We start from the raw sequence: 54,949 nt of genomic DNA, 5'->3' as shown, positions 1-54,949 counted from the left end.
AGGTGGCCAAGACGTTCGGCGGGCTCAGCCACGCGGGGACGCCGGTCACCCGGGCCGGCGGCGCGAGCCTCGTCAAGGTCTTCTCCAACGCCTCCAGCGCGGCGGGCGACACGGGCGCCCTGCGTGCCGGCTTCGGGGCCGCCGCCAAGACCGCCGGGTTCCTGCGTGGCGCGGGCATCGTCGGCGGTGTCGTGTCGACGGGGTTCAGCGCCGCCAACGTCATCTCGCAGGGCAATCCGGTCGAGGCCTTCAAACGCAACGGCGCGGGCTACGTCGCCGACGTCGCCGAGGTCGGCTTCAACGCGTCCCTCACCGCGGCCATGATCGCCCCCAACCCGATCACCATCGGCCTCGCCGTCGGCACGGGCCTGATCTACGGCGGCGCCAAGGTCGTCGAGCACTGGGACGACATCACCAAGGGGGCCGGCAAGGCGGCCGACTGGGTGGGCGACAAGGCGAGCGACCTGGGCAAGAGCATCGCCAAGTCGAAGGCGAATCCGATGAACTGGTTCTGACCGGCGGTCACGGTGTCCCCTCGTCCCGGCCCCGGCCGAAGAGGAAGTTCGCCGGGATCGCCAGCAGGGCGCCGCTGGTCGTCAGGGCGGACCTGTCGACCTCCTCCAGCACGATCGCGATGGCGAGATCCGTGGCGTCGGCCTCGCCCTCGGCCTTGCCGACCCGGGTGCCGCCGACCTTGGAGATGTAGCGGCCGCGGTCGATGGTGACGGTCACGCCCTCGCGCTTGAGCTGGGCCTGTTTCATGGGCCCGAAGGACGTGTAGGTGTAGCTGCGCTCGCAGTACGTCATCTCCAGCCAGCGGGAGCCCCTGCGGACGCCCTTGACCTTGAGGTCCATCCGGACGAGCGTCTGATCGACCTTCAGCCAGCCCCCGTCCAGTGAGGGGAGGACGCCGCTGCCTCCGCTGAACAGAGTCTCCGGAAACTGATCACCCTGCACGACTGCCTGTCGCAGAGGGCCATCAAGGGTCGTGCCGGACGGGCTGTACACCCTCACTCCGCCGAATTCTCCGACGGTCCCGGAATACCCGTTCGCGATCTGGCCGTCATGAACGGGCACCAGCTCGAATTCAAAACTCTTCGACATTCATTCTCCGCTCGGCGTGGGATTCCCTGAAGCTAGAACCAGTTCATGGGATTCGCTTTGGACCTGGCGACGCTCTTCCCCAAGTCCTTCGTCTTGCCACCGGCCCATTCGGTGACCTTCCCGGCACCTTTCTTGATGCCGTCCCAGTGCTCGACGACCTTGGCACCCGCGTACACCCCTCCAGTCACCACGACAGCACCGATGGTGAACGGGTTGGGAGCGACCGTGGCAGCTGTCAGCGACGCATTGAACAGGGTCTCGCTCACGTCGCCGACGTACTTGGCCCCTTCGGTCCTGCTGCCGAAATGGCGTCTCGGATCCCCCTGGGTCCACACGTTGGCGCCGCTGTACACCGTGGCGAACACTCCACCGGCGACACCGGCGGCCCGCAGGGCTCCGCCCATCCTGCCCGCCACCCTGAAGCCTTCTCCAGCAGCGGCGAAGCGGCCCTTACCGAACAGCCGGGCGTCCTGGTAGACGCTTTTGCCGACCTTCCAGTAGCTGGCGTTTCCCGCACGGCCCGGGATCTTTCCGGCATGTGTCAGGCCGCCGTACATCCGCGCAAGCCTGTCCGAGCCGACCAGTCCGTCAATGATCTTGTTACCGCTCATCCCGAACAGGAGGCGGTCGTTCATGACCTGGCTGCGGCGAACGACGTCGAAGGCATCGCCCACCCGGGTGGACACCTGACTGTTGACGAACGGGACCCGCGCGACATCCTGGTATGTCCCGTTACGGGAGGCGAAACCGGCCAGCTTCCCCGGAAGCCATGAACCCGGTGCGGCGAGAGATCGCACCGGAGGCTCCCATTTGGCCAGTTTGGTACCCCATTCGGTGAACTTCCCGGGGGCCCAGGAGTATCGGCCCGGCAGCCGCTTCAGCAGATCCGCGGCCCACATTTTTCGGCCGCTCAAGTAGCCCTGGGTCACGGAGTTCCCCACCAAGATCTTGGTCAGGTTCGCCCCGTGGAAGGCGGCCAGGCCTCCGTGGCGGATCGTGGACTTGGCGTCGCCGATGTCGCCGATGAGTTCGGCGATCTCCGGCTCGTACGGCTCGAGTGCCGGGATGCCGGCGATGCCGTGTGCCCTCATGCGGTCGACCCAGTCGTCCAGGGACTCACCGCTCCTGCGCCGGAACGCGTCCGTGCCGGGGTCGTCGCCGACCGCCAGGGCGTTGGCCAGGAGGAGGACTCCGGGGGCCTTCAGATAGACGGCCGCCCTGGCGACGTCCTTCGCGTCGAACCCGGCCCACTTGAGGCCCGCCGTGAGGTCGCCGTCCTCCAGCCTCGCGATGGCGGCCCGTCGGCGCAGGTCCGAGGATGTGTCGGGGATCCAGGTGCGCAGGGGCTTGAGGGGGGTCAGGTCCGCGGCCACGCCCAGGCGCGAGGCCCGGGTGAAGGCCTCGTCGAGCCTGTCCCGTACTCCGCTCCGGCCGTCGAGCAGTTTCGCGAGGTGGTCGAGGTCCTCGGGATTGACGTTCCTCATGTGCTGTGAGGTGGGAGCGGGCTGTTACTCGGCTTCGATCAGGAGTTCTTCCTTGTCCGGGAGGAGGTCGGTGAGCTTCTCCCAGACCTCCGCGGAGTTGGAGAGGGTGAGGACGAGGGGGCTGTCCGGGGTGACCTGGCCGGGCATGATCGGCTCCTCGGGCTTCTCGCGGATCCAGTAGCCGAGGGGGCCGCAGTCCCAGACGGCGAGGGCGCGGATCATCGCGGAGCGTTCGCCGTCGTGGAGGCCGTCCCAGGCGGTGGTGACGCGCCAGGTGGCGTTGAGGGCGACGACCAGGTCGCGGAACTGCTCCAGGGCCGGGGACGTGAGGCTCGCGTCGGCCTCCACCAGGACCTTGCCGACGTGGGCGAGAGTGGCGTCGTCGTCCGGGCCGGGCTCCTCCAGGGCGACGAACGCGGCGTCCAGCGCGGCCATCGTCGTCTCGATCCGGACCTCGGGGGCACCCTCCTGCGGCTTCTCGCCGCGGTGCAGGTTGACCTTGCGGGCCAACTCCCAGACGAGGGTGTTGGGTTCGATGGAGACGTACTCGGACTCCTCCTCCCCCGGCCAGCCGTCGTGGGAGATGACGGCGTCCTGGCCCACGACCACACCGTGGTTGACCGCGCCGTGCTCGCCGGTGACCTCCACCTGGATCATCACCATCGGGTCGGCGAGGGCGCCGAGCAGGTCGCGCAGCACCGGGGCCAGTTCGCCCTCCTCACCGACCAGTCCGACGCGCTGGAGCTCGACCAGCGACTCCCACAGCTCCTCGGGAGGCGTCTCCCCGTCCAGGAGGTGGGCGAACACGGCGACATGACGATCGGCCAGCCGGAAGCGGGCTCGGGAGCTGTCGTACGAAGGCACTGGTCTGGATTCCTCCCGTGAAGCCGGCGCCGGCGCCGGCTCTCACCGCTTACTTCTTTTTGTCCTTGAGGTCGTTGGCGTCCTGCGTGCACCGATGCGCCTCGTCACGCAGGGCCTTGGCGACCGTCCCGCACGTCGTGGTCCAGGTCTTGAGCCTGCCGCGCACGTCGTCCGCGTTCGGGCCGGACCAGGTCTTCATCCCGGTCGTGCTGTGGTTCCTGGCCGAGTCGACCAGTGAGTCGATGTGGTCGGCCAGGGACGTCAACTGACTGGCCCGCTGGTTGAGTTCCTGTATGTCTGGATTCGCCATAGCAGTCTCCCCCGGTCTCTCAAGGGCCCCAGCATACTGGCGCGGCACGCTCGTTCCGAGTGAACCCCCTGGCCCGGAGGAACGGGATGAACGGGGGTGAACACGGTGCGTTCACCGGACGATCGCATCTTCGGCGGCTCTGGACGGGAACTGCGCATGGTGCGGTAGCGTCCACTGTTGCAAACGGACAGTCCGCTTGCTTCTGACGACTACACGGGGAGGATTCGCTATGGATCGCGGTGCAGATCTCGGACGGCTCCGGGAACTCTCCAAGCTCTATGCGCGCAAGGCCAACGACCTTCAGGCCCTGATCAAGGACCTCCAGGCGGCCACTGCCGACAGCACGGGCTTCTGGAAGGGTCCGAAGGCCGACCGCTTCCGTGACGACTGGCACGACGTGAAGCCCACCTTCGAGAAGTGGGTCGACACGCTGAACGACGCCAGCAAGTCGGCGAACACCAGCGCCGACAACATCGAGCGCGCCACCTGATTCCGGGCGAGCCGCGCGATTGTCGCGATGCACCGGGGCGCCCGGCCCGGGATCTGCGGATCCCGGGCCGGGCGCCCCGGTCGTTCACGGACACCACCCTTGAGGCGGACATCCGCCCCCGAGGGGGAGCCCCACCCTCAAGAGGGACGGGGACACCGCCCTCGAGAGGGGCGGGGCCACTCAGCCGTTCATGACGCCCTGCACCGGCATGAAGGAACCTCCGGACACGAACAGGCCGCTGCCGGCCGGACCGCCGCCGCTGTTGGCCGGCAGCCGGATGCCGAACAGCTCGCCCTCCGAAGGCGACTGCGGGGTCAGCAGCAGGCCGTTGCGGGACTTGCGGGCCTCGACCGAGAAGCCTCGGTACTGGCCGGAGAGGCTGTCGGTCGCACCGGCGGCGAGCAGGCCGATGCCGCCGTCGGCGCCCTTGCGGACGACGGCTTCGAGGGCCTCGTCGAGGCGGGTGTCGTAGAGGAGTTCGGCGTCGTCGACCACGACGACGTAGGAGCCGTTCGGGGCGGCGGTCGTCAACTCCTCCAGATCGTCCTCGCGGCTGTCGGCGTTGAGGAGACCGAGGACGCCTTCCCGGCCCGCCAGGTCGCGCAGCGGCGAGCGGCGCGGGGCGACCAGGACCACCGAGGTGCCCGAGCGCAGCAGTGACTCGGTCGCCGCCACCAGCAGGGTGGAGCGGCCTGACTTCGGGGGTCCCGCGATGACGAAGCCGGGGCCGTTCTCCTCCAGGTCGATGCCGATGGGGTGGAGTTCGTCGCCGCCGACCCCGACGAGGGCCCACAGGGGGGACGGCGGAGTGAAGTCCGGGTCCAGGGCGAGGGCTTCGGCCGCCGTGATGCGGGTCGGCAGGGCGTCCACGCGCAGCGGCCGGCGGGCGGCCGGGATGCGGCCGTGCCGGGTGCGTGCCTCCTCGGCGATCTCGCGCAGCGCCCTGACCTGGGCCTGGCCCGCCGGTTCGGGCGCGAGCAGGCCGATCTGGGTCTCGTCCACGCCCGTGTCGGTGATGCGCAGGGCGCGGCCGGGAGGCATGTTCTTCGGCACCTCGCGAGCCTGGAGGCCGGCCGTGGAGTAGTCGTTGGCGTCGGCGAAGCGCATGACCATCCGGTCCGCGAAGGCGGAGGAGACATGGCCGCTGAGCCCGCTGCGGTCGGCCGTCATGACGACCTTCAGGCCCACCGCGGAACCCTCACGGAAGATCCGCTGGGCCGCTTCGAGCAACTGGCCGTAGTTGTAGGCCTCGAAGGTGGAGGCGAAGCCCTCCCAGCTGTCCAGGAGCAGCACCATCCAGGGCAGGCGGTCCTCCGGGGCGGCCGAGGCACGTTGTTCGGCGGCGCTCGACGCGCCTTCCAGCGCCAGGAGTTGCTGGCGCCGGGCGATCTCCGCCAGCAGCCGGTCGATGAGCCGGCGGACCCGGTCGGGCTCGTCGCGGGTGACGACGGCACCGACGTGCGGCAGCCGCATCAGGGGCAGCAGGGCGTTGGAGCCGCAGTCGATGCCGTAGACGTGCACGTCGTGCGGGGAGGTCGAGCGGGCCAGGGAGCCCGCGAGGGTGCGCAGGGCGGTGGAGCGGCCCGAGCGGGCGCCGCCCAGGAGCAGGGTGTGCTCGCCGTGCACCAGGTCCAGGGAGAGCGGCTTGCGGCTCTGCTTCGCGGGCAGGTCGATCAGACCGTACGGGACGGGGGCCACGTCCTCCTGCGTGGGGGCGCCCGCGGTCTCCGGTGGGCCGTACGCCTCCAGTTCCGCCAGGGTCACCAGTGCCGCCAGCGGCGGCAGCCAGGGGCTGCGCTGCTCGCCGAAGCCCATCCGCTGCGCGCCGTCGCGCACCGCGTCGACGAGGACCGCCAGGTCGGTGACCATCGTGCCGTCGTCCTCGGCCTCCTCCCGCTCGGGCAGGGGGCGGGCGTAGGAGTTCCACTGCAACGGGATCAGCGTCGCCTTCGGGCCCGTCTGCCCGGTGGCCGGGCGGCGGCCACCGATGCGGGCCGACTGCACGCCGACCAGGGACTGGGCGCCGGAGCGGACGTACATGCGGCCGGGGGTCGACTTCGCGATCGCGCCGGAGTCCGGGGCGTCGATGATGTCCGTCGACTCGGAGGCGTCCGTCACCCGCAGCGCGATACGGAGGTTGGTGTTCGCCCGGATGTCCGCGCTGACCACGCCCGCCGGGCGCTGGGTGGCGAGGATGAGGTGGACGCCCAGTGAACGGCCCCGGCGGGCGATGTCGACCAGGCCCACGATGAAGTCCGGGAGTTCACCGACCAGGGACGCGAACTCGTCGATGACCAGGACCAGTCGGGGCATCGGCTCCAGCTCGGGGCGGAGCTTGCGGGTGTCGTTGTAGTCCTCGATGTCCTTGGCGGCGGCGTCGAACAGGATCCTCTCGCGCCGGTGGAGTTCGGCGGCGAGCGAGGCCAGGGCCCGTTCGGTGAGGTGGGCGTCGAGGTCGCTGACCATGCCGACGGTGTGCGGCAGCCGGGCGCAGTCCATGAAGGCGCTGCCGCCCTTGTAGTCGATGAGGACGTAGTTCAGGGCGTCCGGCCGGTTGGCCAGGGCCAGCGAGGTGATGATCGTCTGGAGGAGTTCCGACTTGCCGGCGCCCGTCGTACCCGCGACCAGCGCGTGCGGGCCGTCGCGGCGGATGTCCAGGGTGAACGTGCCGTCGGCCGCGATGCCGACCGGCGCGGACGTCGTCGAGCCGCCCGCCCGCCAGATCCGTTCCACGTCCGCGCCGGTCGGGTCGGGCAGGCCGAGCAGGGTCAGCAGCCGGGCGGCGGTGGGCAGTGCGCTGTCGGCGTCGTCGCGGCTGACGTCGCGCACCGGCGCGAGGGAGCGGGCGAGCAGCTCGCACCACTCCGGGGTGACCTGGTCGGCGAGGATGTCGCCGACGCCCTCCATGCCGTAGCCGCGGACGCGGACGTGGTGGGCGACGTCCGGGGACCAGGCGACGACGGCCTTGCACTCCTCCGGGAGCAGCCGTTCGTCCTCGTCGATGCAGAGGGCGATGATGCCGTGCTGCGGTCCCTCGGTGAGGAGTTGGGGCACACCCGGGACGCGGCGCAGCAGGCGGGCGCCGTCGAGGACCACGAGGATGTTCGGGTCCGGGTAGAGCTGGCCCATCATGTTGTTCTGCTCGCGGGCCGCCTTTCGCCGGGCGAGTTCGCCCAGCAGTTCGTTGACGCGGCGGGTGATGCCCTCGGAGTCGAAGCCGACCAGCGCGACACAGTCCTGGCCCTGGTCGGGGTCGGTGTGCGGCAGCCAGTGCGCCCAGTGCCAGTCGGAGCCGGCGGCCGGGGTGGCTGACAGCGAAACGAGGGAGAGGTCGCGGGGGCTGTGCAGGACGGCGGCCTGCACGCTCAGCCAGCGGGCGGTGGACAGCGCGCGGGCCCGGTCGCCCGCGATGCCGACGACACCGAGCCGGGCGAAGGGCAGGGTGACCGGGACGTCGGGCAGGAGGGGCGGTTCGGGGGTCTCCTCGTCGTACGAGGTGCCGCCGCGGCCCATGACCATCTCGACGTCGGACGGCAGCCCGCCGACGCCGACGCGCAGCTGCATGGCGTCCGGGTCGGTGAGGCGGCGCTCCCACAGGCGGCGGCGCGGGCCGGTGGCGAAGAGGAGGAGTTCGGCCGGGTCGGGGCTGTCCTCGCGGCGGCCGCGCTGCTCCTCCTTGGCCAACTGGGCCAGTTCCACCTGGTGTTCGGCGAGGTCCTTCTTGTACTGCTTGAGGGAGGTCTTGTGCTTCTTCTTGCCCTCGCGGTTCTCGCTGAACCACTGGCCGATCATCATCAGCGGGCTCATCGCGCAGAACAGCAGCATGTAGATCTGCTTGGTGACGAAGTACATGGTCAGCCCGAAGAGCATCGGGATGAAGGCCATGATGAACTGGAAGCGCGCCCGCTCGTTCTTCGACGGCGGCAGCGGTACGACGATGCGCCGCCGGGGCCGCAGCGGGTTCAGCCGGGGCGGACGGTTGTAGGCGAGGCCGCCCTCGCTCATCGCGGAGAGGTGGGCGTCGGGCTCGGCCACCCGGTCGAGCACGAGCAGCGAGTCGCCGACCCGGACGACGCCGCCGAGCGGCCACGGCGTACCGGCCGCGCCGCCCGCCTTGCCGACGGCCCCCGCCTTGCCCGCCTTGGCTCCCTTGGCAGCCTTGCCCGGCTTGCCTGGTTTTCCGGCGGCTGCGGCCGTTCCCGCTCCACCGCCCGTCACCGGCTCGTCGTCGAGCAGGACCTCGGCCCCGCTCTCCGCTGCGAGGGTGGTGTTGTTCTGGAGGTCGACGGTCAGCCGCAGCGCGACCGGCGGCAGCGTGGGGTCGGGCAGGGGCAGCGAACAGGTCGGCGCCGAGCCCACCGTGGCCACGCCGACGCCCAGCCGGACCACCCGTCCGGCGGCGGGACCGCCGGCCACTCTCAGCTCGTACTGCCCGACCGGCTCGCCCTTGCGCAGCAGCGGGCCTATCGCGTCGTCGACGGAGATGCGCATCCCGTCGCGCAGCACACCGGCCGCCGGGGCCGCCGGGTCGCACAGCACGCCGTCCGCCCACAGGGACAGCGCGCCGGTCACCGCCGTCCCGTAGCCGGGCGGCGGGGCCAGTGACGTACCGCGCATGGGTACGACGTTGCCCGGCATGCCGCCCGGTGGCGGGGCGGCCCGTCCCACGGCCGTTCCCAGCACCTCGGCGACATCGCCGGCCGTGGCCGTGTCGTCCGCAGTGACGACGACGTCCTGTGGCTCACCGCCTTCGTGCACGAGCGTGACCAGCATCCGCATGGTGGTCGTCCTCCCCGTCTTCGCTTCCGCAGACACAGTAGTGACAGCCGGGGCGTTGGGGCGCGAGGGGGGAACGGCGGGGACAACAGCCGGTCCGCTACCCGACCTTCGACATACGGGCCACCGGGTTCCCCTCGGCCGAGCTGTCCGAGGTGTACGTCAAGTCGTCGCCGGTGGGGGCGAGTCGGACGGTGTGCGCGGCGGGGTTGCAGCCGTCGTGGTTGCCCTTGGCGCCGACGGACGTCGCCGTGATCTCCGTCGCGGTCACCGACTTCAGGGTGAGGATGTCGTTGCAGACCCCGCCGAACAGGTCCGTCTGCCGGACCCTGCCCAACTCCTGGCCCACGGAAGCCCGTTGGACGGTGAGCCGGAAGGTCCCCATGGGCACGGTGCCGTCGAGGCCGCTGCCCTGCCCCTCCCAGGTGCCGAGGTAGCGGTCGGGAACGGTGCCCGTGGCGGTCCCGGCGGGGGCCGACGCGCCGGTGGACGGCGTCGGCTCACCTGTGGACGGTGTCGCCCGGGCGGTGGCGGCGGCCGAGTGGGAGCTGTCGTTGCTCGCCGACGTGTCGTGGCCGCCGTCCGGCAGCAGGTCGAGGACGAACACCGAGCCGACGGTCACCGCGGCCAGCGCCCCGGCCACCGCGAGGGCCAGCGTGCAGCTGACCCGCCGGCCCCGGCCGCGCTCCCCCGGCGCCGAGGTCGCCGCCACGGTCACGGAGACCTTGCCGGGCCGGGGCGGGGACGACGGCGACGCGACCGCGGGGGCGGTGTCCGGGTGGGCGTCGCGCGGTCCGGGCAGCGGCGGCGCGGCGGGCCCGGCCGGAGTCCGCTCGTCCGCCGGTGTCGCGGGCAGCGGCATCACGGGCGGCGGCCCGAACCCGCCCGCCGCGGCCGGCGCCTCCACCGACGCGCTGCTGAAGCCCACCGGCCCCGAAGGGACCGCCTCGGCGGCCTGGGCCGCCTCCAGGTTCAGCAGCTGTACGGCGCTGCGGCTGACCTGTTCGACCAGGGGCCCCGGCAGCCAGCCGCCCGCCATCAGCCGGGCCGCGCCGTCCGGTGCGAGCCGCCGGGCCACCTCGCGGGGTGCCGGACGGTCGCCCGGCGCCTTGGCCAGGCACGCCTGCGCCATCACGCGCAGGTCGCCCTCCAGGTCGCCCAGGCGCGGCTCCTCGTGGACGACCTTGTAGAGCAGCGCGGCCGAGGAGTCCCCGGGGAACGGCGGCTCGCCGGTCGCCGCGTACGCCAGGACCGCGCCCAGCGAGAAGACGTCGGCGGCGCCGGTGACGCCGTCGCCGAGGATCTGCTCGGGCGCCATGTAGCCGGGCGATCCCACGGAGACGCCGGTCGAGGTCAGCGAGGCGGTGCCGTCGGTCGCGCGGGCGATGCCGAAGTCGATGAGGAGGGGGCCGTCGAGGGTGAGCAGGACGTTCGACGGTTTCACGTCCCGGTGCACCAGGCCCAGGTCGTGCACCGCGGCCAGCGCCTCGGCGAGGCCCGCGGTCAGCGCCCGTACGGAGTGCGCGGGCAGCGGGCCGACGTCCGCCACCGCGGCCGCCAGGGACGGGCCCGCCGCGTACGCCGTGGCCACCCAGGGGACCGGCGCGGTCGGGTCCGCGTCCAGCACCGAGGCGGTCCAGGCGCCGCCGACCCGCCGGGCGGACTCGACCTCGCGCCGGAAGCGGGCGCGGAACTCCTCGTCGAGCGCGAGGTGCGGGTGCACGATCTTGACCGCGACCGTGCGGCCACCGGCGCTGCGGCCCAGGTAGACGCGGCCCATCCCGCCGGATCCGAGCCGGCCGAGCAGGCGGTAGGGCCCGACGGCAGTGGGCTCGTCGGCTGCGAGCGGCTGCATGATGTCCGCCTCTCCCCCGTAGGACACAGCAGCAGATTAGTGCGCAACCGCCGTCTGCGGCCCCTACCGCCGTACAGGCTCTACGGCTGGAGGAGGTCCACCTTCACGTCCGCCGGGAAGCCGGTCGTCGGGCCCACCCGGCGGGCGAACTCGGCGACCGCCGCGAGCTGCGGGCCGCCGAAGCGGAAGTCGAGCGTGGTGAAGTACTGCTCCAGTACCTGCTGGTCGAAGGCCTCCCAGCGGGCCGCCTGCTCGGCGACCTTGCCGACCTCCTCCAGGGAGAGGTTGCGGGAGGCGAGGAACGCCTCGTGCACCTGACGTGTGAGGGACGGCTCGCGCTCCAGGTAGTCCCGCCGGGCCGCCCAGACCGCGAAGACGAACGGCAGGCCCGTCCACTCCTTCCACAGCGCGCCCAGGTCGTGCACGGCGAGGCCGTAGCGCGGGCCGTCCACCAGGTTGGCGCGCAGCGCCGCGTCGCCGATGAGGACCGCGGCCTCCGCCTCCTGCATCATCAGGCTGAGGTCGGGCGGGCAGGTGTAGTACTCCGGCTGGACGCCGAAGCGCTCGGCCAGCAGCAGCTGGGCCAGCCGGACCGAGGTGCGCGAGGTCGAGCCGAGGGCGACCCGGCGGCCGTCGAGCCGGTCCAGCGGAACCTGGGAGACGATCACGCAGGACATCACCGGACCGTCGCAGCCGACGGCGATGTCGGGGAAGGCGACCAGGTCGTCCGCGTTCTTCAGGAACTCGACGAGGGTGACGGGCGCGATGTCGAGGTCGCCCTGCACCAGCTGCTCGCTGAGCTTCTCCGGGGTGTCCTTGGTCAGCTCGAAGTCGAGAAGCGTTCCCGTTCTCGCAAGCCCCCAGTACAGGGGCAGGCAGTTGAGGAACTGGATGTGGCCGACACGCGGCCGGGTGCGAGGAATGTCCACATCGGGAGGCTAGACCCTGGGATGAGACGGCCCGCGGGCACCCCCCAGAGGCACGATTTGTCAACCTCATCCGATCAGCTTCAAACGTCCGAGTGACGTGATCTTGACCTCTATTGCTTTCGGCCTACCGCGTGCTAGGCTCGCCGCAAGTTGCAGTTTGGTTTCCCTTGCAGTACAGAGCCTGCGGAGCATGTGACCGCGGGCTCTAGTCGTTTTCAGACGTATGCAGTTGTGCGGCACAGTTTTCACACTTGCAGGGTTCTGGAGCAGGGCGACCCTTTGAGCCCAAGGAGGGCTTATGGCTACCGGAACCGTGAAGTGGTTCAACGCCGAAAAGGGCTTTGGCTTCATCGCCCAGGAAGGCGGAGGCCCCGACGTCTTCGTCCACTACTCCGCGATCAACGCCAACGGTTTCCGTTCGCTCGAGGAGAACCAGTCGGTCTCCTTCGACGTGACCCAGGGCCCGAAGGGTCCGCAGGCGGAGAACGTCACCCCGCTCTAAGCCTTAGGCTCTTCGAGCCCGAAGCTTTGATTCGGATCAGATAGCAGTACCCAAGGAGCCCCGCGCCATCCGGTGACGGGGCTCCTGCCTTTGTCCGGAACACGCGCCCCGCCCGCGGCCGGCCGGCCCGCTTGTCGGTGACACCCGCTACGGTCCCCGGCCATGACCTCCGAAGCCACCACACCCCCCGTATCCGGCACCGGCACCGACTTCCTCGGCGCCATCCGCACCTTCTACGACGCCGTCGCCGAGGACTACGCCGACCGCTTCCGCGAGGAGCTCGTCGGCAGGCCGCTGGAGCGGGCCATCCTCGGCGTGTACGCCGAGCTCGTGGGCGACCGCGGTCCGGTGGCCGACCTCGGCTGCGGGCCCGGCCGGACCACGGGGCACCTCGCCCGACTGGGTCTTTCGGTGTTCGGCCTCGACCTGTCGGAGTCGATGCTCGCCATCGCCCGCCGGGAGAATCCGGGGCTGCGTTTCGAGCAGGGCTCGATGCTCGACCTGGACCTCCCCGACGGCGCGCTCGCCGGAGCGCTCTCCTGGTACTCGTCCATCCACACACCGGTGGACCGGCTCCCCGACCTGTTCGCGGAGTTCCACCGCGTCCTGGCCCCCGGCGGTCATCTGCTCGTCGCCTTCCAGGTGGGCGACGAACCGCGCCACCACGACCGGCCCTGGGGGCACCCCGTCTCACTGGACTTCCAACGCCGGCGGCCCGAGCGGATCGCCGAGCTGCTGGCGGACGCCGGTTTCGCCCTGCGCTCGCGGACGGTACGCGAGCCCGACCCCGCACTCCAGGAAGTGGTCCCGCAGGCCTTCCTCATCGTCGACAAGCCTCGGGTGGCGGCGAAGGCGGCGAGCGCCTCGGAGTGACCGCCCTCCTCACCCCGGATACAGCGCCGCCACCTCGCGGGCGAAGTCCCGCATGATCGTCTCGCGGCGGAGTTTCATCGACGGGGTGAGGTGGCCGGCCTCCTCCGTGAAGTCGACGGGGAGGACGGCGAAGCGGCGGATGGATTCCGGCCGGGAGACCAGTCGGTTCGCCTCGTCCAGCGCGCGTTGCAGGATCGCCCGCAACTCGTCGTCGTCGACGAGGAGTTCGGGCGGGACCGGATGCTTGCCGTGCATCCGGCGCCAGTGGGTGACGCCGTCCTGGTCGAGGGTGATCAGCGCCGTGACGTAGGGGCGGGCGTCGCCCAGGAGCATGCACTGCGAGATCAGGGGGTGCGAGCGCAGCCAGTTCTCCATGGGGGCGGGGGCCACGCTCTTGCCGCCCGCCGTGATCAGCAGCTCCTTCTTGCGGCCGGTGATGGTGAGGTAGCCGTCGTCGTCGAGTTCGCCGATGTCGCCCGTGGCGAGCCAGCCGTCCGGGGCGGCGGGGACGACACCGCCGGCCGCCGGGTCCCAGTAGCCGCGCAGTACGTGGTCGCCGCCGAGCAGGATCTCGCCGTCGGCGGCGACCCGGATGCGGGTGCCGGGCAACGGCCAGCCCACGGTGCCCAGTCGGGGCTTGAGGGGCGGGGTCACCGTCGACGCTCCGGTGGTCTCCGTCAGCCCGTAGCCCTCGAAGATCTCGATGCCGGCGCCCGCGTAGAACGCGGCCAGGCGGCGGCCGAGCGGGGAGCCGCCGCAGATGGCGTGGCGGACCCGGCCGCCCATGGCGCTGCGGATGCGGCGGTAGACCAGGGGGTCGTAGAAGGCGCGGGCCGTCTTCAGGGCGGTGGACGGGCCGGGGCCGGTGCCGGTCTGTCCGGCCTCCAGGGCCTCGCCGTAGCGGCGGGCCACGGCCGCCGCGCGGTCGAACGAGGACAGCCGCCCGCCCTCCTCGGCCCGCGCGCGGGCGGTGTTGAAGATCTTCTCCAGCATGTACGGGATGGCCAGCAGGCAGGTCGGCCGGAACTCGGCCAGGTCCGGCAGCAGGTCCTGCGGCTTCAGGCTCGGCGCGTGGCCGAGGCGTACCCGGGCGCGGACGCAGGCGATCGCCACCATGCGGCCGAAGACATGGGACATGGGCAGGAAGAGGAGGACGGAGACCTCCTCCTTCGTTCCGGCCCGGAAGACCGGGTGGAGCAGTTCGATGGCGTTGTCGACCTCGGCGAAGAAGTTGCCGTGGGTGAGGACGCAGCCCTTGGGCCGGCCGGTGGTGCCCGAGGTGTAGATGACGGTGGCCAGGGTGTCGGGGACGAGCATGCCCCGCCGTACGGCCACCTCCTGGTCGTCCACCTCCGCGCCGAGCTCCGCCAGGCGGTCCGGATGGCCCTTCTCGATCACCCACAGGTGTCGCAGGTCGGGCAGCCGCTCCAGTTCCGGGCCGAGCGCCGCCGCCTGGGCTGCCGTCTCGGTGACCAGGGCGACCGCGCCGGAGTCCTGGAGGATCCACCGGGTCTGGAAGACGGACGAGGTGGGGTAGACGGGAACGGTGACCAGGCCGGCGGCCCAGGCGGCGAAGTCGAGCAGCGTCCACTCGTAGCGGGTCCGGGCCATGACGGCGATCCGGTCGCCCGGCACCAGGCCCTCGGCGATCAGCCCCTTGGCCACCGCCCGCACCTCGGCGGCGAACCCGGCCGCCGTCACGTCCTGCCAGGGCCCGTCGCCCCCGGCCCGGCGGCTGAGGACGACGGCGTCCGGTGCCGCCTCGGCGTTGTCGAAAGGCAGATCGGCGAGGGAGCCGTGGGTCACCGGCGGGGCCAACGGCGGTACGTACGCCTCCCGTACGGCGCCGTCCAGCCGCCGCGTCTCGGGCTCCACGAGCCGTGGCCCTGCGGCGTCGGCGAACGCGGCGGAGGTCGGAAAGGGAGTGGACACGGGCGGCTCCTGTGGCGTGCGGCGATGCGGCTGCCGCTTGCGTTCGTACGTGCCTCGCGCGCCGAGGCGGTCACCGGCGAGTGCCCACGAAAGGGGTGTTACCGGCGGTCAGGCAGGAAGCGTACGAGGCTCCTGTGATGAGGCTGTGCCGGTTACGGGTCGGTCCGGAGCCGGGGATGTGCAACATCGGCGAGGACGTGAGGAAGGTTCACGTCCTGTGCCCGACCGCGGGTTTTCCATGGGACCAAAACGCGTCTCCCCATCCCTCTCCCCCTCCCGACCTTGACTTACCTACGGTAACTTTACTCCAGAGTAAGCATTCTGGACCCGAGCGGGGAGTGGGACATGACCGACCCCAGTGCGCACATCGCCGACACCGCGCCCGGCCGGCTGCTCACCCGCTCCCCCGCGCTCACCCCGTTGCTGGCCCGCGGCGCCCTCCGCGCCCCCTTCCGGCGCCCGGCCCCCGACGCCGCGTTCCCGCGCACCCGTCTGGTGCTGCCGGACCTGCGCGTCGATCTCGTACGGCTGGCCGCGTACGAGCGGGTGTGCGGCTTCGCCACCGGCGAGGACGCGCTGCCGGTCACCTACCCGCACGTCCTCGGCTTCCCGCTGGCGATGCGGCTGATGAGCGACCGGGACTTCCCGCTGCCGCTGCCGGGCCTGGTCCACACCTCGATCGAGATCACCCGGCACACCGGCCTGCCGGCCACGGGCACCTACGAACTCAGCGTGTACGTCGCGGGGTTGGTGCCGCACCGGCGCGGCACCGAGGCCGCCGTGGTGACCGAGGCGCGGGCCGACGGGGCGGTCGTGTGGGAGTCGCGGAGCACGTATCTGGCGCGGCACCGCACGGCCGGATCCACCACCGCGTCACGGTCGTCCGGCGGCGAGCCGGGCTTCGATCCCCTCCCCGTGGTCGCCGAGTGGCGCCTCGCCGACGATCTGGGGCGGCGCTACGGTGCCGCCTCCGGCGACCGCAACCCGATCCATCTGCACCCGCTCGCCGCCCGCCTGTTCGGTTTCCCGCGCACGGTCGCGCACGGCATGTGGACGGCGGCCCGCTGCCTCGCCGCGCACGGCACACCGAGCTCCGCCCGGGTGCGGGCGGAGTTCCGGGCGCCCGTGCTGCTGCCCGGGACGGTGGAGTACGCGGCGGCGGGCGGACGCTTCGAGCTGAGGGGCGCGGACGGGCGCGTGCACGTGCGCGGACAGGTGGACCCGTCCGCGCTCGGCCCGGACGGGAGCTAGCCGGCCCGCTCCGCGTGGTCGGGGTCCGCGGGGGACCAGGGGCGCCCCTCCATCAGGTTGCCCAGGCCCGCCCAGGCGAAGTTCATCAGAATGGCCGCGGCCTGCCGGGCCGAGACGCCCTCGGTGGTGTTGGCCCAGGCCGCCAGGGACTCGGCGGCGCCGACCAGGGCCTCGGCGAGCCCGGCCGCCTCGCGCTCGGGCAGGTCGGGGTCGGACGGGCCGGCCTCCGGCCGGTCGAGGTCGGGCCGGTCGGGGTCCTGGGGGTGGTTGCTCGTCCCGGCGCAGCCGGGCGTCCCCGGACGGGCCTCCCGCGCGGCGGCCCCGATCAGCCGGGTCACGAACGCGACGATCTCCTCGCGCATCGCGGTGACCTCGGCGGCGAACCGCTCGCCGTGCGTACGGGCCTGGAGGTGCAGCACCGACCAGGCGTCGGGGTGCTGCGCGGTGTGGGTGAAGAACGCCCGCAGGCCGTCCCAGAGCTGGCGGTCCGCGCCGAGCCCCGGCCGCACCCCGGACTGCACGGCCTCCGTGAGCGCGGCGGCCTCCCGGCGGATGCAGGCGGTGAAGAGGTCGTCCTTGGAGTTCAGGTACAGATAGACCAACGGCTTCGACACACCGGCGACTTCGGCGATCTCGTCCATCGACGCGGCCATGTAGCCCCGTTGGCCGAAGATCCGCACAGCGGCGTCCAGCATCTGCTGCTCACGGACCGCACGCGGCATCCGCTTGGTCTTCACGGCACCCATGGGAAAAGGATAGTTGGGCGCCGCAGCCGTCCCGTGGGGAGTGACGTCCGGGTCGCTCAGGAGGCCTGGCGCTGTGCGCCGGAGGCGTTGTCCGCGACGTCCGCCACGGCGTCCACCACGTCGTCCTCCTGGGACCGGCTGGACTCGAGGTTGGCCTTCATCCGGTCCACGCGCCCGGCGACCTGGACGGAGGCGCGGTCGCGCTCCTTGCGCAGCACCACGAAGCTGATGGGCGCCGAGATCACCAGGGCCAGCAGGGCGACCCACATGATGTTGGAGCCGCCGAGACCGTGCGGGACGGCACCGGCGTAGACGAGGCCCCAGACGACCACGAAGCAGCCCGCGAAAATGCCGAGGCGCATCAGCGTGTAGCGGAGCATCTCAATCCACTCTTCCGTCTCGAATACTTCCGAACGTCCCATAGGGCATCGTCCAGTGAAGCATGCCGGGTTCCCGGTCCCGCAGTCGGGGCCGGGCAGTCACAGCAGGGGCAGCAGCATGGTGATGTCGTCGCGGTCGTCCCCCGGTGCCACCCGGATCGCGCCGGGCACCCGCCCGACCTCCTTGTAGCCGCAGGATTCGTAGAACCGCTCCAGGTCGTTGCCGCCGCGGCAGGTGAGCCGGATCGCGTCGATGCCGGCGAAGGTGCGGGCCGAGTCCGCGGCGGCCGCGAGCAGGTCGCGGCCGTACCCCTTGCCCTGGTGCCGCGGGTGCACCATCACCGTGTACAGCCACACCCAGTGCTTCATCAGCCGGTGGGTGTTGAAGGTGAGGAACGCGGTCGCGGCGACGTCCCCCCGCTCGTCGTGCCCGACCAGCAGCCGGGTACGGCCCTCGGCCATGGCCACGAAGTGCTTGACGAGCTCCGGGCGTATGTCCTCCCGCACCACGGGCGGCACGAAGCCGACGGAGCCGCCCGCGTTGGACACATCGGTCCACAGGTCGAGGACGCCGTCGCGCAGGGCGGGGTCGACGGCGGGATCGAGAGTGAAGGTAAGGGACATGCCTGGAGTGTAAGCATTACATGACGTCACCTGGACCGTTACCTGCCTCACCCCGGCCACCTCGTCCCGCCGCGGCACCCCGCCGTCTCAGACCCGCATCGGCTGGGGGGACTCGCGGCGCGCCGGGTCCGGTCCGTCGTACTCGCGGATGATCTCGTAGCGCGTGTTGCGCTCCACCGGGCGGAAGCCCGCGTCACGGATCAGGTCGAGCAGGTCGTCCCGGGTGAGCTTGTTCGGCGTGCCGTAGTTGTCGGCGTCATGGGTGATCTTGTACTCGACGACCGAGCCGTCCATGTCGTCCGCGCCGTGCTGAAGGGCGAGCTGGGCGGTCTGCACCCCGTGCATCACCCAGAAGACCTTCACGTGCGGCACGTTGTCGAACAGCAGCCGCGAGACCGCGAACGTCTTCAGCGCCTCGGCACCGGTGGCCATCTGGGTGCGCGCCTGGAGCCGGTTGCGGACCTTGCCGTCCTTCATGTCCACGAAGTCGTGCTGGTAGCGCAGCGGGATGAAGACCTGGAAGCCGCCGGTCTCGTCCTGGAGCTCACGCAGCCGCAGCACGTGGTCGACGCGGTGGCGGGGCTCCTCGATGTGCCCGTACAGCATCGTGCACGGGGTCTTCAGCCCCTTCTCGTGCGCGAGCCGGTGGATGCGCGACCAGTCCTCCCAGTGGGTGCGGTGGTCGACGATGTGCTGCCGGACCTCCCAGTCGAAGATCTCGGCGCCGCCGCCGGTCAGCGACTCCAGACCGGCGTCGATGAGCTCGTCGAGGATCTCGGAGGCGGTCAGCCCGGAGATCGTCTCGAAGTGGTGGATCTCGGTCGCCGTGAAGGCCTTGAGCGAGACGTTCGGCAGGGCGGCCTTCAGCTCGCGCAGGGAGCGCGGGTAGTACCGCCACGGCAGGTTCGGGTGCAGCCCGTTGACGATGTGCAGCTCGGTGAGGTTCTCGCCCTCCATCGCCTTGGCGAGGCGGACGGCCTCCTCGATGCGCATCGTGTACGCGTCCTTCTCGCCCGGCTTGCGCTGGAACGAGCAGTACGCGCAGGACGCGGTGCACACGTTCGTCATGTTGAGATGACGGTTGACGTTGAAGTGCACGACGTCGCCGTTCTTGCGGGTGCGCACCTCGTGCGCGAGACCGCCGAGCCACGCCAGGTCGTCCGACTCGTACAGCGCGATGCCGTCCTCACGGGTGAGCCGTTCACCGGCCCGGACCTTGTCCTCCAGCTCGCGCTTGAGCCCGACGTCCATGTGTTTCTGCCTCTCCCTTTCGACCTGCCGACGAACCCTGCCAACCGTACGCCCGAGGTGCTAGACCTCTTCCGGCAGCTCACCCACCCGGTTCTCCCACTTCGTGGACAGCACGATGGTGGTACGGGTCCGGGAGACGCCCTTGGTCCCGCTGAGCCGGCGGATGATCCGCTCCAGACCGTCCACGTCGCTGGCGCGCACCTTGAGCATGAACGAGTCGTCGCCCGCGATGAACCAGCAGTCCTCGATCTCGCCGAGGTCCTTCAGCCGCCGGGCCACGTCCTCGTGGTCGGCCGCGTCGGACAGCGAGATGCCGATCAGGGCGATCACGCCGAGGCCGAGGCTGGCGGCGTTCACGGTGGCTCGGTAGCCGGTGATGACGCCGGCCGCCTCCAGCCGGTTGATGCGGTCGGTGACGCTGGGTCCCGACAGGCCGACGAGGCGTCCCAGCTCCGCGTAGGAGGCCCGGCCGTTCTCCCTCAGGGCCTGGATGAGCTGCCTGTCCACCGCGTCCATGCGATCGAAGCCTTCCGCTGAATGGGTCCGGGCGGTGCCCGGACCTCCTGAAGTCGAGGATGGTGCTGGTACTGCCTGGCCGCCGTGGGCCGCTCAGGCCGGGCGGGATGCGCCGAGCTCGCCCTGCCAACGGCGGTAGAGGTCGTGCCCGACGCCCGCCGCGTCGAGGACCCGGCCGGCGACGAAGTCCACCAGGTCCTGGATGTGGGTGGCGCCCGCGTAGAACGCCGGGGAGGCCGGTACGACACTGGCGCCCGCGTCGTCCAGGGCGACCAGGTGCCGCAGGGTCTGGCCGTTCAGCGGGGTCTCCCTGACGGCCACGACGAGACGGCGGCGCTCCTTGAGCGTGACGCTCGCCACCCGCTGGAGCAGGTCCTTCGACAGACCGAGCGCGACCCCCGCGACACACGCCGTCGAGGCCGGCACGATCAGCATCCCCTTCGCGGGGTACGACCCCGAGGACGGGCCCGCGGCCAGGTCTCCGGCGTTCCAGTACCGCACCCCGTCGAGGTCCGCCCCGAAGGTGTCCGGCTTGCCGTCCGCGCCCCGCGCCAGCCACTCCCGCAGGTCGTCGCGCCAGTGCGCGTCCCGGAAGGCGATACCGGTCTCGTCCAGCAGGGTGAGCCGGGAGGCCCGGCTGACGACCAGGTCGACACTTTCGCCCGCGGCGAGCAGCGCACGCAGGACGGCGGCGGCATACGGCGTACCGGACGCGCCTGACACCCCCACGATCCAAGGCACGCGCTGCGATTCTCCTGCGTTCACACCTTGAGCGTACCGGCGTGCCGCACGGTGCTCAGGACCGGTCGGCCGCCTCGGGGTCCACGGGAAGCCGACCGGTGTCGACGGTGAGGTTTCCGAGCTTCGTCCCGACGGTGACCTCGCCCCCGTATGTGAGGGTGTCCCGCCCGAGATATCCGTCCGGGCCGGGGTTCCAGAGCGTGACGAGGTGCCCCGTACGGGGATCGAAGATCAAGTAGTTCGGGATGCCGCGAGCCGCGTACTGCCTGTTCTTCACCTCGTAGTCGTTGCGGACGCTGCTCGGCGAGACGACCTCGATGGCAAGCTCCACCAGGTCGGGCGCGTAGGAGGTGAGATTGCGGTTCTTCTCGGCTTCGGGAATGACCGCGAGATCGGGACAGAACTCGAAATCGTCGCTGAACGGGATCGCCACATCGCTGATGAAGGACCACTCCGGGCCCAGCTGGGGTTCGAGCTGGGTCCACAGCCGCATGATGGTCTCGTTGTGGAACGGCCTGAGCGGACTCATCACGATGTTGCCCTCGACAATCTCCATCCGGTATCCGCGGAACATGTCCTCGTACCGGGCGAGCTGCGAGTGCAGGCGGTCGCTGTCCGAGACGGTCACATCGGCCTCCCTCTGTCTGCACTCGATGGTAGGCCGCACCGTAGTCACACGGTCAGACCCCGAACCAGGAGATCCAGCAGGGCGCACACGAACAGGGCAATGCCGATGAAGCCGTTGACCGAGAAGAACGCCCGGTTCAGCCGGGAGAGGTCGTTCGGCCGGACGATGGTGTGCTCGTAGAGGAACGCGCCCGCGACGATCACCAGGCCCAGCCAGAAGAACGCGCCCGCGTCCGTGGCCAGCGCGTACCAGACGAACAGCGCCGTCGTGATCGTGTGGCAGGCCCGCGCCCCCCAGATGGCCGCCGGGATGCCGAAGCGGGCCGGGACCGACCTGACGCCGATCTCGCGGTCGGTCTCGACGTCCTGGCAGGCGTAGATCAGGTCGAAGCCGCCGATCCAGACGCCGACGGCGAGGCCGAGGATCACCGCGTCCCAGGACCACTCGCCGGTGATCGCCAGCCAGCCGCCGACCGGGCCCATCGCCTGGGCCAGGCCGAGGATGGCCTGCGGGAAGTTCGTGAACCGCTTGCCGTAGGGGTAGACCACCATCGGGACCACCGCGACGGGCGCCAGGGCCAGGCAGAGCGGGTTGAGCAGGGCCGCCGAGCCGAGGAAGACGACCAGGGCGATCAGCGCGCCCGTCCAGGCGTGCCGCACCGACATCGCACCGGTCACCAGCTCGCGGTGGGCGGTCCTGGGGTTACGGGCGTCGATCTCCCGGTCGATGATCCGGTTGACCGCCATGGCGAAGGTGCGCAGGCCCACCATGCAGACGGTGACCAGGAGCAGACTGCCCCAGTGGACGGTCCCGTCCAGCTCGAACATCGCGGTCAGCGCGGCGATGTAGGCGAAGGGCAGCGCGAAGACCGAGTGCTCGATCATCACCAGGCGCAGGAACGCCTTGGTGCGGCCCGGCTGCGGGATCGCTGCGGAGGCGCTGCTCACAGTCCGTATTCCTTCCAGCGGCGGTCCACCAGGGCCGCCGTATCGGGGTCCGACAGGACCATCTCCGGCCATCCGCCGTCCCTGGTGTAGCCCTCCTCGGGCCACTTCCGGGTCGCGTCGATGCCCGCCTTGCCGCCCCAGAACTGCTGGTAGGAGGCGTGGTCGAGGTGGTCCACCGGCCCCTCCGCGACCGTGAGGTCACGGGCGTAGTCGGTGTTGCCCAGCGCCCGCCAGGCGACCTCGTGCAGGTCGTGGACGTCGCAGTCGGAGTCGACGACCACGATCAGCTTGGTCAGGGACATCATGTGCGCGCCCCAGACGGCGTGCATCACCTTCTGGGCGTGCTTGGGGTACTTCTTGTCGATCGAGACGATCGCGCAGTTGTGGAAGCCGCCCGCCTCGGGCAGGTGGTAGTCCACGATGTCCGGGACGATGATCTTCAGCAGGGGCAGGAAGAAGCGTTCCGTCGCACGGCCGAGCGGTCCGTCCTCGGTCGGGGGCCGCCCCACGACGATCGACTGGAGCAGCGGCCGCTTGCGCATCGTCACGCAGTCGATCTTCAGCGCGGGGAAGGGCTCCTGCGGGGTGTAGAAGCCGGTGTGGTCGCCGAAGGGGCCCTCGGGGAGCATCTCGCCCGGCTCCAGCCAGCCCTCCAGGACGACCTCGGCCTGCGCCGGGACCTGGAGCGGGACCGTCTTGCAGTCGACCATCTCGATCCGCTTGCCCGCGATGAACCCGGCGAAGAGGTACTCGTCGATGTCACCGGGCAGCGGCGCCGTGGACGCGTACGTCACGGCCGGCGGGCAGCCGAACGCGATCGCGACCGGCAGCCGCTCGCCGCGCCGGGCCGCCACCTGGTAGTGGTTGCGGCTGTCCTTGTGGATCTGCCAGTGCATGCCGATCGTGCGCCGGTCGTGGCGCTGGAGGCGGTAGAGACCCAGGTTGCGGATCCCGCTCTCCGGGTCCTTGGTGTGGGTCAGCCCCAGGTTGAAGAAGGAGCCGCCGTCCTGCGGCCAGGTGAAGAGCGCGGGCAGCCGGTCGAGGTCGACGTCGTCGCCGTGCAGGACGACCTCCTGCACCGGGGCGTCCTTCACCTTCTTCGGCGGTACGTGCGTCATCGCGCCGAGCTTGCCGAACGCCTCGCGCACCCCGACGAACCCGTGCGGCAGCTCGGGCCGCAGCAGGCCGCCGATCTTGTCGGAGATCTCGCCGTACGACTTCAGGCCGAGCGCCTTCAGCAGCCGCCGGTCGGTGCCGAAGACGTTCATCGCGAGGGGCATGTCGGAGCCCTTCACGTTCTCGAAGAGCAGCGCCGGGCCGCCCGTCTTCTGGACCCGGTCGACGATCTCCCCGACCTCCAGATACGGGTCGACCTCGGCCTTGACGCGCTTGAGGTCTCCCTCGCGCTCCAGGGCCCTGAGCAGGGAGCGAAGATCGTCGTAAGCCATGCGGTCCAGTATCCGGTACGGGCTACTCTGACCCCGTCACCGGGGGCCTGTGCCGCCCCGCCGTCGTTCACTGGGGGATCGTTCGACCATGCTCAGGTATCTGCCGTTCCTGCTGGTGCTGGCTCTGTGGATCTACGCCTTCATCGACTGCCTGAACACGCCGGAGGAGGAGGTCAGAGGCCTGCCCAAGGTGGTCTGGGTCATCATCATCCTGCTCTTCGGCGAGGTGCTGGTCGGTCCGATCGCCTGGCTGGTCGCGGGCCGCGACCGCGGGGTGCCCGCCGGGGGTTCCACGCCTTCCGAATGGCACCGCAACCACCGGACGACGTTCGTCGCGCCCGACGACAACCCCGAGTTCCTCAAGTCCATCAAGGCCGAGAACCGCAAGGACGAGGCGCTGCTGAAGGACTGGGAGGCCGACCTGCGGCGGCGCGAGGAGGAGCTGCGCCGGCGCGAGGAGCGGACCGGGTCCGACGACGAGTCCTGACGGCGCGGCGGGTGAGCAGGATGCCGACGTGGGTGCCCGTCGCCGCCGTGGCGGTTCCGCTGGCGTTCATGGGCTGGGGGCTGTGGTCGTTCGTCACGGCCCTCGGGAGTGACCCGATGAGCCGGGCGGAGAGCGTGCCGTGCGAGGACGCCATGCGTTTCGCGGACCGCGACGGACTGCCCGAGGGGGCCCATGACGCGAAGTGCACCGCGCTGACCTGGCTGGACACCCAGTACACGGTGCGGTTCACGATCGCGCGCACGAAGCTGGACGCCTGGCTGAAGGAGTCCTATCCCGGCACGCGGCTCACGGCGGCGGAATGTGACGGGGACCCGTCGGCCGGCGTCTGCGCGCACATCGAGCTGAATCCGCCCGCCGACGGCGGGGCGGTGGCGATCGACATCAGCGTGCGGTACGCCGCGAACTCGACCGCGGTCGTCGAGTTCGCGCCCTTCGACGTGTGACCCGGCCGGGCGCCCGCGCCACCCGGCCCCCAGGACGCGCCAGGGTCAGCGCAGCCGGGAGGACGACAGGATCGACAGCAGGTGGGCCGGGACCATCACCCAGGTGATGACGGCGAGCGCGCCGAGCGCCCAGCGGGTCGGCTCGATCCCGCCCGTCGCCGCGTCGGCGACGGCCGCGGCCAGCAGGACCAGGGACGCCTCGATGCCGTTGGTGACCCGGTGGATCTTGAAGGCGGCGGCCAGGCGGCGGACCGCGGCAACGCCCTGCGAGCGCGGCCGGGTCGCCTCGTCGTCGGCGACGGTCAGCCCGCGCCGGGCGCGTGCCACGTCCACCAGGTCGGTCGAGGCCTTCAGCAGGACGACACCGAGCGCGGCGGCTATGCCGACCGAGAGCCAGCCGCCGAATCCCGACTCGGCGGCGCGGTAGCCGGCGCCCGCGAACAGGGCCGCGTCCGCCAGATAGGCGCCGAGCCGGTCGACGTAGATGCCGGTCGCGCTGTTCTGGCCCTTCCAGCGGGCGACCTCGCCGTCGACGCAGTCGAAGAGCAGGAAGAGCTGCATCAGGACCACCGCGAGGACCGCGCCGGTCGGGCCCGGGATCATCAGCGCCGCACCGGAGGCGACCCCGCACACCACCATCGTCCAGGTGAGCTGGTCCGGGGTGACGGGGGTGCGCACCAGCTGGCGGGTCAGCCGCAGCGAGATCCTGCGCATGTACAGCCGGCCCGCCCAGTGCTCGCCGTTGCGGCTGGCCAGCTTGGCCTGCGGCTGGCAGACCTCGCGCAGCTCCTCCAGAACCGGCGCAGCAACCATGGAACTTCCCTCCCGACCGGGCCCGACTGCCGCCGAAGCGGCAATGATCGGGCCAGGGTACAGACCGGGTTTCCGCGGGCTTTACCTAGGTGGCGCCCGGCATCCGACCGTGCTCCATCCGTTCGGCGGGGGCTTCCCGCCCGTTGCCCTGGCGCCCCGGTCCCAGCAGAGTGGAGCGATGGATCCCCGGCAGAGTGAACGCATGGACCGGTCGTCCGCCGAACGCTTGGCCCCGTCGTCCGCCGACCGCATGGCCCCGTCGTCCGCCCGCGCCTGGCTCGCCACCGCCCTCGCCGAGGCGCGCGCCGGTCTCGCCGAGGGCGGCATCCCGATCGGGGCCGCGCTCTACGGCGCCGACGGGACCGTGCTGGGCCGTGGCCACAACCGGCGCGTCCAGGACGGCGACCCCTCGACGCACGCGGAGACGGCCGCGTTCCGGGCGGCCGGACGGCAGCGGTCGTACCGCGGGACGACGATGGTGACCACCCTGTCGCCGTGCTGGTACTGCTCCGGGCTCGTCCGCCAGTTCGGCATCTCACGGGTGATCGTCGGCGAGGCGGTCACCTTCCACGGCGGCCACGACTGGCTGGCGGAGCACGGCGTGGAGATCGTGCTCCTGGACGACCCCGAGTGCGTCGCGCTGATGCGGGACTTCGTCAAGGACAACCCGGCCCTGTGGCACGAGGACATCGGCGAGTGAGTCCCGGCCGCCGCCGTGAGCTCCACCGACCGGGGTCAGCCCATTACTTCGATCAGTCGCTCGAATTTTTCCCGCCAGACCGGTTCGGTGCCGGTCCCGCTCTCCTCGCGGAACTCGTGCCGGAACCGCAGACAGGTCCCCGCGTCCCCGTCCCGCTCCAGGTGGAAGCGGATCCGGCCGCCACCACCCACCGTGTACTCGGCGACCCGCTCCACGTCCCACGCCGTGACCCGCCCGCTGCCCAGCCCGCGCAGGGTGACCGCGCCGTCGAGCCGGGGTTCGAGGACATCGGCCTCGGTGAACCAGTCCGCGAGCCCCTCCGCCCCGGCCAGCGCGGGCCAGACCCGCTCCACCGGCACCGGCAGCCGCACCGTGAAGTGCAGGGTGTGCTCGTTCCCGTGCGTCACGCTGATGCCCTGCTCGACGGAACCGGTCATGACACCAGCGTGACCCCGACCTGCGCGATACGCACCCCTTAAGGACGCTGACCTGACTTGTCGACGACCGCTCGACGCAGGACGGCGGTGTCGCGGACCACCTCGCCCTTCTTCAGGCCCTGCTCGCTCCTGGTGGCCACCTTCCGCTCCCCCAGGAACTCGTGGGTCCCCCGGTCGAAGATCCACTCGTAACGGAACGGGTTGAAGGGGTCCTCACGGGTGATCGCGACGCCATGCCGTCCGACGGCATCGACGCCGTCCTCGGCCAGCGCAACGCCGGGGATGCGCGCCACGGCGCGATAGAGCGCCGCCCGCTGCTCCGGAGGGACGAGTGTGTCCTGGATCAGATGGCCGGCCACCTGGAACATGGCGTCGTACGTGTGCTCGTCCTCGCGCCCCGGGGCGGTGGACGACTCGGCGGTGTCCCCGGGGGCGGCGGACGGCACCACGGAGATGTCGCACTCGCTCTGCGGGTCGTACAGGGGCCACAGCCCGGCGTTCGTCCGCAGCCAGTCGTACATCCTGTCGGCATCGGCGGGCAGCGTCTTGAGGTGCTTGTAACTGGAGGAGTACTTCAAGTTGCAGGCTTCGGGAGACAGCCTTCGGTCCTCCAGTCCCGCCGTCCGGAGCAGACCGTCGCGGAGGCCGTCCACGGCGACCCAGGTCTCCACCCGATGGAGGGGAGTCCGCTTCACCGTCCCGTCCCCCGCGGTGTCCACGGAGGCGACCCTGGTGTCGACGTACACGTACTGGTCGTCGCGGATCGCGATGGACCGCGCCCCGCCCTCGGCTCCCGACGCCACCTGCTCCAGCACCGAGGCCGCCGTCATCTTCGCCCCGCCGGGCCCACCGGACGAGGGCAGGACCGTGAAGGTCACGGCGGTCACGGCCGCGACGGCCGCTGCGGCGAGCACGGGCCGCGTCCACCTCCTCCTCGTACGGTCGGACGCTTCCCCGGTACGCCGGCTCTCGTTCATCTCCCCGGTACGTCGGATCTCGTTCATCAGATGCTCCTTGAGGAGTCGGTGACGGCCCGGCGGAAGGTCCTGTTCGGAGAACTGGCTCATCGGTCTCCCTCCCACGGCGGCCCGACCGCGGTGCCGCGGCTACCTCTCATCTGTCCGTGCGCCAGCGGTGGTTCCATATATTTCGCGAGCTTCGCCCGAGCCCGCGACAGCCTCGACCGTACGGTCCCGACAGGCACCCCCAGCGCCTCCGCGGCCGCCCGGTAGTCCAGCCCGGACCACACGCACAGCGCCAGCACCTCCCGCTCGGCCCGTCGCAGCCTCGCCAGCGCCGTCCGTACGACGGCCAACTGCGCGGCGTCGTCCACTCGGCCGGCCACCTCGTCGGCGAAGTCCCGTACGGGCTCCTCGCGCGGGAGGCGGGCCACCGCCGCCGCGTGCCTGCGGGCCGCGCGGCGGGTGTTGCGCGCGACGTTGGTGGCGATGCCCAGCAGCCAGGGGCGCAGGGAACCGCCGTCCTCCTCGAGCCGCTCGCGCAGCCGCCAGGCGTCCAGGAAGGTCAGCGAGACGACGTCCTCGGCGACCGTCCACTCCCCGGTGAGCCGGTAGGCGTGGTTGTACACGGAGCGCGCGTAGGCGTCGAAGAGTTCACCGAAGGCCTCGTGGTCCCCCGCGCGGATGCGTCTTCGCAGATTCGTATCCACACCCCTCTGACTGTCCGCACGACTAAGGCCGGTTCCCGTGACCTGGGTCACAGGAACCGGCCTTCGCCGGAGGGCGGTCAGACGCCCGCGTACGAGTGCTTGCCGGAGACGAAGATGTTGACGCCGTAGTAGTTGAAGAGCCAGCAGCCGAAGGCGATCAGGGCGATGTAGGCGGCCTTGCGGCCCTTCCAGCCGGCCGTGGCGCGGGCGTGCAGGTAGCAGGCGTAGGCGACCCAGGTGATGAACGCCCAGGTCTCCTTGGGGTCCCAGCCCCAGTAGCGGCCCCAGGCGTCGCCCGCCCAGATCGCGCCCGCGATGATCGTGAACGTCCACAGCGGGAAGACGGCCGCGTTGACGCGGTAGGAGAACTTGTCGAGGGACGCCGAGGCGGGCAGCCGCTCCAGGAACGAGGTCGCGAAGCGGCCGGGCTTGCCGCCCTCGGCGAGCTTGTTCTCGTAGGAGTCCTTGAAGAGGTAGAGGATCGTGCCGACCGCGCCGACGTAGAAGACCGCGCCGCACAGGATCGCCGTCGAGACGTGGATGTACAGCCAGTACGAGTGCAGCGCGGGCACGAGCTGGTCGCTGGCGGTGTACAGGACCGTGACGGCGACACCGAGGTCGAGCAGGACCGTGGTGATCAGGAACAGGCCGAGCCAGCGCACGTTCTTCTTCAGCGCGAGCAGCACGAGGTACACGCCGACGGCGACCGTGGAGAAGGTGATGTTGAACTCGTACATGTTGCCCCACGGCGCCCGCTCCACCGAGGCCGCGCGGGCGATCACGCCGCCCAGCTCGACGAGGAAGGCGAGCACGGTGAGCGAGATGGCGATCCGCCCGTACAGGTCGCCCTGCACGTCGCCGCCGTGCGCGCCCGGTCCGTCCGGCACGTCGCGGGATCCGGTCGCGGACCGCACGACGACCTTCGGCCGCTCCAGCACCGCCGTGCCGCCGGCCGTCTGCACGGTGACGGCCGGTCCGCTCTTCGCGGCCGGTGCGGTGGTCAGCGCGGCGGCCGTGCGGCCGACCTTGCTGCGGCTGCCGAAGAGCCATTCGGCGATGTACGCGAAGAAGGCCAGGGTGTAGACGGCCATCGCCGAGTAGATCAGCGTGTTGCTGATGCTCGCGAGGTGTTCGTTGGTCGCGGTGGCGAGAGTCACTTCTTCTCAGCCCCTTCGGCAGGTACGGCTGGGGTGTCGGGGGATTCGGACGGGTCGTCGGGGTCGGGGGCCCCGGGGGCCTGGTCGTACAGGGTCCCGGCGAGGTCGCCGAGCTCCTCGGGCAGCTTCGCGGACTCGCTGCGGCCCAGGCCGCCCATCTCGACGACCGTCACCCCGTCCGCGCCGCGCGTGGCACGGACCCACACCCGGCGGCGCTGGATGAACAGGGAGCCCGCCAGACCGAAGATCGCGGCGGTCGCGCCGGCCAGGGCCCAGCCGCTGCCGGGCTGCTGCGTGACCTGGAAGTTCGCCCATTCCTTGGTGCCGTCGTAGGTGATCGAGCCGGCGCCGTTCGGCAGGGTCATGGTCTCGCCGGGCTTCAGGTTCTGCCGCAGCTGCTGGCCCTTGGCGTCCTTGAAGTCCTTCATGTGGGTCTTGTCGAGCTGGTACACGCTCTGCGGGATGCCCGAGTCGACCCCGAGGTCACCGTGGTACGGCGCCAGGTTCAGCACCGGGTTCAGCATCGCCGGGAACTGCGAGGACACCACGCTGCCGCCGCCGTAGGTGGGCAGGAAGAACGCCTGGAAGCCGAGCTGTTCGGACACGCCCTGGGGGTTCTTGTAGCCGTCCATGACCTTGACGACACCGGAGGAGGTGACGTTGGAGTCCAGCGGCAGCAGCGGTACGGCGTTGTGGAAGACGACGTCGCCCTTGCCGTCCTTGACGGTCACCACGGGGGCGTAGCCGTGGGCGGTGAGGTAGACCTTCGAGTCGCCGATCTCCAGCGGCTCGTTGACCTTGACGGTCGTCGCGCGCTCCTTGCCGTAGGCGCCCTCGCTGTAGGTGACGGCCGCCTGGTAGGTGCGCGGGGTGCCCTTGTTGGGGCCGGTGAGCTCGTAGGTGCCGGTGAACTTCTTCAGGACGAAGCTGAACGGCACCAGGTCGTCCGTGCCGAAGAGGTTGCCGGACTTGAAGTCGTCGTAGGAGATGAGCGTGTTGGAGAAGCCGTCGCCCTCGACGACCAGCTTGTTGCCCTCGGACTTGAAGAGCTGGCCCCAGGCGAAGGCCGTCAGCATCACGATCAGCGCGATGTGGAAGGCCAGGTTGCCGACCTCGCGCAGATAGCCCTTCTCGGCCGCGACGGCGTCCCCCACGGGGTGGGCGCGGAAGCGGCGCTTCTTCAGCAGCGCGAGCGCGGCCTCACGGACCTGCTCGGGCGAGGCCTCGGTGCGCCAGGTCGTGTACGCGGGCAGCCGGGTCAGCCGCTTGGGCGCGCCCGGCGGGCGGCCGCGCAACTGGCCGACGAACTGCCAGGTGCGGGGCACGATGCAGCCGATGAGGGAGACGAACAGCAGGATGTAGATCGCGGAGAACCACACCGAGCTGTAGACGTGGAAGAGGCCGAGCCTGTCGTAGACCGCGGCGAGGGTCGCGTGGGCGTCCCGGAAGTCGGCGACCTTCGTCGCGTCGGTCCCGGACTGCGGGATCAGCGAGCCGGGGATCGCGCCGAGCGCCAGCAGCAGGAGCAGCAGCAGCGCGACCCGCATGGAGGTGAGCTGCCGCCAGAACCAGCGGGCCCAGCCGACGACGCCCATACCGGGCGGGTTCGCCAAGGACTCCAGGGGCGCGGTGGACAGCTGGGAACCGGCGGCGCCGAGGTCGTCGGGGGCGGTCGCGGCCCCGTCGGTCGGCGTGCCGGTCGTCGTCTTGCTCATGGATCAGATCCCCACAGTGAAGCCGGTGGACCAGGTCTGCAGGTCCTGCACGATGCGGTCCCACGCGCCGGTCAGCAGCAGCAGACCGGTCACGATCATCATCGTGCCGCCGATGCGCATCACCCAGGCGTAGTGGCGCTTGACCCAGCCGAAGGCGCCGAGCGCCTTGCGGAAGGCGACCGCGGCGAGCACGAAGGGCACGCCGAGGCCCAGGCAGTAGGCGACGGTCAGTATGGCACCGCGGCCCGCGCTCGACTGCTGGGCGGACAGGGCCAGTACCGAGGAGAGGGTCGGTCCGATGCACGGCGTCCAGCCGATGCCGAACAGCGCGCCCAGCAGCGGCGCGCCGACCAGTCCCGTCACGGGTCTGCGGTGGAAGCGGAACTCCCGCTGGGTGAGCCAGGGCATCAGCCCCATGAAGAACACGCCCATGAGGATCATGAGCACGCCCAGCACCTTGGTCAGGACGCCCTTGTTGTCCTGCAACGTGGAGCCGAAGTAGCCGAACAGCGCTCCGCCGGAGACGAACACGGCCATGAAGCCGAGCACGAACAGCGAGGCGCCCGCGACCATCCGGCCGCGCCGGGCCTCGGCCAGGTCGGTGCCGGTGACACCGGTGACGTAGGCCAGATAGCCGGGGACGAGCGGCAGGACGCACGGGGAGAAGAAGGAGATGAGGCCGGCGAGCACGGCGAGCGGCAGAGCGACGAGCAGCGCACCGTTGAGCACGGTCGGGTTCGGGTCCGTCGCCGCGGCGAGCAGGGACACTCCGGTCACGTCACTTCTCCGCGAGGACCGGGGAGATCATCTTGCGCAGCTTCTCCTCGCTGAGCGCCGACAGCGAGCGGGCGGCGATCTTCCCGTCCCGGTCGAGGACGAGCGTGGAGGGGATCGCCTGCGGGTTGAGGGTGCCCTTGGCGAAGCGGAGCATCAGCTTGCCCGTCGGGTCGTACAGGCTCTGGTAGCTGACGCCGTACTGCTTCTCGAAGGCGCGGGCGGGGCTGGTGCTGGTGTCGCGGGTGTTGATGCCGACGAACTGCACGCCCTGGCCCTTGAGGTCCTGGTGGACCTTCTCGAAGCCGGACGCCTCGGCGCGGCACGGCGGGCACCAGGAGCCCCACACGTTCAGGACGACGACCTGGCCCTTGTAGGCGGCGACGTCGAGCCGCTTGCCGTCGACCGTCTCACCGGACAGGTCGGGGGCGGCGGCCCGCTCACCCTTGTCGGCGGTCGCGATGCCGTCCTTGCCCAGGACGAAGTTGGTGTCGCCGCCGCCTCCGGACGTGCCCCCGGACGTGCAGGCGGACAGCAGCAGCGCGGCCACGGCGGCACCGGCGATGCCGGCGGTGCCCAGGGCGGCGCGACGCGAGCGGTTCCTGGTCGTCGAACGCGGGGAGGTGCGGGTGGCGGCACTCATGTGAAAAGTTTCGCATGACCGTTCTGGGGATCTTGCGCACCCCCCTTGCGGGCGGAAACCCGCATTTCAGGCGGCGTTTCAGGCGGCGTTTCAGGTGGCGTTTCAGGTGGCCGTGGCGGGGGCGGAGTTCGCCGGGGTGCCGGTGGGGGTGCCGGGGTTCGCGGGGGCGCCGGGGGTGTTCGCGGGGGCGGGCGCGAGGAACCCCTGCCAGCCGCCGGCCGGCCGCTGACCCACGTCCAGCGTGCGCAGCTTCGCCAGCACCTCCGGCCGCTGTACGTCGAGCCAGTCCGTGAACTGCCGGAAGGAGACCAGCCGTACGTCCGCGCCCTTCTCCTTCTCCCGCGCGATGTGCAGGAACGCCTGCTCCACGGCGTCCATGTAGATGCCGCCGTTCCAGTGCTCGAAGTGGTTGCCTATGAAGAAGGGCGCCCGGTTAGTCTCGTATGCCCGCTGGAAGCCGGATATGTACGCCTGGGCTGCCTGCTGACGCCAGTGCGGGTAGTTGTGGGCGGGCGCGTTGGTGGAGTTGACCGACTGGTTGGCGAGGATGTTGTAGTCCATGGAGAGGACCTCGAAGCGGTGCCCGGGGAACGGCATCTGCTGCAACGGCAGGTCCCAGATGCCCTGCCGCTTGCCGGGCCAGACCTGGCGGCCGCCGGGCGAGGAGGCGTCGTAGCGCCAGCCGAGTTCGCGGGCGGCGGGCAGCAGGTTGTCCTGGCCGAGCAGACAGGGCGTACGGCCGCCGACGAGTTCCTTGTCGTAGTCGAAGGGCAGCGGCTCCAGGTCGGTCCAGCCGGTGTTGGTCCGCCACTCCTTCACGAATGCCTTGGCCTGGGCTATCTCGCTCTTCCACTGCCGCGGGGTCCAGTGGCCGACCGAGCCGCTGCCGCCGCAGAAGTGCCCGTTGAAGTGGGTGCCTATCTCGTGGCCCTCCAGCCACGCCCGGCGGATGTTGGTGAGCGTCGCGCGGACGTGGTCGTCGGTGAGGTAGCCGATGTCGGAGGCGCCGCGCGGGTTGTTGGGCGGGTCGTAGAGCCGCTTCTTCGACTCGGGCAGCAGGTAGAGCCCGGACAGGAAGAAGGTCATGCTCGCGCCGTGCTCCCTGGCGAGGTCCAGGAAGCGCGGGAAGAGGCCGTTGCCGACCTCGCCGGCTCCGTCCCAGGAGAAGACGACGAACTGCGGCGGCTGCTGGCCGGGTTCCAGCGGCACGGGGGCGGCGGGCTGGTGCGGCTGACGGCCGCTGAAGGAGGTCGAGCCGTCGCCGAGGGGGCGCGCGATGTGGGTCGGCTGCCCGCCGGGGGTCACGGAGGGGCTCGCGGAACCCCGGGGACTCGCGGAACCGGCGGCGCGGGTCGCGCCCTTCGAGGGTGCGGAGGTGCCGCATCCCGCGAGGCTGGCGGCGGTCGCGGCGCCCGCGCCGAGAGCGAGTGCTCCCCTTCGAGTCGGATTGCGCATGGCATCCCCCGTTCGTCGCGTTCTCTGCTGGTCACTCGTTGAGAGGACGCGACGAACGAGGAGGTTCCGCGCGATCACACGGATCTCGCGACGGCTGTCACGAACGGGCCATGGAACACCGGAGGTCGCTTTCGCGTCGGCGTCAGCGCCCCCGCCCGTACCCCTGGGTCCGTACCGGCGGCTATGCCCCGAAGGCCTTGCCCTGCCCCTTGACCGGCTTGGCGCCGGCGAGGAGATGGGCCGGGACGAGATCGCGGGCCGGCTCGGTGTAGCCGACGGAGACGATCTTGTCGCCCTGGTACGTGAAGGTCGTCAGCGAGGCGAGCGTGCACTGCCGCTTGCGCGGATCATGCCACAGCCGCCGCCGCTCGACATAGGAGCGCACGATCCAGATCGGGAGCTGGTGGCTGACCAGTACGGCCTCATGGCCGCGGGCCGCGTCCTTGGCCGCGTCCAGCGCCCCCATCATCCGTACGACCTGGTCGACGTAGGGCTCGCCCCAGGACGGCTTGAACGGGTTGACCAGGTGCTTCCAGTTGTCGGGCTTGCGCAGCGCGCCGTCCCCGACGCCGAAGGTCTTGCCCTGGAAGACGTTGTCGGCCTCGACGAGCCGGCCGTCGGTGGCGAGGTCGAGCCCGTGCGCCTTGGCGATCGGCGTCGCCGTCTCCTGCGCCCGCTCCAGCGGGGAGGCGACGACGTGGGTGACGTCGCGGGAGGCGAGGTGCTCGGCGACCCGGTCGGCCATCTGCCGCCCGAGCTCGGACAGGTGGTAGCCGGGCAGTCGCCCGTACAGGATCCCGTCCGGGTTGTGGACCTCGCCGTGCCGCATGAGGTGGACGACGGTGAGTTCGCCGTCGCTCGCGCCGGTGCCGCCGCCGTTGTCGAAGCGGTTGTCGAAGCGGTTGTCGATGCTCACGCCGTGGCCTCCGCGGCCGCTCGGGCCGCCGCCGGGAGGGCGTCGGCGATCCGCTGGATCGCTCGCTCGTCGTGGGCCGTGGAGACGAACCAGGACTCGAAGGACGAGGGCGGCAGGTAGACGCCGTTCGCCAGCAGCGACTGGAAGAAGGCGGTGAAGCGGAACGACTCCTGCGCCTTGGCGTCCTCGTAGTTGCGGACCGGGCGGTCCGTGAAGAAGACGGAGAACATGTTGGAGGCGGTCTGCAGCGTGTGCGCGACGCCCTCCTTGCCCAGGGCCTCGGAGACGAGCGCCTGGATCTGCCGCGACACGGCGTCGACCTTGGCGTACGCGGCGTCGTCGAGGAGGCGCAGCTGGGCGAGACCTGCGGCGGTGGCGACGGGGTTCCCGGAGAGGGTGCCCGCCTGGTAGACCGGCCCGGCGGGCGCGAGGTGCTCCATGACGTCGGCGCGACCGCCGAAGGCGGCGGCCGGGAAGCCGCCTCCCATGACCTTGCCGAAGGTCATCAGGTCGGGCCGGACCCCGTCGACGCCGTACCAGCCGGCCTTGCTGGTGCGGAAGCCGGTCATCACCTCGTCGGAGATGTACAGCGCGCCGTTCTGCGCGCAGGCGTCCTTCAGGCCCTGGTTGAAGCCGGGCAGCGGCGGCACGACGCCCATGTTGCCCGGCGACGCCTCGGTGATCACGCAGGCGATTTCACCCGGGTGCCGGTGGAACGCCTCGTGCACGGCCTCCAGGTCGTTGTACGGCAGCACGATGGTGTCGCCGGCCTGGGCGCCGGTGACGCCGGGGGTGTCGGGCAGCGCGAAGGTTGCCACCCCGCTGCCGGCCGCGGCCAGCAGGGAGTCGACGTGCCCGTGGTAGCAGCCGGCGAACTTGATCACCTTGGCCCGCCGGGTGAACCCACGCGCGAGCCGGATCGCGGACATGGTGGCCTCGGTGCCGCTGGAGACCAGCCGCACCTGCTGTACGGGCTCGACCCGTGCGACGATCTCCTCGGCGAGCGCGACCTCGCCCTCACCGGGAGTACCGAAGGAGGTACCGCGGGAGACGGCCGCCTGCACCGCGGCGATGACCTCGGGGTGCGAGTGACCGAGGATCATCGGGCCCCAGGAACAGACGAGGTCGACGTATTCCCGCCCGTCCGCGTCGGTGAGGTACGGACCGGTGCCGGACACCATGAACCGGGGCGTACCGCCCACCGCGCGGAAGGCGCGGACCGGGGAGTTCACCCCGCCCGGCGTGACGGCGGCCGCGCGGTCGAACAGGGCCTGCGAGGCAGGCGCTTCGTAGGGATAGGGCGCTCCTGAAGAGGGCGATTCGCTCATGACCTGCGACTTCTCCGACCTTCTCCGACTTGTTCGGACTCCGCTTGCTGCGTGACAACCTCAGGGTAGGCCAGGGCCGGGGAAGGGCAGGGAGCAGCGGGGCGCCCAGCGCACCGGCCGGACGACGGGTCGTGACCGACCGTGCCCGAGCCGGAACGGTCCGAGCGGAGGAGACGGCCGACCCGGACCGGACCGGGCAAATCGGTGGACCGCCACGTACCATCTGCGAAACTGGCACCTGATACACAGAGCTACGGACGGGCCGAGCCGTGCCGGACCGCGCGCGCCTGCCCGGGCTCGCTCGAAGGCCTGCCCGGGAGCTCGCTCAGGGGCTCGTACAGGGCTCGCTCTCGGCTGCGAAGATCCTGTGGGCCGTTGTTTCAGCGCACGTTTCGGCGAGCGACCGTGGGGGAGGTCACTGTCACGATGATCGGGTTGCGCGGCGGGGGCCACGCGTCCTAGAAAAGCAGTCGGGTGGAGATATGCATCGCGGTGGCGGGCTGGGCGAAGGGACCGACGGTCTGGGTCCTCGACGCGCCCAACGGGGAAAACACCGGCGCGAGGCGGAGGAGCCGCACGAAACACTTCAGGCACATGGTGCACCGTTGGAGTCCGACCGGCTCGACCGTGAGGTCGACCGGCTCAGGGCCGGTAGCAGGAATGGTGGTCGGGTGGGGGTGACGTACAAATACTTCGGCGCGCCTGACGGCGCGACGGCGGCCCGCGTCCCGATCTCGATGCGTCCCGAGGAACTCGGCGGCGACGAGCTCGGCATGGGTGGCATGTTCACCAAGATCAAGCCGGAGACGATGGCGGCCATGGTGCTGACCGGCATCCAGGGTGTCCCCCTCAACAAGGTGCCCCCGCTGGAACTGGTCGTCCTGCACCCCGACTACGCGGTCGTGAAGCTCCCGACCACGGTCGTCGACCCCCTGCGCGACGTGGGCGAGGAGGCGGTGGGCGCGGCGGCGTTCATCTGGTCGACCGTGCCGGACCGGGGTGGCCCGCGGGACGCGTTCAACGTCTACCAGCTCCTGCACGAGTGGCAGGACTTCTCCCACCGACTGCACGAGGCGGGGCACCAGCCGTACTGCCTGGTGTGGCCGTGACCTGAGGGTTCTCGGACCTGAAGGTTCTCGGACCTGAAGGTTCTCGGACCTGAGGTTTCCTACGAACGGGCGGAGCTTGCGGGCTCCGCCCTCGCCGTTTGCGCGCCCAGAAGCCCCGCCTCGCGCACGCAGGGCCCGCCCCGGTCGGCGGCAGCGGGCCCGGCCGGCGTCGCGCGGTGCCGGTTCAGTCCAGTTGCAGCCGGTCCGCCGCTCCCGCCGCCTCGAACGCCGCGACCAGGTCCTCGCGGGTCTCCGTGAAGTGCGCCCAGCTGTCGCAGTGCGCGGGTACGACCCGACGGGCGCCGAGGATCCCGGCGGCCTCGGCGGCTCCGGCACCGTCGAGGACGAGCAGGGCGCCGTCGAACAGGGGCTGGATGCGGGGCGCCCCCGCGAAGAGCACGGCGGTGTCCACCGGGCCGAACCGGCCCGCGATCTCCCTGACCAGGTCGAGCGAGGCGTTGTCGCCGCTGACGTAGACCGTGGGCAGGTCGTCCGAGGTCAGCAGGAAGCCGATGACCTCGCCGGAGATCGGCTCGGCGCCCTCGGGGCCGTGCAGGGCGGGGGCGGCCGTGACGGTGACGGTGCCGCCGTCGGGCCGGTCCAGTCGCACGGACTCCCAGGGGGCCAGCCCGCGGGCCGTGCCGCCCAGGCGGCCCGCGCCGCCGCGGGTGGTGAGGGTGAGCGGCACGTCCGCGAGCAGGGCCCGGCCGGAGCGGTCGAGGTTGTCGGGGTGCTCGTCGTGCGAGAGCAGCACCGCGTCCACGGGGCCGAGGTCGCCCGGCTCGACGGGGGACGGGACGGTCTTGGTCAGGGTCGGCCCGCCGGGGGTCGGGTAGTGACCGGTCCCGTCGAAGGTCGGATCGCTGAGGAGACGCAGTCCGCCGTACTCGATCAGGGCGGTCGGTCCGCCGAAGACCCGGACGGGAATCTGTTCGGTGGTCGCGTCGACAGGGGCCATCAGAAAACACCTCACGGATGAGAAGTCGTTTATCCGTGAGATACGGTAGTCGCTTCTCACGGATGGACGCAAGGCGTACCATGAGAGCTATGTGGAAGACCGGGGCCGAGATGCCCGACGAGCACGAGGGGTCCCAGGGGGCCGTGACGCCCGAGGAGGGCGGGATACCGGTCGCGCCCGGAGCGGACCGGTATCCGGCCCTCGACCTCGCCAACAGCGCCGTCGCGCTGACCGGCGGGCAGGTCCTCGACCTGCTGGGCACCCCCGCCGCCGCGACCGGCTGGCTGGTCGACCACGGTCTCGCGCCGGCCGGCGCGGAGCTGCGGGAGACCTGCGCCGCCCAGCTGCGCTCGCTGCGCGAACAGATCCGCGCCCTGATCTCCTCCCGGGTCGACGGCCACCCCGCCCCGGGCAGCGCCCTGAACGGTCTCAACGACGCGCTCACCCGGGCGCCCGCGGTCTCCCTGCTGAACTGGGACGCCACCCGCGGGCTGCACCGGGCCCTGTCCCACCCCACCACCCGGATCGTCGAGCGCGCCCTGGCGACCCTCGCCGCCGACGCCGCCGACCTGCTCACCGGCTCCGACGCGGACCGGCTCACCGCGTGCGGCTCACCGCCCTGCAACCGCTATCTGCTGCGGCACGGCCGCCGCCACTGGTGTTCCACCCGGTGCGGCGACCGCGCCCGCGCCGCCCGCGCCTACGCCCGCCGCACCGGTGCCGGTGCCGGTGCCGAGGAGAACTGACCTCGTCAGGAGGGGACGAGCGGGAGGGGGCTCAGGATTCGCCCCGCCCCCGCCCCTCCACCGGCCCCCCGCCCACGGTGAACCCGATGACCGAGCCGCCGCCCTCCCGTCGGAACGCGAACGGCGCGCCCTCGTGCGCCAGCGCCACCTCCCGCACGATGGACAGGCCGAGACCGGAGCCGGGCAGGGCGCGGGCGTCGGCGGCCCGGTAGAAACGGTCGAAGATGCGGATCAGATCGGCGCCCGCGACACCGGGGCCCCGGTCGAGGACCTCCACCCGGACCGTGCCGGGCCGGGCCGGGCCCGCGATGTGCAGCTCGATGGGCGCGGTGCCGTCGCGGTCGAACTTCGTGGCGTTCTCCACGAGGTTGGACATCGCCCGCTGGAGCAGCCCGGGGCGCCCGTGGGCCGTGGTGTCGCCGCTCGCGCGCAGCACGATCTCCCGCCCGGTGCGGCGGCGGGCGAGGCCGACCACGTCCTCGGCGATGTCGGCCAGGTCGACCTGCTGGGCGGGCTCGGCGTCGGACTGGCCCGCGGCCAGGTCGACGAGCTCGTTGACCAGGTCGGTCAGCTCGCGCGCCTCCTGGGTGAGATCGGCGACCAGATCCTCCCGGGTGGCGGGCGGGAGTTCGTCGATCCTGCGCAGCAGCGAGATGTTCGTACGCAGTGAGGTGAGCGGGGTCCGCAGCTCGTGACCGGCGTCCTGGACCAGCCGGCGCTGGTCCTCCTCCGACTGGGCGAGCCGGCCCAGCATCCGGTCGAAGGCGCGGCCCAGGCGACCCACCTCGTCGTATCCGGTGACCGGCACCTGCACGCCCAGGCGGCGGGTGCGGGCGACGTCCTCGGCGGCGGAGGTGAGGACGACCAGCCGGCGGGTGACGCGCCGGGCCAGCCACCAGCCGAACAGACCGGCCGCGGTGACGACGGCCGCCATCAGCACCAGGGTGCGCTGCTGGAGCGTGCGCAGCAGGTCCTCGGTGTCGCTGAACTCCTGCGCGACCTGGACCGCGCCCCGGCCGCCGCCCAGGGAGACGGTCGCGACCCGGTAGACGTCGTTGCCGACGTCGACGTCCTTGTGCTCGGCGACCAGACCGGCGGTGGCGGCCGCGGCGACCTTCCGGTCGTCGGCGGCGACCGGCAGGCCCGGACTGCCCCGGTCGACGACCGCGCCGTCCGGGCCGAGCACCTGCACATCGGTGCGCGGGGGCCGTACGACGTCGTGGCCGGGCTCGGCGGAGGAGAAGTCGTCGGGCGTCATGCGGTGCTGACCGACCTCGTCGCGCAGGTCCTGCACGACCTCGTCGAACACGGTCTGCTGGTCCACCCGCACGAGACGGGCCGCCGCGCTGTACGACAGGATGCCGACGAGCACGGTGACGGCCGCGGCCACCGCCGCGAACGACACCGCGAGGGTGGTGCGCAGCGAGAGCAGACCGGGCCGTCGCCAGGTCAGCAGCCGCCGGAAACGGCCCACTCAGTCCTCCCGCAGCACATAACCCACACCGCGCACCGTGTGGATCAGCTGCGGCGCGCCGGGCTCGTCGAGCTTGCGGCGCAGATAACCCACGTACACGGCGAGGTTCTTGGAGCCGGGCCCGAAGTCGTAGCCCCAGATGCGGTCGTAGATGGTGGAGTGGTCGAGGACGATGCCCGCGTTGCGCACCAGCAGTTCCAGCAGCTCGAACTCGGTCCGGGTGAGCTCCAGTTCGCGTCCGCCGCGCCAGGCCCTGCGCGCCTGCCGGTCCATCCGCAGACCGGCCGCCTCGATGTGCCGGCCGGGCTGCGCGGGGCCCGGCACCGAGCCGGACGCCGGAGCCGAGGGCGCGGCCGATGTCGTACCCGCTCCCGTCCCGGTCGACGGATCGGCCGGAGATCCGGACGGCGCGCCGGGCGGGGTCTCGCCCGCGGTGTCGGCGGGGGCCGCGGTGTCGGCGGGGGCCGCGGTCTCGTTCGGGGTGGTGCGGCGCAGCAGGGCGCGCAGCCGGGCGAAGACCTCCTCGACGTCGAAGGGCTTGACGACGTAGTCGTCCGCTCCGGCGTCCAGGCCCGCGATCCGGTCGGCGGTCTCCACCAGCGCGGTCAGCATCAGGATCGGGGTGCGGTCGCCCTCGGCGCGCAGCACCCGGCAGACCTGGAGTCCGTCGATGCCGGGCATCATCACGTCGAGGACGAGCACGTCCGGCGGGGTGCGGTGGGCGTGCGCCAGCGCCTCCACGCCGTCGGCGACCGCGGTGACCTGGTAGCCCTCCAGGGCCAGGGCGCGTTCCAGTGCGTGGCGGATGGCGCGGTCGTCTTCGGCGAGCAGCACAGTCTGGGGCACGGACCCAGTCTGCCAAGCGCCGAGGGCCGGACGAACCTGATGATCTTGCCCAGGCCGCCCTTCTTACTGGCCTCTCACCCACCCGGCCGCAACCCGCCCCGGGCGACCCCTCGCCCGCCCGCCTCAACCCGGACCGGGCGACCGCTCACCCGCCGACCGCAACCCTGACCGGGCGACCCCTCGCCCGCCCACCGCAACCCCGACCGGGCGACCCCTCGCCCGCCCACCGCAACCCCGACCGGGCGACCCCTCGCCCGCCCACCGCAACCCCGACCGGGCGACCGCTCACCCCGCGGAGCGCAGCGCGGCGAGCCGCTCGGCGAACGGCACCACGTCGAGGTCGTCCCGGACCGGCGCGGCCGCCGACAGACCCCGCATCAGCGCGGCCAGCTCCCCCGCCGCCCGCTCGACGCGCCCCTCCAGGCCCTCCGCTCCCCAGTCCTCCGACGCCGCGTACACGCCCGTCGGCACGACCACCGCCCGCAGGTACGCGAACATCGGCCGCAGCGCGTGCTCCAGCACCAGCGAGTGCCGTGCCGTACCCCCGGTCGCCGCGATCAGCACCGGCTTGCCCGCCAGCGCTTCCTTGTCGAGCACGTCGAAGAACGACTTGAACAGCCCGCTGTAGGAGGCCGTGAACACCGGCGTGACCACGATCAGGCCGTCCGCCCCGGTCACCGCCGCCTGGGCCGCCGCGAGCTTGCGCCCGGGGAACCCGTTGGTGAAGTTGTGCGCGATCTCGACCGCGAGGTCGCGCAGCTCCACCACCTCCAGCTCGACCTCGGCCTGCCGGCCGACGGCCGCCGCCAGCCGGTCGGCCAGCAGCCGCGTGGACGACGGCACGCTCAGCCCCGCCGAGACGACGACGAGCTTCATGCCCCGACCTCCTTCTTGTCCTTGTCGGCCTTCTTCTCCTCCGCGGCGGCGGCCAGCAGCGACGCGTGCGTCGGCGCCTCCGGGACGTCCGCCGGACGGCCCTTCGCGAACTCCTCGCGCAGCACCGGCACGACCTCCTCGCCGAGCAGGTCGAGCTGCTCCAGGACGGTCTTCAGGGGCAGCCCCGCGTGGTCCATCAGGAACAGCTGGCGCTGGTAGTCGCCGGCGTACTCGCGGAAGGACAGGGTCCGCTCGATCACCTGCTGGGGGGAGCCCACGGTCAGCGGGGTCTGCTCGGTGAAGTCCTCCAGCGAGGGCCCGTGCCCGTAGACCGGCGCGTTGTCGAAGTACGGCCGGAACTCGCGCACGGCGTCCTGGGAGTTCTTCCGCATGAACACCTGGCCGCCGAGGCCGACGATCGCCTGCTCGGCCGTGCCGTGGCCGTAGTGGGCGTACCGGCTCCGGTAGAACTCGACCATCCGCTTGGTGTGGTCGGCGGGCCAGAAGATGTTGTTGTGGAAGAAGCCGTCCCCGTAGTACGCGGCCTGCTCGGCGATCTCCGGGGAGCGGATGGAGCCGTGCCAGACGAACGGCGGCACGTCGTCCATCGGCCGCGGGGTGGACGTGAAGCCCTGGAGCGGCGTGCGGAACTTGCCCTCCCAGTCGACGACGTCCTCACGCCACAGCCGGCGCAGCAGGGCGTAGTTCTCGATGGCGAGGTTGATGCCCTCGCGGATGTCCTGGCCGAACCACGGATAGACGGGACCGGTGTTGCCGCGGCCCATCATCAGGTCCACCCGGCCGTCGGCCAGGTGCTGGAGCATCGCGTAGTCCTCGGCGATCTTCACCGGGTCGTTGGTGGTGATCAGGGTCGTGGACGTGGAGAGGACCAGCTTCTCGGTGCGTGCGGCTATGTAGCCGAGCATGGTCGTCGGTGACGAGGGCACGAACGGCGGGTTGTGGTGCTCGCCGGTCGCGAACACGTCCAGCCCGACCTCCTCGGCCTTCAGCGCGATGGCGACCATGGCCTTGATGCGCTCGCGCTCGGTCGGTGTACGGCCCGTGGTCGGGTCCGGGGTGACGTCGCCGACGCTGAAGATGCCGAACTGCATGGTCGCTCAACCTCCAAGTTGTTGATGATTCAACTATACCCCTCCAACGGGACTCGGTCCGCGGGTATTCCACCCGCGGATATTCGATTTGACGGCCGGGAGCCACGTGCGGATATTTATCTGCGTGACACAGATACTGCATTACGAAGACGATGGTCGCCCACGCACACCGCCGACCCCGGGCCCGGCCCCAGCGACGGCCCCAGCGACGGCGCCGACCCCGGCTCCAGCCCCGGCCTCAGCCGCAGACGAGACCCCGGCGGCGCCCCGCCCCCTCCCCGCCCGCGCCCGCTGGGCGGTCCTCGCCGTGGTCCTGGCCGCCGACGTCCTGGACCTCCTCGACGGAACGATCACCAACATCGCCGCCCCGACGATCGCCCGCGACCTGGGCGGCGGCCAGAGCCTCGTCCAGTGGCTCGGCGCCTCCTACGCCCTCGCGCTCGGCGTCCTGCTCGTCCCCGGCGCCCGGCTCGGCGACAAGCACGGCCGCCGACGGCTGTTCCTGACCGGCCTCGCCGGATTCGTGGTCGCGTCGGCGGCCTGCGGACTCGCCCCGGACCCGACCGTCCTCGTCCTGGCCCGGCTCACCCAGGGCGCCTTCGCGGCCCTCGTCGTCCCGCAGGGCTTCGGGATCCTGGCCGCCACCTGGCCGCGCGACCGGATCGGCCAGGCGTTCAGCCTGTTCGGCCCGGTGATGGGCCTGTCCGCCGTGAGCGGCCCGGTCCTGGCCGGACTCCTCGTCGACGCCGACCTCGCCGGACTCGGCTGGCGCCCGATGTTCCTGATCAACCTGCTGCTCGGCGGCGCCGCCCTGCTCGCCGCCGTACGGCTGCTGCCCCGCGACCCCGGCAGCCGCGACACGGTCGTCGACGGCCCCGGGTCCGCCCTGCTCGGCGGGGCGATGCTCTGCCTGCTGGGCGGGCTCATCGACGGCGCGGCCCGCGGCGCCCCGGCCGGGGGAGGTCCGGCCGAGGCGGGTCCGGCCGCCCGCCCGATCGCCCTCCTGCTGCTCGGCCTCGCGCTGGCCGCGGCCTTCTGGCACCGCCAGCGCACCGCAGCACACCCGCTCCTGCGGCCGTCGCTGCTGCGCCACCGCGGCTTCACCTCGGGCCTGCTGCTCGGCGTCGCCACCTTCGCCGCCGTCTCCGGCCTGCTCTACGCCGTCTCCCTCTACCTGCAACAGGGCCTCGGCCGCTCCCCCGCGGGCGCCGCACTCGGCCTGGTCCCGCTCTCCGCCGGGATCGTCGTCGCCTCGATCGCCTGCTACCGGCTGATCCACGCCTTCGGCCGCCGGCTCGTCACCACCGGCCTGCTGATCATCCTGGCGGGCTGCGCGGCCCTGCTCCTGCTCTGCGCGCTCGGCCGGACCGGCGCCTGGCAACTGGTCCTGCCGCTGTTCGTCGTCGGCGTCGGCATGGGCACCTGCTTCGGCACGGTCTACGACGTCACGATCGGCGACATCGCCCCCGAGGAGGCGGGCAGCGCGAGCGGCTCCCTCAACGCCGTGCAGCAACTCGCCAACGCGATCGGCGCGGCCGCCGTGACGACCGTCTACTTCCGGGCCGCCGAGCACGGCGAGACCCACGCCATGACGGTGAGCCTCACCGTGGTCGCCGCGGCGGTGGCCCTGTGCCTGCCGTTCGTACGCCTCCTGCCGCGCAGGGCTCCCGAGGAGCACGGCCACTGAGACCGGCGGCCGGGTCCCGGGAGAGGGCCCGTGAGGCGTACGAGGACCTGTCGGCTCAGGGCAGGAGGACCAGCCGCCCCCGCACCCCGCCCTCCGCCAGCCGGGCGTGCGCCTTGGCCGCGTCGGCCAGGGCGTACGTCTCCGCCACCCGGAGCGTCAGCGCCCCCTCGTCCACCAGTCGCGCCAGCTCCGCCAGCCGCGCCCCGTCGGCGCGCACCTCGACCACGCCGGTCCGCACGCCCCGCGCCGCGGCGGGCGCGGCCCCCGGAATCACCCCGGCGTAGGCTCCCCCGTCCCGCACCCATGCCAGGGCGGTACCGCCGAGCACCGCCGCGTCCAACACGGCGTCGAAGCCGGCCGCTTCGACCTCCCCGGCCGTGAAGTGCGCGGCGCCCAGGGACCGGACGAGTTCCGCGTCCTCCTCGCGGGCCAGCGCGGTCACCGACACCCCCCGCCGGGCGGCGAGTTGGACGGCGTAGCCGCCCACGGCGCCGGCCGCGCCCGTCACCAGCAGCGACTGCCCCGACGTCAACTCCAGCAGATCCAGGGCCTGTACGGCGGTCAGGCCGTTCAGCGGCAGGGTCGCGGCGGACACCGCGTCGGCCGTCGCGGGCGCCGCGGCCACCGCGTCCGCGCCGACGACGACGTACTCCGCGTGCGAACCCAGCGGCTCGGCCACACCGGGGGCGAGCGCCACCACCTCGTCGCCCACGCGCCACGCGGCGTCCGGGCCGACCGCGTCCACCGTCCCCGCGACGTCCCAGCCGAGGCCGATCGGACCGCCCGCGCCTCCGAACACACCGGACCGCACCGCCGCGTCGACCGGGTTCAGCGCGGCCGCCGCCACCTTGATCCGGACCTGTCCGGCACCCGGCTCGGGCACCTCGGTCTCCACGACCCGCACGGCCTCGGGACCGCCGAAGGACGTCACCACCACGGCACGCATCATCACAACTCTCCCCGCACTCCCGGAGTTTCCGGCTTCCCGGACCTCTCGGCTTCTCGGATCTCTCGGATTACTCGGATTACTCGGATTTCTCGGATCCGCGACCGGTGCGACGCCTTCGTGCCGCCCCCGTGCCGCTTCCGCAACCCTAGGAAGAGTTACTATCCATCGGGAAGTAGTTACCTGAAGGTGCCTACCGCACCCGGAGGAGAGCCATGGCGACCACGACAGCGGCCCAGCGACGCGAACAGGCGCGCTTCGAGTACGACGCCTTTCTGCGCAGCTGCCCCACCAACCAGCTCCTCGACCGCATCAGCGACAAGTGGGTCAGTCTCGTCGTCGCCGCGCTGGCCACCGGCCCCCTGCGCTACAGCGACCTCGCCCGCAAGATCGCCGGAGTGAGCCCCAAGATGCTCACGCAGACCCTGCGCTCACTGGAGCGCGACGGCATCCTCACCCGCACGGTCACCCCGTCCGTCCCGGTCCGGGTGGACTACGAACTCACCCCGCTGGGCAGCAGCCTCGCCCACCTGCTCACCGCGGTGAAGGCCTGGGCGGAGGCCCACTTCGACGAGGTCCACACGGCCCGGGAGCGCTACGACACCGAGAACGACGCCCCGAGCGCGCCCTAGACCCGCCCCTCCCGCAGCCGGGCGATCTGCTCCCCGCTGAAGTCCACCGTCCGCCGCATGTGCCCGATGATCAGGGCCAGTTCGGTGTTGTCCAAGCCGTCGAAGAGGGCACTCCAGCCGCCGGCCAGCCGGTTCCACATCTGCCCGAACTCGGCGATCCGCTCCGGCACGGTCGCCACCAGCACCCGCCGCCGGTCCCCCGCGTCCCGCTGCCGGACCACGTACCCGGCCTTCTCCAGCCGGTCCACCAGCCGGGTCGCCGACCCGGTCGTCAGGCCCGTCAACTCCGCGATCCGGCCCGTGGTCACCGGCCCGCCCTCGAGCGTGAGCAGGTTCAGGCACTGGAGATCGGTGGGATGCAGGCCGAGATGGTCGGCGACGGCCTGGTTGAACAGGGCGTACGAGGCCATGTAGCGACGGGAGACGGTGGACAGCTCGTCCAACAGCCGCGACCGCTCGTTCTCCGACCCGGACATGCCCGCTCCTCTTCACCTGCGCCGTGCAGAGATCGTACGACGCAGAGAGCGCGCCGCGACCGACCGGACCGGCCCGCCAGGCCGGTCGAGCGGTCGGAAGTAGTCCGACATACACGTATCTAGCAGGAAACCAGGCGATCCCCGTACCCCGAAGCGGGGCGCGCCCCCGTCCCAGGGGCGCGCCCCTCACTCAGAAGGAGTACGGGTCTCCCGTGTCCAGGACCAGCACCCGCTGCCGGTCGTTCGTCCGGTTGCGGTCCACCGTGCCACCGGCCCACACCGTGTCGAGCGCCAGCGTCACCTCCTGCGGCCGGCCGCGCAGCCGCAGCACCAGCGCGATCCGCTCGCCGAACCCGTCCGCGGCCAGCGCGCCCGTCCGGCACACCACCTCACGCACCCCCGTACGGGCGCACCCGCCCGGCAACCGCTGCCGGTCCACGAGCGGCGCCGACCACTTCAGCCGCACGGTCGCGTCCGGCACCGCGGACGGGCCGTGGTCGTACGGGGTCAGCCGTACGTCGAGCAGGCCGCCGCGCAGCGCCGCCGTCCCGTGGTACGCCAGGTCGGCCCGCGGCGCGCCCGCGGCACCCGCGAACGGCGTCGTCCCGCCGACGGCCGCCAGCGCCACCCCGCACACCACGAACCCCCGGGCGGCACGCACCCCGGGCGCCCCGCACGACCTCCGTACCCGCCGGTCCTCCCCGGTCCGCCGCGCTCCGCGCGCCCTGCGTGGTCTCCGCATGCCGACACCACTCCTCACTCCGCTCGCTCCACCCCGGTCGCGGGGGTGTCGCCTGGATGTATCCCACGCACCGCCGACGGCAGGCGCCCTCCAACAGGTGACGCCCCGGCCCCGGCCGCGCCGAGGGGCATGCCAAGCTGCCCGTATGCCGATCGTCCGCTCCGCCGCCCTGTTCGTCGCCGCCGCGTTCCTGGAGATCGGCGGCGCCTGGCTGATCTGGCAGGGGCTGCGGGAGCACCGCGGCTGGCTGTGGATCACCGGCGGCGTCCTCTCGCTCGGCGCGTACGGGTTCGTCGCCACCTTCCAGCCCGACGCCCACTTCGGGCGCATCCTCGCCGCGTACGGCGGGATCTTCGTCGCAGGTTCGATCCTGTGGGGCGTGGTCGCGGACGGCTTCCGCCCCGACCGCTGGGACCTGGTGGGCGCCGCGATCTGCCTGGCCGGCATGGCCGTGATCATGTGGGCGCCGAGGCACGGCGGCTGACCGCCCGCCCCTCGGAACGCCCGTCCGCCCGACCGCCCCCGTCGCCTACCCTGAGCGGGAACGACCGCCCGCGAGCCCGCGCCACCCGCAGGCCCACGAGCGGGCACCAGCCGCACCACCCACCGACCCGAGTCGTCCGCGGGCCCGAGCCGTCCGCACGCCCGAGGAGCAGCCCATGGCCACCGCCGCACCGTCCGCCGCCTCCCGCATCGCCGTAGTGACCGGTGCGAGCAGCGGAATCGGAGCCGCCACGGCCCGGCAGCTCGCCGCGGCCGGCTACCGCGTCGTCCTGACCGCCCGCCGCGCCGACCGCATCGAGGCGCTGGCGAAGGAGATCACCTCGGCCGGCCACTCCGCGACCGCCTACCAGCTCGACGTCACCGACCGCGCGGCCGTCGACGAGTTCGCGAGCGCCTTCAAGACCGTCGGCGTCCTGGTCAACAACGCGGGCGGCGCGCTCGGCGCGGACCCGGTCGCCACCGGCGACCCGGCGCAGTGGCGCACGATGTACGAGACGAACGTCCTGGGCACGCTGAACCTGACCCAGGCCCTGCTCCCCAAGCTCGACGCGAGCGGCGACGGCACGGTCGTGGTCGTCTCCTCCACCGCGGGCCACGGCACCTACGAGGGCGGCGCGGGCTATGTCGCCGCCAAGCACGGCGCCCACGTCCTCGCCGAGACCCTGCGCCTGGAGATCGTCGGCCGGCCGGTCAGGGTCATCGAGGTCGCGCCCGGCATGGTCAAGACCGACGAGTTCGCGCTGACCCGCTTCGACGGCGACGAGGAGAAGGCGGCGAAGGTCTACGCGGGCGTCGCCGAGCCACTGACCGCCGACGACGTCGCGGACACCATCACCTGGGCGGTGACCCGCCCGGCCCACGTCAACATCGACCTGCTGGTCGTCCGCCCGCGGGCCCAGGCGTCCAACACGAAGGTCCACCGGGAGCTGTGACGGTGGACGCCGAGAGCCGGCCGGACCAGGCGTCCGACGACGCCGCCCGGGACGCCGAGCAGCGCCGCCTCGCGCAGGAGACCAAGGACGAACGCCGGGTCTGGATCTTCCTGGCGTACTTCCTCTTCGGCATCCACATCGTCGCGTTCGTGATGATCTACGCGGTGCGCCACGCGAAGTGAGCCTCAGGGCTTCGAGCAGTCCGGGTCGTCGACGATCACCGCGTTGGCCGGGATGATCACGACATCGTCGTCGTCCTCCTGCACGAACCGGGTGGTGGCGTACGCCCGCCTGCCGGCCCCGACGCACTTGGTGGCGAGGTTGCCGAAGCCGTCCGGGAAGTTGTACACCTCGGCCGGGCTGTCCTCCCCGGCCCGTCCGGCCACCGGGGCGTCGGCCTTGCCCCGCTCCTGGTAGTGCTCCCTGGAGCAGCCGCCCAGCAGCACGACGAGCAGCAGCGCGCCGCAGCCGGCGACGGCCCGCCCGGGGCGCCGGCTCAGGAGGCGCACGTCTTGTCCGCCACGATCTGCACGTTCGACGGGCCGCTGGCGTTGGTCGTGACATAGGCACGGAAGCCGTGCCCCACGCACTTGGTGGCGAGGTTGCCGAAGCCGTCCGGCATGTTGAAGACCTCGGCGGGGGTGTCGTCGCCCGCCTTGCCCTTCACCGGGGCGTCCCCCTTGCCCCGCTGGTCGTCGTAACTCTGCGAGCAGCCCGCGAGCACGACCCCCGCGGCCAGCACCAGACCGGCGACCCCGCCCACAACACGTATGCGCTGACGCCTCATCGTGATTACCCCCGTATCGATGCGTCGGACCTGCGGTCGGACCTGTGGTCGGACCCGCAGTGAAAGACAGGTCCGACACCGCCTCCGGTTCCCCGGCCCAAACGGCTCGCATCACCCGGAGGGATGAACCAGCTCGATCACCCGCATGGCGTCCGAACTCGCGACCTAGGCTCACGCCACACCATCAACACGACGGCCCTCGTCCGGGCGGCATCCCGGGCGAGGGCCTGACCAGCACGGAAGTGGAGCTTCCCTGTGGCCGATTGTGAGCCTAACGCGCGACGGTTCATGGATCTCACGGTCCCCGAGTACGCGTACATGTTCGGTTTCCTGCAGGCTGACGGGCATCTGCACCAAGGCCCGGGGCAGAAAGGCCGCCTGGCCGTCGAGATCACTGTCCGAGACATCGAGGTCCTGCGCAGGTTCCAGCAGTTGACGCCCTACAACAGCAGCATCACCGAGCGCACCAGGTCCACCAACTTCGCCGGTATCCATCACTCGGCGGTCTGGACTCTCTGCTCCCTCGAAGCCCGAACACGGCTCAACGACCTCGGCCTGCCCTACGGACGCAAGTCCAGGAACGTCGCGCCGCCACGTGATCAGTTCTCGCATCGCGACTACATGCGAGGCCTCATCGACGCGGACGGTTCGGTCGGCTACACCAGCCGGGGACTTCCTTTCATCTCCCTGACGACGCAGAGCACCGCCATCGGCGCCTACATGTGCTTCTACGCCGGGAAAATCACAGAGGCCGAGCGCAGCCTCAAACGCAACGCCCGTGACGGCATCTACAACATCCTCTACACGGCGGATAACGCCCAAACACTGGCAGCACACCTCTACTACAAGGGTTGCCTGTCCCTGGATCGGAAGCAGAAAGCGGCCGACTCGCTGGCCGCTTGGATCCGCCCGGCCGGCATGAAGACTGCCCCCGACCGCCGACGCTGGAGCGAGTGGGAAGACCGGGTGCTACTCAAGCTGAACAACGACGCAACAGCAGCCAGAGAGCTCGACCGAACCGAGAAGAGCTGCTACATCCGCCTGTGGCGCTTGCGTACCGGGCAAGTTCCCATGCCGAACGACCAGTAGTCGGCTGTGCGAGGTTCCTGAACACCTTCGTCCGGGAACCTCGCACATCAGCCCTTCACACAGATGAACTGCTTCAGCTTCGCCACGACCTCCACGAGGTCGCGCTGCTGGTCCATCACCTGCTCGATCGGCTTGTACGCGCCCGGGATCTCGTCCACGACACCGGAGTCCTTGCGGCACTCCACACCCCGCGTCTGCTCCTCCAGATCCTTGGTCGAGAAACGGCGCTTGGCCGCATTGCGGCTCATCCGCCGACCGGCCCCGTGCGAGGCCGAGTTGAAGGCCTTCTCGTTACCGAGGCCCTTCACGATGTACGAGCTGGTTCCCATCGAGCCCGGGATGATCCCGTACTCACCCGAGCCCGCCCGGATCGCGCCCTTCCGGGTGACCAGAAGGTCCATGCCTTCGTACCGCTCCTCTGCCACATAGTTGTGGTGGCACGAGATCTCCGGCTCAAAAGTCACCTTCGCCTTCCGGAACTCCTTCGAGACCACGTCCTTGAGGAGCGCCATCATGAGCGTGCGGTTGTACTTCGCGTACTCCTGCGCCCAGAACAGGTCGTTGCGGTAGGCCGCCATCTGCGGGGTGTCGGAGACGAAGACAGCAAGATCACGGTCGACCAGACCCTGATTGTGCGGAAGCTTCTGTGCGACACCGATGTGATATTCGGCCAGCTCCTTGCCGATGTTCCGGGACCCGGAGTGGAGCGTAAGCCACACCGCCCCCTCGGAATCGAGCAAAAGTTCGATGTAGTGATTCCCCGCGCCGAGCGTTCCCATCTGCTTCGTGGCGCGTTCCTGGCGGAACTTGACCGCATCCGCGATCCCGTCGAACCGGCCCCAGAAGTCGTCCCAGCCCGCGGTCGCCAGGCCGTGGAAGCCGCCCGGGTCGACGGGGTCGTCGTGCATGCCGCGCCCCACCGGGATCGCCTGCTCGATCTTCGAACGCAGCCGGGACAGGTCGCCGGGCAGGTCGTTCTCCGTCAGCGAGGTCCTGACCGCCGACATCCCGCAGCCGATGTCGACACCCACCGCCGCGGGGCAGACCGCACCCTGCATGGCGATGACCGAGCCGACCGTCGCACCCTTGCCGAAGTGCACGTCCGGCATCACGGCCAGGCCCTTGATCCAGGGCAGGGTCGCGACGTTCTGGAGCTGGCGCATGGCCACGTCCTCGACCGCCGCGGGGTCGGCCCACATACGGATCGGAACCTGCGCGCCCGGCATCTCCACGTACGACATATCGTCCTCATTCCCCCGGAAACAAAAGAAAAGCCTGAAAACGCAAAACCGGCGCCAAGGTCGACGTATGGGACAACGGACCGGCGTCCACGGCAGTGCGTGCGATACACATTGTCTCCAGGGACCGCCCCCGTGCGGCAAGCGAATAACCAGCGGGGACACTGGCAGGCCCGGGACAGTTCCCGGGACCGACACCCACCGAGAAACCGTCGAAGGGAGCCTCACCGTGCAGCGGAAGGCATACGTACCCGGCGTCGCCGCGCTCCTCGCGGCACTGCTGGCCGGCTGCACCGGTAGCTCCGGCGAGGGCGACACCACCGACAACTCCAATCCCGGGGAGGCCGGCGCGGTGACCGCCGCGGCCCAGCCCGGCAAGTACCGCACGCTCCCCGAGCCGTGCGGCGCGGTCGGCCACGGCACCCTCGACTCCCTGCTCCCCGGCATCGCGCAGCTCACGGACGAGACGCAGCGGGACACCGCCTACCAGGGCCAGGCGACACTGACGTACGACAACGACCGCAAGGTCGGCTGCCGTTGGAAGATCGACTCCCCGGACGCGACCGACCACCTCTTCGTCGACTTCGAGCGGGTGGTGTCGTACGACAACGCGGTGAGCGACGACAGCCAGGCCGAGCAGCTCTTCGCGACGAAGGTGACGGCGGCCGACCTTCCGGCTCCGGCCGCCTCCAGTTCCGGGAGCGCCCCGGCCGGGGCGGCCGGCGGGTCCGCCGACCCGAGCGCGAACGCGACTTCGGCGCCGTCCTCGTCGCCCTCGTCGCCCTCATCGTCTCCCTCGTCCTCCTCGTCCTCCTCGTCCTCCTCGTCCTCGGTGTCGCCCTCGGGCACCTCCTCGCCGTCCGCCTCGTCCACCGTCGCTCCGGCCGACCTCCAGCCCCGGGTTCTCGACGATCTCGGCGACGAGGCGTATCTCGACGACGCGCTCAGCAGCTCCGGTTCGACGGCCAAACAGCGCACGGTGACTGTGGCGTTCCGCACGTCGAACGTCATCGTGACGGTCGTGTACGAGGAGCAGCCGGCGATGGTCGGGATCGTGCCGGACAGCGCGGAAATGCAGGACAGGGCCCGGAAACTGGCCTCGCAGCTCGCCGACTCACTGCCCGGCTGAGGCCACTTCGGGGCTCGCCCGGTCCGGTCCGCAAAGCGGACGAAGCACGACCGGGCCGCTTCCTCACCGCGTACCGTGGCCCCTCGGACCCGATCCGACCGCAGGAACCACGAGCGTCATGAGTGAAGGAACCATGCAGCGACGAGCCCAGCGAGACGGCCAGTACGAGCAGCGAGTCCGGCGAGCGAAGCACCTTCGCCGTGCCCTTGTGGGTGCGGCGGCGGTCCCCGTGATCCTGGTCGCGGCGGGCTGCTCCTCGGACTCCGGCGCCGACTCCGGATCCGCTTCCGCCTCCGGTGACAGCACGCAGCAGGGCTCCGGGGGCGGCACGAACCCCTCGGTGAGCGCGTCCCCGACGATCCAGGCGGCGGCGTTCCAGAAGCTGCCGAAGGCGTGCGGGGTGCTGTCGACGAAGACCCTGACCGAACTGGTGCCCAAGGGTGTGAAGTCGGCCAAGGAGGGCACTTCGGACGACGCGACGTCGCGGGCCAGCTGTTCCTGGGACAGCCTGGAGAACAAGGGCGTGAAGGGTTCGCAGTTCCGCTGGCTGAACGTCTCCCTGTTGCGCTTCGACTCCGACGCAGCGCGCGGCAGCGGCGAGAAGCAGGCGCAGGCGTTCTACGCCAAGCAGGTGCAGGACGCCCGCGCGGTGCCGGAGGCGAAGAACGCGACGGCGCAGCCGCTGGCCGGCACGGGTGACGAGGCGACGACCGTGCGCTACGACCTGAAGAAGAAGGAAGGCGCCTTCAAGCAGCAGACGGTCGTGGCCCGGGTGGCGAACGTGGTCGTGACGCTGGACTACAACGGCGCGGGCCTGGCCGGCGAGAAGACCCCGAACGCCGACGACCTGGTGAAGGCCGCGCAGAAGGCGGCGAAGGAGGCGACGGTGGCCGTGGCGTCGGCGAACGGCGTCGACACCGGCTCCGGCTCCGGCTCCGGCTCCGACGGCAAGACGGGCGGTGATGCGGGCACGACAAGTCCGTCGCCGTCGAAGTCGGCATCGAAGGCGGCCTCGCCGTCGGCGTCGGCGTCCAAGGCCGCGAGCGCGTCCCCGTCCACGTCAGCGTCGAAGAAGAGCTGACTGTCACACTCGACGGTCAAATCCGCGCTCGTTCAGGCATTTTGTGGAAGCCCGGCTCATTCGGAACCGGGCTCCTGGCCTACCGGCAACGCGTCCGCCGTACACATGTGCCACTCTGTTGCGCGCAACAACACGCAAGGGGAGGAGTACGGGTGGCCGCGCCAATCCAGCTGACTCGGATGCACCGCGTTCTCATAGGCGTGGTCGTGACGGGCGCCTTGATCATCGCCGGTATCGGCTTCGCCGGTTCGTACGCGGCCGTGCGCGAGCTGGCGATCAAGAAGGGCTTCGGGAACTTCTCCTACGTCTTCCCGATCGGCATCGACGCGGGCATCTGTGTCCTGCTCGCCCTCGACCTGCTGCTGACCTGGATCCG

Annotated in this window: 58 protein-coding genes (1 of these 58 cut by a window edge); 19 read left to right on the top strand and 39 right to left on the bottom strand. The window is 71.3% G+C overall.

Features of this window, described 5'->3' with window-relative positions:
• A protein-coding gene (locus ACWC24_RS20025; RefSeq protein WP_450664252.1) for a PE-PGRS family protein crosses the window boundary here: on the top strand, positions 1 to 515 show its 3' portion. It extends 877 nt beyond the left edge of the window; 515 of the gene's 1,392 nt are visible here — the last part of the coding sequence; its start codon lies off the left edge, out of view; the stop codon is at positions 513 to 515.
• 7 nt (positions 516 to 522) lie between these two features.
• Here the strand turns inward: ACWC24_RS20025 and ACWC24_RS20020 are convergent, their stop codons facing one another.
• The 4 genes from ACWC24_RS20020 to ACWC24_RS20005 form a co-directional block, all read right to left on the bottom strand.
• Positions 523 to 855, bottom strand: a complete 333-nt coding sequence (locus tag ACWC24_RS20020; protein WP_450664161.1) for a hypothetical protein — start codon at positions 853 to 855, stop codon at positions 523 to 525.
• 281 nt (positions 856 to 1,136) lie between these two features.
• Positions 1,137 to 2,588 carry a PE-PGRS family protein gene (locus ACWC24_RS20015; RefSeq protein ID WP_450664160.1) on the bottom strand — a complete coding sequence of 484 codons (1,452 nt, stop codon included), beginning with the start codon at positions 2,586 to 2,588 and terminating at the stop codon, positions 1,137 to 1,139.
• Between the two features lie 24 nt (positions 2,589 to 2,612).
• Positions 2,613 to 3,452, bottom strand: coding sequence for a hypothetical protein (locus tag ACWC24_RS20010; RefSeq protein ID WP_450664159.1), 840 nt, complete (start codon positions 3,450 to 3,452; stop codon positions 2,613 to 2,615).
• A 49-nt stretch (positions 3,453 to 3,501) separates the two neighbouring features.
• The gene (locus ACWC24_RS20005) at positions 3,502 to 3,762 is read right to left on the bottom strand and encodes a hypothetical protein (protein WP_450664158.1); all 261 of its coding nucleotides are present in this window, start codon (positions 3,760 to 3,762) and stop codon (positions 3,502 to 3,504) included.
• Between the two features lie 229 nt (positions 3,763 to 3,991).
• On the opposite strand from ACWC24_RS20005, the gene ACWC24_RS20000 reads away from it, so the two are divergent.
• A complete protein-coding gene (locus ACWC24_RS20000; RefSeq protein ID WP_152885541.1) occupies positions 3,992 to 4,252 on the top strand; it encodes a WXG100 family type VII secretion target in 261 nt (86 codons plus the stop codon).
• A gap of 180 nt (positions 4,253 to 4,432) precedes the next feature.
• On the opposite strand, the gene ACWC24_RS19995 is transcribed toward ACWC24_RS20000, so the two are convergent.
• The 3 genes from ACWC24_RS19995 to ACWC24_RS19985 form a co-directional block, all read right to left on the bottom strand.
• On the bottom strand, positions 4,433 to 9,031 hold the full coding sequence (locus tag ACWC24_RS19995) for an FtsK/SpoIIIE domain-containing protein (RefSeq protein ID WP_450664157.1): 4,599 nt from the start codon (positions 9,029 to 9,031) through the stop codon (positions 4,433 to 4,435).
• A gap of 97 nt (positions 9,032 to 9,128) precedes the next feature.
• On the bottom strand, positions 9,129 to 10,883 hold the full coding sequence (locus tag ACWC24_RS19990) for a protein kinase domain-containing protein (RefSeq protein WP_450664251.1): 1,755 nt from the start codon (positions 10,881 to 10,883) through the stop codon (positions 9,129 to 9,131).
• A gap of 80 nt (positions 10,884 to 10,963) precedes the next feature.
• Positions 10,964 to 11,812: a menaquinone biosynthetic enzyme MqnA/MqnD family protein gene (locus tag ACWC24_RS19985; protein ID WP_450664156.1), complete on the bottom strand. Its 849-nt coding sequence runs from the start codon at positions 11,810 to 11,812 to the stop codon at positions 10,964 to 10,966.
• 298 nt (positions 11,813 to 12,110) lie between these two features.
• Between ACWC24_RS19985 and ACWC24_RS19980 the strand changes: the two genes are divergently transcribed.
• Together ACWC24_RS19980 and ACWC24_RS19975 are read left to right on the top strand one after the other, a co-directional pair.
• Positions 12,111 to 12,314 (top strand): cold-shock protein, encoded by a 204-nt coding sequence (locus tag ACWC24_RS19980; protein ID WP_037627265.1) that lies wholly within the window; start codon positions 12,111 to 12,113, stop codon positions 12,312 to 12,314.
• 162 nt (positions 12,315 to 12,476) lie between these two features.
• Positions 12,477 to 13,187 (top strand): class I SAM-dependent DNA methyltransferase, encoded by a 711-nt coding sequence (locus ACWC24_RS19975; RefSeq protein ID WP_450664155.1) that lies wholly within the window; start codon positions 12,477 to 12,479, stop codon positions 13,185 to 13,187.
• A 9-nt stretch (positions 13,188 to 13,196) separates the two neighbouring features.
• On the opposite strand, the gene ACWC24_RS19970 is transcribed toward ACWC24_RS19975, so the two are convergent.
• A complete protein-coding gene (locus tag ACWC24_RS19970) occupies positions 13,197 to 15,119 on the bottom strand; it encodes an AMP-dependent synthetase/ligase (RefSeq protein WP_450664154.1) in 1,923 nt (640 codons plus the stop codon).
• A gap of 345 nt (positions 15,120 to 15,464) precedes the next feature.
• Between ACWC24_RS19970 and ACWC24_RS19965 the strand changes: the two genes are divergently transcribed.
• Complete coding sequence (locus ACWC24_RS19965) at positions 15,465 to 16,370, top strand: MaoC family dehydratase (RefSeq protein WP_450664153.1); 906 nt, start codon at positions 15,465 to 15,467, stop codon at positions 16,368 to 16,370.
• On the opposite strand, the gene ACWC24_RS19960 is transcribed toward ACWC24_RS19965, so the two are convergent.
• From ACWC24_RS19960 to ACWC24_RS19920, 9 genes are all read right to left on the bottom strand, one after another.
• Positions 16,367 to 17,116 (bottom strand): TetR/AcrR family transcriptional regulator, encoded by a 750-nt coding sequence (locus ACWC24_RS19960; protein ID WP_450664152.1) that lies wholly within the window; start codon positions 17,114 to 17,116, stop codon positions 16,367 to 16,369. The two genes, ACWC24_RS19965 and ACWC24_RS19960, sit on opposite strands and share 4 nt — an antisense overlap.
• Before the next feature lie 56 nt (positions 17,117 to 17,172).
• Positions 17,173 to 17,496 carry a DUF4229 domain-containing protein gene (locus ACWC24_RS19955; protein WP_450664151.1) on the bottom strand — a complete coding sequence of 108 codons (324 nt, stop codon included), beginning with the start codon at positions 17,494 to 17,496 and terminating at the stop codon, positions 17,173 to 17,175.
• Between the two features lie 99 nt (positions 17,497 to 17,595).
• Positions 17,596 to 18,120, bottom strand: coding sequence for an N-acetyltransferase family protein (locus ACWC24_RS19950; protein ID WP_450664150.1), 525 nt, complete (start codon positions 18,118 to 18,120; stop codon positions 17,596 to 17,598).
• Between the two features lie 87 nt (positions 18,121 to 18,207).
• Positions 18,208 to 19,371 (bottom strand): aminofutalosine synthase MqnE, encoded by a 1,164-nt coding sequence (gene mqnE / locus ACWC24_RS19945; protein ID WP_152892288.1) that lies wholly within the window; start codon positions 19,369 to 19,371, stop codon positions 18,208 to 18,210.
• Between the two features lie 60 nt (positions 19,372 to 19,431).
• Entirely contained in the window at positions 19,432 to 19,887 is a 456-nt protein-coding gene (locus ACWC24_RS19940; protein WP_152892286.1) for an Lrp/AsnC family transcriptional regulator, read from the bottom strand.
• 93 nt (positions 19,888 to 19,980) lie between these two features.
• Positions 19,981 to 20,628, bottom strand: coding sequence for a UbiX family flavin prenyltransferase (locus tag ACWC24_RS19935; RefSeq protein WP_450664250.1), 648 nt, complete (start codon positions 20,626 to 20,628; stop codon positions 19,981 to 19,983).
• A 55-nt stretch (positions 20,629 to 20,683) separates the two neighbouring features.
• Positions 20,684 to 21,256, bottom strand: a complete 573-nt coding sequence (locus ACWC24_RS19930) for a Uma2 family endonuclease (protein ID WP_450664149.1) — start codon at positions 21,254 to 21,256, stop codon at positions 20,684 to 20,686.
• Positions 21,257 to 21,300: 44 nt separating this feature from the next.
• A complete protein-coding gene (mqnP, locus tag ACWC24_RS19925; protein ID WP_450664148.1) occupies positions 21,301 to 22,203 on the bottom strand; it encodes a menaquinone biosynthesis prenyltransferase MqnP in 903 nt (300 codons plus the stop codon).
• Positions 22,200 to 23,651 carry a menaquinone biosynthesis decarboxylase gene (locus ACWC24_RS19920; protein ID WP_450664147.1) on the bottom strand — a complete coding sequence of 484 codons (1,452 nt, stop codon included), beginning with the start codon at positions 23,649 to 23,651 and terminating at the stop codon, positions 22,200 to 22,202. Before ACWC24_RS19920 ends, mqnP begins: the two co-directional genes overlap by 4 nt.
• Positions 23,652 to 23,739: 88 nt before the next feature.
• On the opposite strand from ACWC24_RS19920, the gene ACWC24_RS19915 reads away from it, so the two are divergent.
• Entirely contained in the window at positions 23,740 to 24,138 is a 399-nt protein-coding gene (locus tag ACWC24_RS19915) for a PLD nuclease N-terminal domain-containing protein (RefSeq protein ID WP_450664146.1), read from the top strand.
• Positions 24,139 to 24,158: 20 nt separating this feature from the next.
• Entirely contained in the window at positions 24,159 to 24,602 is a 444-nt protein-coding gene (locus ACWC24_RS19910; protein ID WP_450664145.1) for a hypothetical protein, read from the top strand.
• Between the two features lie 45 nt (positions 24,603 to 24,647).
• On the opposite strand, the gene ACWC24_RS19905 is transcribed toward ACWC24_RS19910, so the two are convergent.
• Positions 24,648 to 25,415 (bottom strand): CDP-alcohol phosphatidyltransferase family protein, encoded by a 768-nt coding sequence (locus tag ACWC24_RS19905; protein WP_450664144.1) that lies wholly within the window; start codon positions 25,413 to 25,415, stop codon positions 24,648 to 24,650.
• A 250-nt stretch (positions 25,416 to 25,665) separates the two neighbouring features.
• On the opposite strand from ACWC24_RS19905, the gene ACWC24_RS19900 reads away from it, so the two are divergent.
• Entirely contained in the window at positions 25,666 to 26,115 is a 450-nt protein-coding gene (locus tag ACWC24_RS19900; RefSeq protein ID WP_450664249.1) for a nucleoside deaminase, read from the top strand.
• Positions 26,116 to 26,150: 35 nt separating this feature from the next.
• Here the strand turns inward: ACWC24_RS19900 and ACWC24_RS19895 are convergent, their stop codons facing one another.
• The 10 genes from ACWC24_RS19895 to hemL form a co-directional block, all read right to left on the bottom strand.
• The gene (locus tag ACWC24_RS19895) at positions 26,151 to 26,552 is read right to left on the bottom strand and encodes an SRPBCC domain-containing protein (protein WP_450664143.1); all 402 of its coding nucleotides are present in this window, start codon (positions 26,550 to 26,552) and stop codon (positions 26,151 to 26,153) included.
• Positions 26,553 to 26,590: 38 nt separating this feature from the next.
• Positions 26,591 to 27,619 (bottom strand): CU044_5270 family protein, encoded by a 1,029-nt coding sequence (locus ACWC24_RS19890; RefSeq protein ID WP_450664142.1) that lies wholly within the window; start codon positions 27,617 to 27,619, stop codon positions 26,591 to 26,593.
• Positions 27,616 to 28,221 carry an RNA polymerase sigma factor gene (locus ACWC24_RS19885; RefSeq protein ID WP_450664141.1) on the bottom strand — a complete coding sequence of 202 codons (606 nt, stop codon included), beginning with the start codon at positions 28,219 to 28,221 and terminating at the stop codon, positions 27,616 to 27,618. Before ACWC24_RS19885 ends, ACWC24_RS19890 begins: the two co-directional genes overlap by 4 nt.
• A gap of 77 nt (positions 28,222 to 28,298) precedes the next feature.
• Positions 28,299 to 29,378 carry a c-type cytochrome biogenesis protein CcsB gene (gene ccsB, locus ACWC24_RS19880; RefSeq protein ID WP_450664140.1) on the bottom strand — a complete coding sequence of 360 codons (1,080 nt, stop codon included), beginning with the start codon at positions 29,376 to 29,378 and terminating at the stop codon, positions 28,299 to 28,301.
• A complete protein-coding gene (gene resB, locus ACWC24_RS19875) occupies positions 29,375 to 31,093 on the bottom strand; it encodes a cytochrome c biogenesis protein ResB (RefSeq protein WP_450664139.1) in 1,719 nt (572 codons plus the stop codon). Before resB ends, ccsB begins: the two co-directional genes overlap by 4 nt.
• A gap of 3 nt (positions 31,094 to 31,096) precedes the next feature.
• Positions 31,097 to 31,870 carry a cytochrome c biogenesis CcdA family protein gene (locus ACWC24_RS19870; RefSeq protein ID WP_338017690.1) on the bottom strand — a complete coding sequence of 258 codons (774 nt, stop codon included), beginning with the start codon at positions 31,868 to 31,870 and terminating at the stop codon, positions 31,097 to 31,099.
• Position 31,871: 1 nt separating this feature from the next.
• Entirely contained in the window at positions 31,872 to 32,510 is a 639-nt protein-coding gene (locus ACWC24_RS19865; RefSeq protein ID WP_450664138.1) for a TlpA family protein disulfide reductase, read from the bottom strand.
• Between the two features lie 102 nt (positions 32,511 to 32,612).
• Complete coding sequence (locus ACWC24_RS19860; protein ID WP_450664137.1) at positions 32,613 to 33,965, bottom strand: hypothetical protein; 1,353 nt, start codon at positions 33,963 to 33,965, stop codon at positions 32,613 to 32,615.
• Positions 33,966 to 34,146: 181 nt separating this feature from the next.
• Positions 34,147 to 34,794, bottom strand: a complete 648-nt coding sequence (locus ACWC24_RS19855; RefSeq protein ID WP_450664248.1) for a histidine phosphatase family protein — start codon at positions 34,792 to 34,794, stop codon at positions 34,147 to 34,149.
• Positions 34,795 to 34,877: 83 nt separating this feature from the next.
• Positions 34,878 to 36,209 (bottom strand): glutamate-1-semialdehyde 2,1-aminomutase, encoded by a 1,332-nt coding sequence (gene hemL / locus ACWC24_RS19850; protein WP_450664136.1) that lies wholly within the window; start codon positions 36,207 to 36,209, stop codon positions 34,878 to 34,880.
• Positions 36,210 to 36,691: 482 nt separating this feature from the next.
• Between hemL and ACWC24_RS19845 the strand changes: the two genes are divergently transcribed.
• Positions 36,692 to 37,318: a hypothetical protein gene (locus ACWC24_RS19845; RefSeq protein WP_392620289.1), complete on the top strand. Its 627-nt coding sequence runs from the start codon at positions 36,692 to 36,694 to the stop codon at positions 37,316 to 37,318.
• A 184-nt stretch (positions 37,319 to 37,502) separates the two neighbouring features.
• On the opposite strand, the gene ACWC24_RS19840 is transcribed toward ACWC24_RS19845, so the two are convergent.
• Positions 37,503 to 38,276, bottom strand: a complete 774-nt coding sequence (locus ACWC24_RS19840; protein ID WP_450664135.1) for an MBL fold metallo-hydrolase — start codon at positions 38,274 to 38,276, stop codon at positions 37,503 to 37,505.
• 110 nt (positions 38,277 to 38,386) lie between these two features.
• On the opposite strand from ACWC24_RS19840, the gene ACWC24_RS19835 reads away from it, so the two are divergent.
• Positions 38,387 to 39,022 carry a CGNR zinc finger domain-containing protein gene (locus tag ACWC24_RS19835; RefSeq protein WP_450664247.1) on the top strand — a complete coding sequence of 212 codons (636 nt, stop codon included), beginning with the start codon at positions 38,387 to 38,389 and terminating at the stop codon, positions 39,020 to 39,022.
• A gap of 31 nt (positions 39,023 to 39,053) precedes the next feature.
• On the opposite strand, the gene ACWC24_RS19830 is transcribed toward ACWC24_RS19835, so the two are convergent.
• The 4 genes from ACWC24_RS19830 to ACWC24_RS19815 all read right to left on the bottom strand — a co-directional run bounded on the left by ACWC24_RS19830 (position 39,054) and on the right by ACWC24_RS19815 (position 43,330).
• Positions 39,054 to 40,496: a HAMP domain-containing sensor histidine kinase gene (locus tag ACWC24_RS19830; RefSeq protein WP_450664134.1), complete on the bottom strand. Its 1,443-nt coding sequence runs from the start codon at positions 40,494 to 40,496 to the stop codon at positions 39,054 to 39,056.
• A complete protein-coding gene (locus ACWC24_RS19825) occupies positions 40,497 to 41,342 on the bottom strand; it encodes a response regulator transcription factor (protein WP_450664133.1) in 846 nt (281 codons plus the stop codon).
• A 285-nt stretch (positions 41,343 to 41,627) separates the two neighbouring features.
• Positions 41,628 to 42,218, bottom strand: a complete 591-nt coding sequence (locus tag ACWC24_RS19820; protein WP_450664132.1) for an FMN reductase — start codon at positions 42,216 to 42,218, stop codon at positions 41,628 to 41,630.
• Positions 42,215 to 43,330, bottom strand: a complete 1,116-nt coding sequence (locus tag ACWC24_RS19815) for an LLM class flavin-dependent oxidoreductase (RefSeq protein WP_450664131.1) — start codon at positions 43,328 to 43,330, stop codon at positions 42,215 to 42,217. Before ACWC24_RS19815 ends, ACWC24_RS19820 begins: the two co-directional genes overlap by 4 nt.
• A 307-nt stretch (positions 43,331 to 43,637) precedes the next feature.
• Here ACWC24_RS19815 and ACWC24_RS19810 point away from each other — a divergent pair, with 307 nt between their 5' ends.
• A complete protein-coding gene (locus ACWC24_RS19810; RefSeq protein WP_450664130.1) occupies positions 43,638 to 45,017 on the top strand; it encodes an MFS transporter in 1,380 nt (459 codons plus the stop codon).
• A gap of 55 nt (positions 45,018 to 45,072) precedes the next feature.
• On the opposite strand, the gene ACWC24_RS19805 is transcribed toward ACWC24_RS19810, so the two are convergent.
• On the bottom strand, positions 45,073 to 45,963 hold the full coding sequence (locus ACWC24_RS19805) for an NADP-dependent oxidoreductase (protein WP_450664246.1): 891 nt from the start codon (positions 45,961 to 45,963) through the stop codon (positions 45,073 to 45,075).
• A gap of 215 nt (positions 45,964 to 46,178) precedes the next feature.
• Between ACWC24_RS19805 and ACWC24_RS19800 the strand changes: the two genes are divergently transcribed.
• Positions 46,179 to 46,595, top strand: coding sequence for a winged helix-turn-helix transcriptional regulator (locus ACWC24_RS19800; RefSeq protein WP_450664129.1), 417 nt, complete (start codon positions 46,179 to 46,181; stop codon positions 46,593 to 46,595).
• Here ACWC24_RS19800 and ACWC24_RS19795 read toward each other — a convergent pair.
• Both ACWC24_RS19795 and ACWC24_RS19790 read right to left on the bottom strand, forming a co-directional pair.
• Entirely contained in the window at positions 46,592 to 47,071 is a 480-nt protein-coding gene (locus tag ACWC24_RS19795) for a MarR family winged helix-turn-helix transcriptional regulator (protein WP_450664128.1), read from the bottom strand. The genes ACWC24_RS19800 and ACWC24_RS19795 overlap by 4 nt on opposite strands.
• A 190-nt stretch (positions 47,072 to 47,261) precedes the next feature.
• A complete protein-coding gene (locus ACWC24_RS19790) occupies positions 47,262 to 47,732 on the bottom strand; it encodes a hypothetical protein (protein ID WP_450664127.1) in 471 nt (156 codons plus the stop codon).
• A 226-nt stretch (positions 47,733 to 47,958) separates the two neighbouring features.
• Here ACWC24_RS19790 and ACWC24_RS19785 point away from each other — a divergent pair, with 226 nt between their 5' ends.
• From ACWC24_RS19785 to ACWC24_RS19775, 3 genes are all read left to right on the top strand, one after another.
• Positions 47,959 to 48,297 (top strand): YnfA family protein, encoded by a 339-nt coding sequence (locus tag ACWC24_RS19785; protein ID WP_450664126.1) that lies wholly within the window; start codon positions 47,959 to 47,961, stop codon positions 48,295 to 48,297.
• Between the two features lie 175 nt (positions 48,298 to 48,472).
• Positions 48,473 to 49,249 (top strand): SDR family NAD(P)-dependent oxidoreductase, encoded by a 777-nt coding sequence (locus ACWC24_RS19780; RefSeq protein ID WP_450664125.1) that lies wholly within the window; start codon positions 48,473 to 48,475, stop codon positions 49,247 to 49,249.
• Between the two features lie 2 nt (positions 49,250 to 49,251).
• Positions 49,252 to 49,431, top strand: coding sequence for a hypothetical protein (locus tag ACWC24_RS19775; RefSeq protein ID WP_450664124.1), 180 nt, complete (start codon positions 49,252 to 49,254; stop codon positions 49,429 to 49,431).
• 3 nt (positions 49,432 to 49,434) lie between these two features.
• Here ACWC24_RS19775 and ACWC24_RS19770 read toward each other — a convergent pair whose 3' ends face one another.
• Positions 49,435 to 49,758 carry a hypothetical protein gene (locus ACWC24_RS19770; RefSeq protein ID WP_450664123.1) on the bottom strand — a complete coding sequence of 108 codons (324 nt, stop codon included), beginning with the start codon at positions 49,756 to 49,758 and terminating at the stop codon, positions 49,435 to 49,437.
• Positions 49,746 to 50,036: a hypothetical protein gene (locus ACWC24_RS19765; RefSeq protein ID WP_450664122.1), complete on the bottom strand. Its 291-nt coding sequence runs from the start codon at positions 50,034 to 50,036 to the stop codon at positions 49,746 to 49,748. Before ACWC24_RS19765 ends, ACWC24_RS19770 begins: the two co-directional genes overlap by 13 nt.
• Before the next feature lie 288 nt (positions 50,037 to 50,324).
• Between ACWC24_RS19765 and ACWC24_RS19760 the strand changes: the two genes are divergently transcribed.
• Positions 50,325 to 51,125: a hypothetical protein gene (locus ACWC24_RS19760; protein ID WP_450664121.1), complete on the top strand. Its 801-nt coding sequence runs from the start codon at positions 50,325 to 50,327 to the stop codon at positions 51,123 to 51,125.
• Positions 51,126 to 51,172: 47 nt separating this feature from the next.
• On the opposite strand, the gene ACWC24_RS19755 is transcribed toward ACWC24_RS19760, so the two are convergent.
• Positions 51,173 to 52,366, bottom strand: a complete 1,194-nt coding sequence (locus tag ACWC24_RS19755) for an RtcB family protein (protein ID WP_450664120.1) — start codon at positions 52,364 to 52,366, stop codon at positions 51,173 to 51,175.
• 226 nt (positions 52,367 to 52,592) lie between these two features.
• Here ACWC24_RS19755 and ACWC24_RS19750 point away from each other — a divergent pair, with 226 nt between their 5' ends.
• The 3 genes from ACWC24_RS19750 to ACWC24_RS19740 all read left to right on the top strand — a co-directional run.
• Positions 52,593 to 53,492 (top strand): DUF3558 domain-containing protein, encoded by a 900-nt coding sequence (locus ACWC24_RS19750; protein WP_450664119.1) that lies wholly within the window; start codon positions 52,593 to 52,595, stop codon positions 53,490 to 53,492.
• Positions 53,493 to 53,610: 118 nt separating this feature from the next.
• Entirely contained in the window at positions 53,611 to 54,573 is a 963-nt protein-coding gene (locus ACWC24_RS19745; RefSeq protein ID WP_450664118.1) for a DUF3558 domain-containing protein, read from the top strand.
• A 152-nt stretch (positions 54,574 to 54,725) separates the two neighbouring features.
• On the top strand, positions 54,726 to 54,949 hold a 224-nt coding region (locus ACWC24_RS19740; protein WP_450664117.1), incomplete at its 3' end, for a DUF2637 domain-containing protein.

This window comes from Streptomyces sp. NPDC001443, assembly GCF_053597355.1.
This window is presented reverse-complemented; position numbering and strand designations above follow the sequence as displayed.

Coding starts and splice junctions, on each gene's coding strand:
- ACWC24_RS20020 (WP_450664161.1), bottom strand. CDS start 855: ATGGACCTCAAGGTCAAGGGCGTCCGCAGGGGCTCCCGCTGGCTGGAG.
- ACWC24_RS20015 (WP_450664160.1), bottom strand. CDS start 2,588: ATGAGGAACGTCAATCCCGAGGACCTCGACCACCTCGCGAAACTGCTC.
- ACWC24_RS20005 (WP_450664158.1), bottom strand. CDS start 3,762: ATGGCGAATCCAGACATACAGGAACTCAACCAGCGGGCCAGTCAGTTG.
- ACWC24_RS20000 (WP_152885541.1), top strand. CDS start 3,992: ATGGATCGCGGTGCAGATCTCGGACGGCTCCGGGAACTCTCCAAGCTC.
- ACWC24_RS19995 (WP_450664157.1), bottom strand. CDS start 9,031: ATGCGGATGCTGGTCACGCTCGTGCACGAAGGCGGTGAGCCACAGGAC.
- ACWC24_RS19990 (WP_450664251.1), bottom strand. CDS start 10,883: ATGCAGCCGCTCGCAGCCGACGAGCCCACTGCCGTCGGGCCCTACCGC.
- ACWC24_RS19980 (WP_037627265.1), top strand. CDS start 12,111: ATGGCTACCGGAACCGTGAAGTGGTTCAACGCCGAAAAGGGCTTTGGC.
- ACWC24_RS19975 (WP_450664155.1), top strand. CDS start 12,477: ATGACCTCCGAAGCCACCACACCCCCCGTATCCGGCACCGGCACCGAC.
- ACWC24_RS19965 (WP_450664153.1), top strand. CDS start 15,465: ATGACCGACCCCAGTGCGCACATCGCCGACACCGCGCCCGGCCGGCTG.
- ACWC24_RS19960 (WP_450664152.1), bottom strand. CDS start 17,116: ATGGGTGCCGTGAAGACCAAGCGGATGCCGCGTGCGGTCCGTGAGCAG.
- ACWC24_RS19955 (WP_450664151.1), bottom strand. CDS start 17,496: ATGCTCCGCTACACGCTGATGCGCCTCGGCATTTTCGCGGGCTGCTTC.
- ACWC24_RS19950 (WP_450664150.1), bottom strand. CDS start 18,120: ATGTCCCTTACCTTCACTCTCGATCCCGCCGTCGACCCCGCCCTGCGC.
- mqnE (WP_152892288.1), bottom strand. CDS start 19,371: ATGGACGTCGGGCTCAAGCGCGAGCTGGAGGACAAGGTCCGGGCCGGT.
- ACWC24_RS19940 (WP_152892286.1), bottom strand. CDS start 19,887: ATGGACGCGGTGGACAGGCAGCTCATCCAGGCCCTGAGGGAGAACGGC.
- ACWC24_RS19920 (WP_450664147.1), bottom strand. CDS start 23,651: ATGGCTTACGACGATCTTCGCTCCCTGCTCAGGGCCCTGGAGCGCGAG.
- ACWC24_RS19915 (WP_450664146.1), top strand. CDS start 23,740: ATGCTCAGGTATCTGCCGTTCCTGCTGGTGCTGGCTCTGTGGATCTAC.
- ACWC24_RS19910 (WP_450664145.1), top strand. CDS start 24,159: ATGCCGACGTGGGTGCCCGTCGCCGCCGTGGCGGTTCCGCTGGCGTTC.
- ACWC24_RS19905 (WP_450664144.1), bottom strand. CDS start 25,415: ATGGTTGCTGCGCCGGTTCTGGAGGAGCTGCGCGAGGTCTGCCAGCCG.
- ACWC24_RS19900 (WP_450664249.1), top strand. CDS start 25,666: ATGGCCCCGTCGTCCGCCCGCGCCTGGCTCGCCACCGCCCTCGCCGAG.
- ACWC24_RS19895 (WP_450664143.1), bottom strand. CDS start 26,552: ATGACCGGTTCCGTCGAGCAGGGCATCAGCGTGACGCACGGGAACGAG.
- ACWC24_RS19890 (WP_450664142.1), bottom strand. CDS start 27,619: ATGAGCCAGTTCTCCGAACAGGACCTTCCGCCGGGCCGTCACCGACTC.
- resB (WP_450664139.1), bottom strand. CDS start 31,093: ATGAGCAAGACGACGACCGGCACGCCGACCGACGGGGCCGCGACCGCC.
- ACWC24_RS19865 (WP_450664138.1), bottom strand. CDS start 32,510: ATGAGTGCCGCCACCCGCACCTCCCCGCGTTCGACGACCAGGAACCGC.
- ACWC24_RS19860 (WP_450664137.1), bottom strand. CDS start 33,965: ATGCGCAATCCGACTCGAAGGGGAGCACTCGCTCTCGGCGCGGGCGCC.
- ACWC24_RS19855 (WP_450664248.1), bottom strand. CDS start 34,794: ATGCGGCACGGCGAGGTCCACAACCCGGACGGGATCCTGTACGGGCGA.
- hemL (WP_450664136.1), bottom strand. CDS start 36,209: ATGAGCGAATCGCCCTCTTCAGGAGCGCCCTATCCCTACGAAGCGCCT.
- ACWC24_RS19845 (WP_392620289.1), top strand. CDS start 36,692: ATGCATCGCGGTGGCGGGCTGGGCGAAGGGACCGACGGTCTGGGTCCT.
- ACWC24_RS19840 (WP_450664135.1), bottom strand. CDS start 38,276: ATGGCCCCTGTCGACGCGACCACCGAACAGATTCCCGTCCGGGTCTTC.
- ACWC24_RS19835 (WP_450664247.1), top strand. CDS start 38,387: ATGCCCGACGAGCACGAGGGGTCCCAGGGGGCCGTGACGCCCGAGGAG.
- ACWC24_RS19820 (WP_450664132.1), bottom strand. CDS start 42,218: ATGAAGCTCGTCGTCGTCTCGGCGGGGCTGAGCGTGCCGTCGTCCACG.
- ACWC24_RS19815 (WP_450664131.1), bottom strand. CDS start 43,330: ATGCAGTTCGGCATCTTCAGCGTCGGCGACGTCACCCCGGACCCGACC.
- ACWC24_RS19805 (WP_450664246.1), bottom strand. CDS start 45,963: ATGCGTGCCGTGGTGGTGACGTCCTTCGGCGGTCCCGAGGCCGTGCGG.
- ACWC24_RS19800 (WP_450664129.1), top strand. CDS start 46,179: ATGGCGACCACGACAGCGGCCCAGCGACGCGAACAGGCGCGCTTCGAG.
- ACWC24_RS19795 (WP_450664128.1), bottom strand. CDS start 47,071: ATGTCCGGGTCGGAGAACGAGCGGTCGCGGCTGTTGGACGAGCTGTCC.
- ACWC24_RS19785 (WP_450664126.1), top strand. CDS start 47,959: ATGCCGATCGTCCGCTCCGCCGCCCTGTTCGTCGCCGCCGCGTTCCTG.
- ACWC24_RS19780 (WP_450664125.1), top strand. CDS start 48,473: ATGGCCACCGCCGCACCGTCCGCCGCCTCCCGCATCGCCGTAGTGACC.
- ACWC24_RS19765 (WP_450664122.1), bottom strand. CDS start 50,036: ATGAGGCGTCAGCGCATACGTGTTGTGGGCGGGGTCGCCGGTCTGGTG.
- ACWC24_RS19760 (WP_450664121.1), top strand. CDS start 50,325: ATGGATCTCACGGTCCCCGAGTACGCGTACATGTTCGGTTTCCTGCAG.
- ACWC24_RS19755 (WP_450664120.1), bottom strand. CDS start 52,366: ATGTCGTACGTGGAGATGCCGGGCGCGCAGGTTCCGATCCGTATGTGG.
- ACWC24_RS19745 (WP_450664118.1), top strand. CDS start 53,611: ATGAGTGAAGGAACCATGCAGCGACGAGCCCAGCGAGACGGCCAGTAC.